Genomic DNA, 57,671 nt, shown 5'->3' on the forward strand with positions numbered 1-57,671 from the left:
CAGAGGAAATTTGGAAAAAAATCGTTGGATCTGGCGATATCTTGAAGCTTGTTGCGCTTCGCCAAATATAACACATGCCAATTTGCTTAAATTGACTGTACGTGTAGCAAGTAATGCAAGCAACACATTTACAAAACACGCCATTCTTGCCTTGTTCCAGCCAAAATACGCGTTTAAACTATCCTTCAACTCGCTGATACACTCCATATAACCTCCTTTTGGCGATCGAGATTATATGATTTTCATTGCATGTCAGCGAGTTACCTCAACTTACTTCAGGCCCAAACTCAAAATGGTTGCCCGCCTGCGCGGGAATGACTGGTTTTTTGTCATGTACAGAGCAAAAACACTTAAAGATAATAGAATATAATATGCAATCATGATAAAATTTGCACACTTTTGCATTGATAACTAAGCAATCTATGGGTCCACTTAACTTTTTGCGAAAACTGTTTTCTTTTTTTTGGCATGGGTCTGCCGCGCTTGCTGGCTTTTTGCTGTTGCCTATTGCCAGTGCTATTCAAATCTTACTTTTGGCTTTCGTTGTAGCTGGGATGGCATTAGTTTTAGTTCCACTGATCTCTTTTGTGTTCTTGCCAAGACTAGTGATCGATGAATTATCTTTTAGAAGTGTGTTTCGCGGGATTACAATAGGCCTTGGAGCCTTTATAGGGCTTAGCGCGCTCGCATTGGTTGTCATCCCTTTGATGACTGTGATTGGGCTTGGCATAGGGGTAATCTCGTCCGCGGTTGACGGTATGGTAACAGGCTGGAATGAAGGCTTCCTTGCTTTGATTAGAAAAGCCTTTACACCTTTATTCACTTTCTCCTGGATTCAGACTCATCAGGAAGAAGAACAAATACAAAATCTTGTGCAGGGTTTAAATGATGACGATGAACATGTTCAAGACCGGCAGACTGAGCTCGGAAACCACCTCTATCAGTTATTGACGCAGCTTTTTACAGAAGCTAATAACCGCCCAATTAATCAAGGTGATCTTAAGAACTATAAGTGCACAGGAACTGAAGTAGAAAAGCTTAAAAAAGAATATCAAATATTGGATACAAACGAGGAGCGCAACATTAAGGAATATCTGGAAAAGTTAAAGGAGAAACCTACACTCTCACCAGATGAAATAAAACATAAAGCTCTGATTGAGCGCTATCTTGATGTAAAAGAGCGGCTAAACGGTAGCTGTCCGATCACACTTGAAGTTCCAGAGAAAAGCAATGCCGTATTATTAGTCAAGCAATATTATGATGGAAGTACTTGGCTGCCTGTGCCAAATGGAGCTCAAATTTTTGATAGGGAATCTTTAGAGGGCTGGCTCAAGACTAATGCCGTTCATCCGACTACCCGCGAGAATATAGTATCTCCTGAACAGTATGATGATGGTCATAAAATATGTAACACCCGCTACCGTTACCATCCTTATTATATAGATATTCAAGGAAGGCAATGCGGGGTGTCTCAGGAGCTAAATAATCTTGCAAGCTTGCTCAAAAATTCGCTGCCGATTTTAAAGTCTTCAAAGAGTGACCAGCGGCAGTTAGATGATAATCTAGACATAAACCGTAGCCATGCTTGGAGCTTTTTTTAACTGATTTTAGTCATGGTTGCGAGTCAAAAGCTTTAAGTTATTTTTTCAGGCAAGGCAAATCCGTGTAATATGCCGGGCGTAAACGGATTGACCTTGTTTGCCACTTTCAAGAGATAACGGCCAGAATTGCCATTTACTTCAAACAGTATTTGCAGATTTGCGCTGTCTTCCTCATCCGTCAATACATTAACTTTTTGTAACAGCTTAAAAAACGCCCATTGACCTGATTCTTCAATTTCGAAACGTGAACCTTCTATTGAATTTAAAATGAGTTTTACATCCTGAACGGGCCAAGAAAAGCGGACAAAAGAGTCAGAATATTGATCATCACTGATTTTATTATTGCCAATCTGCAGTTCTAATTGTGAGACGATAGGATCCAGGCTGATTTTTTGCAGGCTGAAATCAATTTTACTCTTTCTGCCTGAACCTGAAAAAAACATATTTGTGATTACATTGGAATGAATTAATTGATGAATATTATCTTGACTGATAGGGAGTACAGAATGATTGTATTCCTTTGGTTGCCATTGTGCGCTTGTTGTATCAAGAAACGGTTTTAGATAGTACTCAACAAATTGGTTTAAAGTGCCATCAGCAGCAAAAAAATGATCAAAATCGGCAATATTGACTTCCTGACTCTCAGTAGACTCAAAAGGATAGCGTTGGGCTATATGCTGAAGGTATTCTGCAAAAACCTGTTTTTGCCATTGCTCATTGATATACGCCCTGGTTTCCTGCATTAAAATAAACCAGGAATCATCTGCAATTTGTTTAAGCCAGTTATTAACCGGTTCAGGGAATTGCTGGCTGCGCACATACAACGCACTTAAGGGGTTAGGTAAAGTATTTCCTTGAAACTGGGCTTTGGTCAGTGTAAATGCCGTTTGGCCATGGTCCTGAACCACAGAAAGCGTTTTTAGAAAATTTTCCAATTCATTTAAGTGAGTTGATAATTCCTGAACGGCAGATTTGCCAAGCAGGTTTAGAGAAGTAAACTGGCTTGCGATTTCCTGATTAAACAGTGAATCTTGATGGGCAAAGTCAGGGCTTGTTTGTTGTTGAATCAATTCAATGAATTGTTTTACCGCATTGGTGCGAGTTAAGGTCTGAGTCAAGTGTTGTGCTTGTTGGTAATCCTGGAAATGCCATGGGGTTGAGCGATTCATCAGATTTTTCCACCAGGAGACATACTCATAGCAATATGCTTTCTGGATAGATATCTGAATATTTTCCTTTTTATCGCGCTCAAGAACCCATTGTTCTGAATCCAGTTCGGCACTGATTTGTGGTAACAGGGCAATGACTGTTTCAAATCCATGCCTTGTAAAATACGCTGGGAGCTCATGGTGAGCCAGTTCAAAACCCTCGACAGTGATCTTCTCTTTTTCCTTTGGAAAATAGGTTTTTGCAAGGGAGTAATATAAATAACTGTCAGGCAACGCATTAAGATAGTTGCGCATGTCCCGAACCAATTGTAAATTGATGGCAACAGGCTGCACGGGTTGTTTCAGCAACTGTTTTAGGAGAGCAAGTTTTTTTTGGACTTCTGGTTTGGGTTCTTTTTGCCAGCGTAATTTGAACCAGTTTTGCACGGCTTGTAAGGAAAGCTTATGAGGGTGACTCAGCATCAAGTAAATTTTTAATGCCTGATAACGGTTACCGGGCGTTTCAGAACCATCGGTTAAACTTTGCTCAATCTCGTTGAGAATTGCCGGCAAAAAATGGCTGTGCAATTGATGCCGGGCATTGGTTTGCAATTGAGTTTTCAGAAAATGCAGGCTTGGTAAAGCGGCATTGATCGGCAGATTGTCCAGTGAGGCTGAGGCTCGCGCTAGATGGTACAAAGCAGGCGACGGGACTTGCTTGTCCGAAATTAATGCTTCATACGTTAGCAATTCTTTGCTTGCCGCATCGAGCAATTGCGATGTTTTTATGTGATTGACTGCAATCCATGATAAGGGTAAGAGAAAAAGGCCGCAGATTGAGCTTATCACCAAATGGGGTTTTTGAAATCTTGATTCTATAGAGCGTTGAGTTTGTCTTTGAAAAGCAGTTATTGCCCCGTGAATAAAATAGGCCCGGTAATTTTTGGCTTGAAGGAATTGATCCTGGATTGCCAGGGCATATTCATGTTTTATTTTTTTGTTTAATCTATCCTGGCTGTATCCGCCTTGTTCTGCACTTGAGAAATAAACAGCTTGCAGGTTAAACAGAGAGCCGGGTATGTTCTGCACGATAATCTGGAGTGCCTTTTGCAGGCTTATCAGTTGTAAAGGGAATTCGCGAATCAAGGTTCTTCTAAGGCTGGAACGGACAGGATGCATTTTTTGTATGACCTGTTGTTCTAGAATATTAACCATGCGATGAAATTGTTTATTGTATATTTCTATTCTTCGCTCTGGTTTTGACGAGCGGTACAGCGAAAAACCAAGTGCTTTTTCAAGTTCTGTGGCATGTGATTGTTGAAAAAATTCACAGAAACCGGCAAGCGAGTCAAACTTGGTCAGCATGATGGCTACATCTACCTGGTAACCTATGGCCAAGCCAAAGCGATTCAATAATTGAATATGCGCTTTACAACGATCCAGGTATTGAAGGTGTTCTGAGAAAAATAACTCATTAATATCTATACATAATAATAACCCGCTGATTTGCAGCGAGTGATGGCAACGGTTTAGCTGTTTTATAATTTGTTGCAATAAACAATGACTGCCGGTCACCCAGGATTCACTCAATCTTACAATGAGGCCTGCATCATTGTAATACACATCAGTGCTTCTTTCTGCTTCAACTCTAACTTGAGTGAGATTGCTTTGTCGTAATAAGCTTTTTTTGCCCTGGCTATCCTTGCCGATAAGCAGTAAAAAAGAGAGCGTATTGCCCTGGGGCTTTAATTGCTGGATGATTGCTTTTATGGCATTACATAATGCAACTAATGATTTGTCCATTAACTATCCATAGTAGCGATATGGGAGTAACCTTGAACCAGTGATTTGGCCTTATAATCAAGCCAAAAATAGCTGCAAAAATAAATTGCTCCCAACAGTAAAACTCCCAATGATACACTCAAAATATAAGGTTTGTAATTGACGGGCGCAGCAAGGGGTTTTTGTTCTTCTTTAAAAATCTTGTATGATTTATTGACGCGGTTTAGCTGGATTAATTGGTATAACTCTTCAATTAAATTGTCAAGCGCGCATCTCCCGTCAGCCCGCATGTGGCAGTCTCCTTCAAATCCCGTGATCAAACAATAATAGGCCAGTTCAATGAGATCGAGATATTGATTTGTCCGTTCTTTCAGAAAGTCAATAATATGAAAAAAACGCTTTTGCGGGCCTTCATCAACATGAGAGGAAGGAGTAAAGGCTTTAAATTCTGGGGGGGCGCCATAAATGCGCATGTAATTTTTACCCAAGAGCTCATCTATCGTCGCGCTGAGAAGATAACGTGCAATGGCTATTGATTCTTCCCCATATTGCTGGCTGATTAGCCTGCTGTGGAATGCGTGTATTTCGTGCTCTATGTTATGGCGAATTTCCGCGACCGGAGGCAAGGTAGGGCTAATATTTAAACGTTCGAGCAGCGATAGCAAGGGACTTGCGGCAGCAACCAGCGGGTTTGTGGCTGAGTAAAAAATAAAAAGTTTTGAACGATAGTATCCTTGAGGGAGATACTGCTTGTCGGATAAGGCAATTTGGCTTACAAGAGCGCCTGAATAAAACTCGGCTGTCACGTTTAACTCCCAATATGATTGTTTATTCCAAACAATGACGAAGCCTGATTAAAATGGCTGAAAACAAAAGCCGCAGAGCATCGAAAGCGTTACAGGAAACAGGTAATGATTTAAGCCAATCGGTGCTCATTAGTAAGTCTACTGACTTTAACAACAAAAATTTTTTTTTGCCAGCTTTTGTATTTTTATCTTACAACAAAAATATTACGGCAAGCCACATGTCTTGTCGATGGATCTAATTAGAAAATAATCGCTCAAATTGGTTGAGATTCTGTTCTAACTGCCATTGCAATTGCGCTTTTTGGCTGGTTTTTATAAATTTCTGACACGATACGCTGTTGAGCGTTTGACAAGCAGGAACGGGAATTTGCTTTTTATCATCTGCCCAGATGCTCACGCCGGGTAGAAAACTATAAGTGAGCGCATTGCGGTTGATGGCTTTGATGTCATCATAATTCAAGCCATGAAGATAGACTGCCTCAACATATTGGCGAGTGAGATCAGTACGCAATACACCTTCATCATCGGTTGAGAGAACCACCGGGACGTCGTGAGCTAAATAATAGCGCAGGGGATGTTTTTTGCCTGAGACGTTTAAAATGATCTGATTGCTGGTTAAGTTGATTTCCACAGGAACCGGTTTTGCCGCCATAAACTTCAGCAGCTCCTCTGCCTTATCTTCATAGGCAATATCCACGCCATGCCCGATGCGTTCAGCATGGCCTGTATATACGGCATCATAAATATGAAACCGCAAATCATTCGGCATGACAGCATCAGGCGAAAGTTCGCCGGCATGAAGCGCAATATGAACATCAGGATAAAGCTTATGCAAGAATGCTATTATCTGCATATGTTTCCGATAATCACGAAGGGAGATGAGCCCGTCTTCTGCCTGTACTAAGTTAATGCCGACAATATCAGGTGACTTGCTGGCAGCAACAAATGCATTGACTGCCTGCGCAAATAGATTATCAATGGGTTGCTCGCGCAAAATATAATACTGAAATTTAATGGTCACTGAGCATGCTTTGGCATCAGGGGATTTTGCACACCCCAAGTGACGATGCGCCTCCTTTAAAATCCTGTTGCTTTCTTCGATGGTATGCTGAATAGTATGCTGAAATCCCTGGTTTGCAAGCAGAAGCTTGTGCTTTTTATCCCAATCAGAGGTATCGGCAATTACATTTGCAAATTTGCTCGAGCTTGCATTATCCGGAAGCACCATAATTTCCAGATAAAGTTCATTTTGGTTAGCAGCTCTTTCCATGATTTCAGCGAGAAGTTGGGGGCGAAAATCCGCAACCACGGGCATAAATTTGTAAAAACTTGCAAAAAAATGATCATGAGCCGATTCTTTGCCGGGTACAAAATTTTTCATGGACCAGGCTTCGATGGTTTGATTATAAATTTCTGGTTTTGTAAAGAGGGTTCTGGACTCAATACCGTTACATGGCTCAACAGGTTTACTAAGAACATGATTTTGTTGGTTCAGGCAGTATTCGTGATTGGCCGCAAGCGCCAGCATGTGTTCAGGATAAGCTCCGCCTGCTAAATGGTAATGAAGCTCCCCCCCTTTGGGCATGGACTTAAAAAAGCTGTATAGCGCATTCGGATTGGATTTGATTGACTCAAGATAATCGTGCACCGTGGCATATGCCGGAATAAGAAAAAGGCTGACAAAAAGAAAGGTTGGTATTCTAAAAAATTTTATCATGTTTGCTAACTTAAAAAATATGCCAGGAAGACTTCACATGCATAATCTCAAATAGGCACTCATTGTCTCAAATATTAGTGATAAATAAAATAGTACGCAGGGAATCAGGGCCTACGCATGAAAATAGGAGGCAAGTTGACCTCATCTAATTCAAGTTTGATTTTCATGCGCAGGCACTGGGGAATGGGTTTGAGTGATTTTTTTATGTCTTATCAGGAAAAAAGTTTTAATTAAGGCGTGCAATTTAAAAAAACATGGAGTAAGATTAGCGCCGTTAAGGAAAAAAAACAGCAACCCAAATCGATGGAGTGAACATGTCCAAAAGTTTTCAGCATGAAATTCCTCAGGCACGCGTTAATATTACTCTAGATGTAGAAACTGGCGGTGCCAAAACAAAAAAAGAGCTCCCCTTGAAATTACTAATCCTTGGCGATTTCAGCAATGGCAAAGCTAAAGGAACCATAGCGCAGCGTGAGCGCATTAGTATTAATAAGCACAATTTTAATCAAGTACTGGCTGATTTATCCCCGGAATTAAACATCAATGTCCCTAACCGAATTAAAAACGATGGCGATTTGCCGGTTAAACTTCAATTTCAAGTCTTTTCTGATTTCAAGCCCGAAGCCATTGTCGAGCAAATTCCCCAGTTAAAACGGTTGATGGCCATGCGGAATTTGTTAAAAGATTTAAAATCCTGTGTCATCGATAATCAGAATTTTCGGAAAGAACTTGAAAAAATCATGAGGGACAGGCGTGATGCCCAGCAATTACAGCAAGAATTGTCAGAAGTCGCCCCAATAATCGAAGAACAGGATCAACCAGAAAATTAGGGCGCTCTCGGCGGCTGCTCCTCAGTTGGATTTTCAGAGCTAAATTTGCACACATGTGCAAATTTAAGCCAAGAAATCCACGAGACCACAGATTAGCAATCCAATTATTACATACTCGCATCATGAGAAGGATAGTTCATGGACAAGGCAACAAATCAAGATTTGAATACACCCGCTTCACGATATCAACTGCTCTGTGACTCCGCAAACCTCGTACCGTTTCAGCAGCAAATTGAATTGACAGATTTTTTGCATACAGAAGATCTCGCAAATAAGGCGGTCAACGAACGCGTCACTGCTGCCTTGCAGGTACTGCTGTCAATGACAGCTTCAATCGATGAGCCAATTGAGCGAATTGACAAGGTTCTGATTGATCAATTCATTGCAAAAATCGATGAAATGATTTCCTGGCAACTGGATGAAATTTTACATCACAGCAATTTTCAGGAAATAGAATCTTTATGGCATGGGCTAAAATATGTTGTTGATCGCACTGATTTTACTGCAAACAGCAAAATTGAATTGCTGGATGTTGACAAGCAAACCATAGTTGAAGATTTTGAAGAGGTCGCGGAGACGCCGCAATCAGGTTTATATAAGCAGGTTTATGAAAGAGAGTATGATACGCCTGGCGGCGAGCCATTTACAGCTATTATCGCGCCCTTTGAGTTTGATTCATCTGCAGCGGATATCGCGTTACTCCGTAATATTTCTAAAATAGCGGCTGTAGCTCATTGCCCTTTCATTGCCCAGGTGGGGGGACGCTTTTTCCACAAGTCTTCTATTCAGGAAGTCAATGAAATTGAAGATTTGCATAATTATATGGAACGAGCTGAATATATTCGCTGGAACTCATTTCGGGAAACTGAGGACGCGCGTTATATTGGCTTAACTTTGCCCCGTTTTTTGCTCAGGCTCCCTTATGGCGAAAACAACCGAGTCAAGCGATTTCATTATCAGGAAAACGTAACGGATTCTGAGAGTCAATATCTTTGGGGGTCTGCAAGTTTTGCGTTTGCGGCAAATCTTTGTGACAGCTTCAGGCAATATGGATGGTGTGTGAATATACGTGGTCCTGAATCTGGCGGTAAAGTAGAGAATTTACTTTTGCATCAGTACGATGCAGGAAGAGGCGTACAAACCAAGATTCCATCAGAAATTTTAATTGCCGAAACAAGAGAGCTGGCTTTTGCCAATCTTGGATTTATACCCTTGTCGTATTATAAAAACAGCGACTATGCCTGTTTCTTTTCAGCCAATTCAACACAAAAACCTGCAGTTTATCATGATCGAACGGCGACGGCTAATAGCCGGATTAATGCGCGCCTTCCTTATATTTTTTTAAGTTCGCGCATAGCGCATTATCTGAAGGTGTTGCAAAGGGAAAATATTGGCGCATCGATAAGCCGCAGCGAGCAGGAAGATCAGCTGAATCGATGGCTAAGCACTATCGTGACTAAGATGAATAATCCAGGCCCTGAGCTGGCGGCTACCCATCCGCTGCGCGAAGGCAGGGTAGAGGTCATAGAACTCCCTGAAAACCCGGGATTTTATCGGGTCAATCTTTATGCGGTGCCGCACTTTCAAATTGAGGGAATGGATGTGAAGTTATCTTTGGTTGCCCAAATTCCTGCTAATTAAGAAAAAATACAATCAACATGGAAAACAAAAGGAGATATTATGGCCAGTCCTGCTTATGTATGGATAGTTGACGATCAAGGCAATGAAGTGAAAGGTGATTGCCAGGTTCGCGGACGCGAAGGAAGTGTGGAAATTTTCCAGTTCAAATATGGAGTATCCATGCCGGTCGATAAATTTAATGGCTCGACTAATGGTACACGCCAACATGACACAGTGACATTAACCAAACCTTATGATCCAACCAGTCCCGTATTGTTTAAAGCAGCATGCGATGGGCGCACATTGAAGAAAGTCACAGTAAAATGGTATCGGATTAATGAAAATGGCAAGGAAGAAGAGTATTTCACCCATGAGCTGGATGATGTCAAAATTGTAGCCTATCGTCAGCAACTGCTGCATACCAAAGAAGAAAGCAACAATAACCATGTTCATGAAGATGTCATCGAAATGCGTTTTGGCAAAATTACTTTGAAGCACCACGATGGCAACATCGAACATGGCGACACCTGGCTTGAGCGCAATTAATGGGTTGCTGCTTTGCTCTCTTTGACTTCTTTTATTAGAGGAGCAAAAGAACCCAGCATCGATTTTCCGTACCTTTTCTGGGTCAATCCCCATGGCTTTGACCTGATTGGCCATGAATGTTGTGGTGCGGAAAGTCGGCATCAAGGATTTTTTTAATGTTTGATTTTCTAAGCCAGATCACAGGGCAACCATATGATTTAAAACGTTCGGTTATCCTACAAGTACAAAATTTAATGAATACGCGGCAAGGCAGCTTAAGGCATATGCCGGAATACGGATTACCGGAATTTTCTCCTCACCACTCTTGTCCGCAGAAAAAAAAAGCATATATGGCGGCAATAAAAAATCTGATAGAACGGTTTGAGCCCAGAATTACCTGTTTGGAAATAGAAGAAGTAATGCCCCAAGCTGCAGCTTGCATTATGCAGCTTAGATTTAAGGCGTTGTTGTCTGGCGGTGATCCTCTAAAGCTTGAGGCCATGCTGCTCAGTGGAGGCACAATGATGTGCGAGGAAATGCCGTGATTAAATCTTTAGAATATTACTATCAGGCAGAGATGGAGCTGCTTGATGTTGCTCTGCAGAATTTTGCCCGGCAGCATCCAGATGTCGCAGGAAGGATGAAGCTTGATTCGCGGAGTCGGGATCCACATATTGAATTATTGCTGCACGGAAGCGCCTATTTGCAGGCAAGGGTTAAAGAACAGATTGATTTGGGCGTTCATCATGTCAGTGAATCATTACTGAGACATCTTGCTCCACAATATTTGATGCCTCGGCCATCAAAAACCATTGTAGAATTTTCAAGCTTGAAAAACCAACTAATATTCCCTGAAATAATTCCTGCGGGGGTTAAGCTGGTTTCAAAGCCAGTGGGCGATGAACACACCGTGCTTGAATTTATTACAGAAGAAGAAATTGTTGTAAATCCTTTTCATCTGGTTGCTTGCGAATGGGCAGATTCCTTATCCAGTCAATCTGTACTTAAACTGTCGTTTAAACTGAATGAAGGTACAGCGCCGGCTTCAATCAGACTTGGTCTGCTTCCATTATTTATTAATGCACCAAGCCACGTCTGCAAGCAGTGGAAGTATGATTTATTGCAGAATGTTTCAGAAGTTTCATTAAAACAAAGCTTGCGGGACGGACAACGCATTGGCGGTCAGGAAGTCTTAACTGCAAAACAAAATAAAACTGCTTTTAGAGGCTCGGTTGATCGCTTGGGTGCAATGCATGTTGCAGGGGAATATTTTCACTTTCCCGAGCAGTTTTATTTTGTGCAACTCGATTTATCAGGCATCCAGATCAGCGGGGAGAACTTTGAAATTTTCATCGCATTTCGCAGCAACCATACGCGTGCAGGCGTTTCATTGAATTTATTTAAGCTTCACTGTGTATCAGCTTGTAATGCGTTTCATGCTCATTGCGAACCAATACGGTACGAGAACACGCAACATGAATATGCCTTAATCATTGATCAGCAAAAACCATCCAGCCAAACCCTGCTTCATGTGCAAAAAGTATGGGGCATCAATAAAAAAACCAGCGAACATATTGAATTCAGAGACTTTTTTAAGCTTTCGGCTCCTTTAGAGTCTCAATACCACTATCGTGTATCTCAAGCTCCAGGAACGAGTCACTTACCGCATTTCAAGCTCATTTTTTCCGGAAATTTACCGGAGTCTTTATTGATCAGCTGTGACGCTTTGGCTTGTAACGGCCAATATCCATGGCTGTATTTATCCAAAAATGAATTAAGGTTAAATGATGAACGCATTTCAATGCAACTAGTCGCCCGCAATCTCATGAAACCTGGACGGTATGCTTTTGTCGAGGCTTCCAAAGATTATGCAGCGAAAGGGCTTGCCTTGCTTCATGCGCGGATTTCGAGGCTCACTGAGGAGCATTTTTTAAAGCAGTTATTGCATTTTATGGATTGGTCGGGGTCGTTATGCAGTTGGATTGAATCCATCATCAAAGTTGATTTGCACCCCATCTGCCAATTAAAACGAGGCATTCTTACCCAGCGGATCGTCTGTGAAATTATGATTGAGGAGGAACAGTTTAAATCTTTTGCTGAGATATACGCATTCGGTGATTTTCTGCATCGGGTATTAAGCATATTCGCACCTTATAATGCGCTATTAGATACCCGGTTAATGGCAATGCCATCAAAGCAAGGATTTTTCTGGCATGGATAAGACGGCAATGATCAAAATGATCAATTTAAAATCTGATTTTTTCCATATACTCGAGCAAATATATCAGGCGGTCGGTGCTGAGGAGCTTACCAGGCTATATGATAAAAATTTTATCATCAGGCCGGCCGCTGCTTTGAATTTCCCTGTGCGGGATGTATTCCGGATACTGGAAGAGCCCGCAAATGTTTATCTTGAATGCCAATTCCTGGGTTTATACGGTGTCGATTCACCTTTGCCTGGGTATTTTAATGAGCTTTGTTTAAAGCAGGATGATACGGGTTGCAAGTTGCGTGATTTTCTGGATGTTATCAATCACCGCAGTTATGTATTATATTTTCTTGCCTGGCGTGCCTTTCAACCAGAGCGCACCGTAAATAGCACTGGCACTTATCTTGCTTTTATCAATGCGTTGTCAGGTTACCAGCCAACAACAGACGTATTTACCTGGCCTCATTTTATTGCGCAAACCCTCGACGGTTTAAAGGCTGCAATAGTGCATATTATTCCCGATATACCTGTCTGCATTCACAGATACCCTGAGTGGACCGAAATGGGGGAACCGCCGTTTTTGGGAAAAGAATTATCTTTAGGGGATAGCAGTTTTCTTGGTACAAGAATATTGCTCTTGGGATCTTTTCTGGATATTGAATTAGGCCCTTTGCCATCAGACAGAGTGCAAAGTCTTCAAGCATCGCTACCAACGTTACAGGGGCTATTGCGTACAAACCTGGATGTGCATATGCATTGTAAAATAACACTTTTTTTAATACCAAATAGATATTCGCCAGGCCTTGGCTCCAAGAATTTATTCCTGGGGAGAGAGAGCTGGTTAGGAGACGGCGGGGATAAGCCTATACAATTAAGAATGAATATTTAATGCCGCTTAACCTGATATTGAGATATTGAGCAGATTGCTGCTCAATATCGGTTTAACGTCTTGCGATAGCTAATCCTTTTAAAATGGTTAATGCAGTATAGAGTTGATAGTCTTCGTGTAAAAGGTTCAGCTCTTCTTTATTTGACTTCAAGCTGGTTTTATCGTTGTTTTCCGTGGCTTCGGTAAGATGTCCTGCAAGATTCGCTTCTGTGAAGCCAGTAAATACTGACTCATCTTTTTTAACAGGAACTTCCACTTCCTCAACAACAATATCCGGGATGATGCCTCGGGCTTGTATTGACCTGCCGGAGGGCGTGAAATAGAGGGCTGTGGTTAATTTTATACCTCTTTTGCTATCCAGAGGAAGCACAGTTTGTACTGATCCCTTGCCGAAGCTTTGGGTGCCGATGATAATTGCCCGTTTATTGTCTTGAAGGGCTCCGGCTACAATTTCTGAAGCTGAGGCTGAGCCATTATTAATCAGAACCACTATGGGAGCATTGTTTAAAATATCCCCTGGGCTTGCGAGCGCCGTAAATTTGGAACCCGGCAGTCGACCTTCGGTATAAACAATTTTTTCTTCCTCGCCTTTTTGATCATTGTGGATAAAAGCATCTGATATTTGAATGGCAGAATCCAAAAGCCCGCCAGGATTGTTGCGTAAATCGAGTATCAGGCCTTTAAGCTCGCCACCTGCCTGTTGTTTTAACTGATCAATGGCTTGCTTCATATCTTTGCTGGTTAATGCCTGGAACTGGGTAAGCCGAATGTAGCCGTACTGATTGTCCAGCAATTTGCTTTTGACGCTTTTAATCTGAATATTTTCCCGAACCAGCGTAAAGCTCAGCGGTTTTGATTCGCCTTTGCGTAAAACGGTTAATTCAATGGTTGTACCTTCTTTGCCACGCATTAAATTGACCGCATCTTTAAGCGACATGCCCTGTACCGATTGATCATCCAGTTGAATGATATAGTCGCCAGCTTTAATCCCTGCTTTAAAGGCTGGGGAATCAACCAGCGGAGTGACCACTTTAACCAATCCTTCTTCCATGGTGACTTCAATACCAAGACCGCCAAATTCGCCGTTTGTAGCAGTTTGCAAATCCTTGAAGTCTTCTTCATTGAGGTATGTGGAGTGCGGATCCAAACCGCTCAGCATGCCGCGAATGGCATTGTCAAAGAGCTCTTTATCATCCGTTTGTTTCACATAATATTTTTTTATTTGGCTGATAGCATTAGAAAAGCGCTGGACATCCTCCATAGGGATACGCTGCGTGCTTTCTTCAGCCGCGGCAAAGCTTTGGAATGGGGTCATAAGGCTCACAGTTAATATTGCGACCCAAACTTTTTGTAAGTGTCTGCTAGACATATAGTTCTCCTTATGAGAAATCAGCGCTTGGAAGAAAATTTATTAATCGGTTATTTTTACGCCAACCACTCCAGGGGAGGGATTGCTTTTCCCCGGTGCCTTACTTCAAAGTATAGACCGTTTTGATTAAGTCCACCGCTGTGTCCAACAGTAGCAATTTGTTCATTTTGAAAGACTGGATCGCCAACTTTTTTGAAAAGAGATTGATTATGCGCATAGAGGGTCATATAGCCTTGCCCATGATCAATAATCATCAATAGGCCATACCCTTTAAGCCAGTCGCTGAAGACTACCTTGCCTGGATATACCGCATGAACTGACATGCCTTCTCTCGCCAGAAAGAGAAGTCCGCGGTTTACTTTTTCAAGATGGTATTCGCCAGCAACAGGCTTTGGCAATTTATGGCGCATGCGGTTAAATGCAGATTGTGACATTCTGATGCTTTGCTCCGCCAAAGACTTCAGCAGCCTCTCAAGGTTAGACTTGTCACGTTGATAGCCTTTTAATGCTTGTTTTTGATTGCGTATATTGTGAGTCAGGGCGGCGATGATCTCAGTTTGATGGCGCTTTTCTTCTTCAAGTTTAATCTGAGCAGCATGTAATTGCTGCTTAAGCGCCTCGTGATGATTGAGCTGCTGGTTAAATTCCTGTTGGCGGCTGACCAATTTTTTTTGCGTTAATTGAACCTGCTCTATCGCATTTTTTCGTGATTGTATAACGTACTGATAATAAGTGAGTAACCGGATGAACTGATTAGGCGTTTCAAGGTTCAACAACAGCTTAACGGGTTGAAATGCCCCCATTTTATATTGAGCGCGGATATGTGCTGCCAACAATGTTTGCTGGATGTGCAGTTGTTCGTGCAGTCGGTTAATTTCAAGTGTTAAATTGCCGATTATCTGCTGCTTTAAGTTCAATTCTTCTTCCATGCGGTGTAAGTTATGGATAGTGTTGCTAATTTTTTTTTCAGTTTTTGATAGTTCCTGATTAAGTAAACGCTGCCTGGTTTCTGCATGCCCAATGGAGGATTGTACGCTTGCTATTTTTTTCTCCAGCGATTTAAGCTTCATTTTGGTTTGTGCAAGGTTTGTTGTTTCCGCAAATCCCAACTCTGAAAAGAAGAGCGCCCATATCGCAAGAAAGCAAAAAAGAGGGTGATGGAACAGGGCATGAGAGAGGCTTTGAAGTTTCTGCATAGTACGTTATCCATTCATTTGCAGCTTAACAGAACTTTACCTGTCATTTCCTGCGGAGGCGTAATCCCCAGCAGGTTTAATACGGTTGGAGCAATATCGATTAGACTACCCTGTTTACAATTAAAATAATAGTGCTCATCACCTATGTACAAGAGAGGAACCAATTCGTTTGTATGCGCTGTATGGGGTTGTTTGGTAGAAGGATTAAACATACATTCTGCATTACCGTGATCGGCTGTAATCAGGAGCTGGCCACCGCTTTTTTGTAACGCCCGCCAGATGGCACGCATGGCTTTGTCCAAACATTCGATCGCCTCTATTGTGGCGCTAAAATTTCCTGTGTGCCCGACCATGTCAGCATTGGCGTAATTGCAGATGATAACGTCATAATCTTTGCTTTCAATTTCCTCAACGAGGGTAGCTGTTAATTCTTCAGCGCTCATTTCCGGTTGTTGGTCGTAAGTGGCAATTTTAGGGGAAGGAATCAGAATGCGTTCTTCATTGGGAAACACTTGTTCCAAACCGCCGTTGAGAAAAAAAGTGACATGTGCATATTTTTCGGTTTCCGCAATCCGCAATTGCCTTAATCCGTGCCTGGCAATCACTTCTCCTAATGTGTTCACTAAGTTAATCGGCGGGAAAACAGGGTTTGTAGGTAAATGTTTACCATACTGCGTCATGGATAGAAAATGATCAATATGCGGTTTTCTATAGCGTTCAAAGCCAGTGAATTCATCGAGCAAGAGTGACTGGGTTAGTTCTCTTGCCCGGTCAGCGCGAAAATTGAAAAAAAAGACGGAGTCGCCATCTTCTATTGCTCTTCTTTCTCCAATATGAGTCGGCGGGATAAATTCATCAAAAATATTTTGTTTATAAAAAACATCCAAAGCGCTTTCTGCAGAATCAAAATGATGAATACTTTCATTTTCGGTCAAAAGCCTGTACACAGGTTCAATTCGTTGCCAGCGTTGGTCCCTGTCCATGGCAAAGTAGCGGCCGCTGATGGAGCAAATACGGGCCACAGGGTATTGTTCCATAGTTTTCTTTAAACGTTTTAAACTTTCTTTTGCACTTTGCGGCGGAGTGTCCCGACCATCCAGAAACAGATGAAGATAGACTCGGTGGAATCGATGCTCGGCACATAATTTTAAAAAAGCAAATAAATGGTTTTCGTGGCTATGCACACCGCCGGGGGAAAGCAAACCAAGCACATGCAACGATTTGTTTTTTACCTTTATATCCTCGATGGCACTCAGCAATGTCTCATGATTAAAAAATTCACCTGATTCAATGGATTCATTAATGCGGGTGAAGTCTTGAGGAATGACGCGCCCTGCGCCAATATGCATATGCCCCACTTCCGAATTGCCCATTTGCCCGGCAGGCAAGCCGACCATTCGTCCTGATGCGTCAAGTAACATGTGCGGCTTTGATTGCCACCATTCATCCCATTGCGGTGTATGCGCCTGCAGAATGGCATTATGATCACGTTCTTCCCGGTAACCCCAGCCATCCAGAATCAGCAATACCAGCGGGGTGTTGTTTATCATGGCGTCTCCTCAACCTGCTATTGGGCATTTTGAAATTAAACATTTGCTTGGCATATAAAAAGCAGCAGCCGTACTCACGTTACTTAAATTTTTTGCATAAAGGCTGTAGACTATAGGCCATTTTAGCTGACGGAAGAAGTAGGTTGAAGCATAAATTACCTCAACATGTTGCCATCGTAATGGATGGCAATGGGCGTTGGGCAGAACGCCGCGGCTTGCCGCGCGTTGAAGGGCATCGGGTAGGCATAGAGGCGGTAAAATCTGTCATACAATGTTGTATTGAAAAAAAAATCGCAGTACTCAGCCTCTTTGCCTTCAGCAGCGAAAATTGGTCAAGGCCGGAAACAGAAGTTGATTTTCTGATGAAGCTTTTCATTCGGGCGCTGGAGCAAGAAATACAAACTCTGCATAAGCATGGAATTTCATTGCGATTTATTGGAGACCGCACCCAGTTGTCAGAGAAATTGCGCACTGCGATGAAAGCATCTGAGGAATTAACAAAAGCTAACCGCCGCCTCATATTAAATATAGCGGTGAATTATAGTGGGAAATGGGATATTATCCAGGCTGTTAATCAGCTTTTAAGCAAGCATTCTGCCGGGAATGGTGAAGTTTTTGTAATCAATGACAGTTTTTTTGCCAGTTTTTTGAGCACTCATGATTTGCCTGAACCCGATTTGTTTATCCGCACCAGCGGTGAGTTAAGAATCAGCAATTTTTTTCTCTGGCAGCTTGCCTATACTGAATTGTATTTTACAGATACGCACTGGCCTGATTTTTCTGTTCAGGAATTTGAAAAAGCATTAACAAGTTTTGGCCTGCGTAATCGCCGTTTCGGCCAGGTATCAACACAAGAAAACGGAAAAGACCATGTTTAAACAGCGGCTGTATACGACTTTAGTACTGGTGCCCCTGGTTTTGCTTGCCATTTATTTAGCCTATTCCTGGATATTGGTTGGCGTGCTTCTCGTTATCGTTTTAATAGGCGGTTGGGAATGGACCCAACTGATTCCTCTTCATGATTATACAAAAAAAATTTTATTTATAGCCTTGCTCCTGCCCGCCATATGGCTGAGTACGTTATGGTTAACTTACTGGCTGTTTGCAGGAATTGTAATCTGGGGACTGATTTTACTGGCGGTCATTACGTTTCCTGATTCGCAAAAAATCTGGGGATTTCCTATTATTGTAGGGGGGAGTTGTTTTTTATTGCTGCCTTTATTTGCCAGCGCGCTGGCAGCTATCTACCAGTATCCTGCAGGTCGGGATTTGATGATTTATTTGCTGTTTTTAGTATGGGCTGCCGATATTGGCGCCTATTTAACAGGCAAGCGCATGGGCAAGCATAAACTGATACCGGAAGTTAGCCCCGGTAAAACGATAGAGGGGGTGACTGGGGGATTTGCCCTGGCCATGGCGGTAGCGGCAGCAGGCCATTGGTACTTCGCTCCGCAATGTGCTGTTTATTGGTATATTTTATCGGGAGCGGTTGCCTTGATTTCCATTTTAGGAGACTTGTTTATTAGTATCTTGAAAAGACGCTGCAAATTAAAGGATACGGGCCACATTTTCCCAGGCCATGGAGGGGTGCTTGACCGTTTGGACAGCATGATAGCCGCCAGCCCTTTTTTTTATTCAGGCCTTTTACTCATGCCGCAGGGGGTTGTTTCATAAACTTAAAGATAAAGTGTGCCGCCTGAATTCAGCGGAGTAAGCAAAATTTGAATGCGGGTTGCACGGCGTGTCCCTCAAGGATATGAATTATGTTGCTAACATTAGTGTATTTTGTTCTTGCTTTATTGCTATTGATCACCATTCATGAGTTTGGCCATTTTATCGTGGCCCGTCTCTGTAATGTGAAAGTCTTGCGGTTTTCGTTTGGTTTTGGAAAAGTACTGGCGAGCTTTCGCGATAAACACGGAACAGAGTTTGCATGGTCAGCGTTCCCTCTCGGCGGGTATGTCAAAATGCTTGATGAGTCGGAGGGGGAGGTGCCGGCAGAAGAGAGGCACCTTGCTTTTAACAACAAATCAGTTTGGGCTCGTATTGCTATTGTGGCCGCGGGTCCGCTGTTTAATCTTCTCTTTGCTTTTTTTGCTTTATGGCTCGTCATGGTCATTGGCATCAAATCACTGGCTCCCATGATCGACGCAGTCAAGCCAGGCAGCATTGCGGCACAGGCAGGACTTAAGCCGCAACAGGAAATTTTAAGTATAAATGATGAGCCTGTTACCAGCTGGCGTGATTTTCAGTATGCCTTAATTTCTTATCTTGGGAGTAAAGAATCTGTCAGCCTGACTGTAAAATCACTTACCAGCAATGAAAAAACCACCGTCACTCTCTCTTTAAAAAACTGGCAGCTACAAGAAAAAAAGCCAGACTTGCTAAGTAGCCTCGGCATTACGCCTTTTATCCCCAAGGTTTTGCCTGTAATTGGTCAGGTTAAAAAGGATACGCCTGCCTTTCAGGCGGGGTTGCTCAGCGGTGATAAAATTCTTGCCGTTAATGATAAAACCATTTCCGATTGGTTTGAGTTGGTTGACGTGGTTAAGAAAAAACCTGATGAAGTGCTTTTGTTCACTATTGAACGACAGGGAATTCAGAAAAAAATTGCAGTCAAGGTGGAGAAAACTCTGGTGAACGGCAAAGAACAGGGTTTTCTCGGGGTTTATTCAAAAAAAGCAAACTGGCCAGATAACTGGCTTCGGCTTCATCGTCTGGGTCCTGTTGAAGCTATAGGCGCCGCATTTAAACAAACAGCGGAGCTCACAGGTACGACATTTGTTCTGATGGCTCGCCTGGCCGCAGGAAAATTACCCCTGCACAGCATCAGCGGACCTGTAGGCATAGCGCAGGGTGCCGGTGAGTCGGGAAGAAGCGGTTTGCCGTATTATCTTTTTTTTCTCGCCCTTGTCAGCGTCAGTCTTGGTGTATTGAACTTGCTGCCTATTCCTATGCTGGATGGAGGGCATTTGCTCTTTTGCCTCTTTGAGCTTATCAGCCGGCGCCCTGTTTCCGAATCCGTGAAATCAGCGGGTGTCTATGTGGGGTTTTTGCTCTTGATCGCGCTCACGATCATTGCTCTAACAAATGATTTGGCAAGGCTTGCATCATAGCAAATCAAAAACTGCGATTACAGACAAATTGTTTTATTATTTGTTCTGATTTGTCTCAGGTTTCTTGACAGCGATGGCCAGTTGCTATAAAAAGGTTCATTTTTATATGCATGCTCTAAGAACCTAAATCCATGCGTTCACCCAGTTTTATGCGTTAAGCAGATATGGGATGCAATTTATCCTGGAAGTAAAAAAAATAATGAAAAAAATCAGTAAAAAAATCGCACTAGGCCTTTATTGTTCTGCTTCACTCATTTGGTCTGCTGAAGTTGGTGCCGCAAATGGATTTGTCGTTCAGGATATCAAAATCTTCGGCTTACAGAGAGTCAGCCAGGGTACGGTTTTAAACTACCTTCCAGTTCAGGTGGGCGAACACATCGATTCCAGCGCCACGCCTGCCATCATCCGTGCTCTTTATGATACCGGCTTTTTCCAGTCCGTTGTTTTAGAACGCCAGGGCAATACCTTGATTGTGCGTGTGGTTGAACGGGCCACAATCGGATCCATCAATGTTACCGGCAATACCGAGATACCCGCTGACAAGATGAAAGAAATTTTAAAAGATCTGGGTCTCGTTCAGGGGCGGGTTTTTCAGAGCGCGGCGCTTGAGCGGCTGGAAAAAGAATTAAAGCAAGTGTATAACGCCCATGGCAAATATAATGCCCGCATTGAATCAAATGTCACGGCGTTAACAGAAAATCGCGTGGCTATCAGCGTGACTATCTCTGAAGGCCGGGTATCTCGAATTAAAGAAATAAAAATTATTGGCAATCATGATTTTTCCGATAGTGAATTGTTATCAGAGTTTGCCTTAACGACCAGTAATTTTTTTACCTATTTCACAAAGAAGGATCAGTACACAAAAGCCGCGATGGATGCTTCTTTAGAGGCATTGCGATCTTTTTATCTTGACAGAGGGTATCTCAAGTTCAACATCGTATCTTCTCAAGTGATGCTGTCACCTGATAAAAAGGATGTATTTATCAATATTCACATTGAAGAAGGCCCTCAATATCGTTTTTCAGGGTTTCATGTCGCAGGAAAAACAATATTGCCCAAGGAAAAAATTGATGCTTTGATTAAAGTTAAAAAAGGGACTGTTTTTTCGCGTAAGGCAGTGACCGAAAGCATATCAGCAATTGGCCAGGCATTGGGTGATGTGGGCTACGGCTTTCCTGCCATTAATGCTGAGCCTCGCATCGATGAGAAAGATAAAACAGTATTTATTACTTTTTTAGTCGACCCAGGCCGTCATGTATATGTAAGACGCATCAATTTTCACGGCAACACCAAAACGGGCGATTATGTTTTGCGTAACATCATTCGGCAGAATGAAGGTGCGTTATTATCCTTGCATAACATTAAAGAATCAGAACGGCAGCTTAGGCTTTTGAGCTATCTGAAAAATATCAACGTGAAAACTACGCCTGTTCCAGGAGCCAACAACCAGGTAGATTTGGATATTCATGTGGAAGAGGCGCCTTCGGCAGAAGCCAGTGCCGCTTTAGGTTATGGCTCAAATGGGCCGCAGGTTAACGCCTCATTCAATCAGTATAATTTCATGGGTACCGGACGTACGGTAGGGTTTGCATTTAATGCAAGCTACTGGGGCCAGAATTATTCGATGAATTACTATAACCCTTTTTATACCAACACTGGCGTAGGCCGGGGATTTAATTTGTATTACCAAACTGTCGATCCAAGAAAGCTCGATGTATCTGCTTACAGTTCTGACCGTTTTGGAGGCGATGTTAATTACAATATGCTGCTCAGTGAAAACAGCAGCTTGCAGTTTGGGCTGGGTTACCAGGGACTAAACATCAAATCAGTGGGCACCGTGCAGCAGATTCAGAATTTTGTGAATCTATACGGCCGCAATTTTAACCAAATTCGCCTCCATGCAGGTTGGAACCGGAACTCCTACGACCAAATGCCTTATCCCAATCAGGGAATCAATCAGCAGGCAAGCTTGTTACTGGCGCTGCCTGCGACCTCTGAGTCGTTAGAGTATTATAAAGCGTCTTATCAGACCCGCTTTTACTATCCCCTGTTTCGCGGCTTTATCTTCACAGCCCTCGGCAATATCGCCTATGGCAATACGTTTAACAATAAAGGGTTGCCATTTTTTGAAAACTATTTTGCAGGCGGTATCGCCCAGCCTGGCCAGGTCCGAGGTTACGAAACCTACTCTTTGGGTCCTCAGGATAATCGGGGCAATTCTTTGGGAGCTAATTTTCTAGTCAATGGCAGTGCGGCCTTGATATTGCCCTATCCTTTAAGCCGGGATACTTTTCGGACCAGCGCTTTTATTGATGCGGGCAATGTGTTTGTGCAAGGAACCCCGCCGGAGCTGGCTGGCTCAGATGCAGGCCCGATGCGGTATTCTGCCGGTGTTGCTTTGGAATGGCGTTCTCCATTTGGCCCAATTGCGTTCAGTGTTGCAAAACCGCTGAACAAACAGCCGACAGATGAAGAACAGATATTCCAGTTTACATTATCATCAAGTTTTTAAGCAGGGCTAGTCCAGATAAATTTTGCTTATTAAATATGGAATGACCCTAACAAAACGCAATGAGTTGTGCTAGGATTCATCCTGCATAACGAACTGGATGGTTTGACATGGTTACATCAACAACCGGATTGTATCGTTCGTTGTTTTTTTTGGTATTTTGCATAGTGTAAAAATCATACTCAAGGGGAGTGGAATAATGAAGCGATTAAGTGGTTTCCTGGCGGCAATGATATTGTCTTTGGGAGTTGGCGTTGCATTTGCAGACGGCACAAAAATTGGGGTCGTGGATTTGCAAAAAATTATGCAAACTGCAAAGCAAATGAAAGAAATACAAAAAAAACTGGAAAAGGAATTTAAGCCAAGACGCGACAAACTGGTTGAGATGGAAAAACAAATCAAGCAGGAAATGGAGAAATTTAAGCGCGATAGTGCTGTGATGAGCCAGGCCAAGCGTAAGGAACTCGAAAAGAAGATTATCAGCGAACAGCGTAAATTTGAGCAGGAAGGCCAGCAATATCAACAGGAATTAAGCACAGCGCATAACGAAGCTATGGAAGAATTTTATAACAAGATTCGCCAGGCCATTGCCAAGGTAGCTGAACAGGATAAATATGATATTGTTCTGCAGAAAGATGCTGCTCCATTCAGTGCTGATAAGCTTGATGTAACCAACCGCGTTCTGGAAGAAATTAGCTGACATCTGATTTTGGTGTTAACTTCACAATACAGTTAACACCAAAAAACATTGGCGATACGGTTATTTGCGCCATTTAATTATTCTAATACCCAACTGCTCTTCGTTATCAATGCATTGATGAGTTGCGCAAACAATTCATAAAGAGCAGTAAATTTGCAAATAAAACCTTATCATTATCTTAAATCAGCCTATGATGCTCCGTATGTTTTCTAAGTAACAGTCATGGAGAGTGAGAAAATTTATGAGTGGAATTGTGGATATTAACAACATTCTTAATTTGCTGCCCCACCGCTATCCTTTTATTCTAGTTGATAAAATATTGGAATTTAAAGATTTTGAATACCTAACAGCCATTAAAAATGTAACCATGAATGAACCTTTTTTTAATGGCCATTTTCCTGGAAATCCGATCATGCCCGGTGTGTTGATGCTTGAAGCATTGGCGCAAGCCAGTGCGCTTTTATCCAGCCTGTCCCGCAAACCACAAGAAGGCTTTGATTTCTTATATTTTTTCGCAGGTATTGATAATGCCCGTTTTAAACAGGTGGTGATTCCAGGAGATCAATTAAGACTAGAAGTGAAATTGATAGGGCAGAAACGCGATTTTTGGCGCATGCATGGCGAGGCTTTTGTTGATGACAAATTGGCTTGTTCTGCCGATTTAATGAGCGCTGCGAAGGAAGTAAAACGTGATCAATGAGCATGCAATAATTCACCCTGAAGCAAAATTGGCAAAAGGCGTCAGTATCGGGCCTGGTTCAATCATTGGCGCTGATGTTGAGATTGGGGAAAACACCTGGATTGGCCCGCATGTCGTCATTCAGGGTCCGACAACCATAGGTAAAAATAATAAAATATTTCAATTTGCCTCTGTTGGAGATGAGCCGCAGGATATGACTTATCGTGGTGAGCCAACTCGTCTTGAAATTGGCGATAATAACGTCATTCGCGAATTTTGTATGATTAGCCGCGGTACAGTTAAAGGAGGCGGGGTAACAAGGCTTGGCAATCAAAATTTTTTAATGGCCTATACTCATGTAGGGCATGATTGCATGATTGGCAATCATGTTATCATGGTTAATTATGCAGCGCTTTCAGGACATGTGATTGTTCATGATTATGCCAATATTGGTGCTTATGCGGCTGTTCATCAATTCTGTCAGATTGGCGCTTACGCATTCATTGCGCGTGCAACATATGTCACGAAAGATGTTTTGCCCTATGTGATGATAGCAGGACATACAACAGCGGCATGTGGGATTAACACCGTTGGACTTCGACGCCGCGGCTTTTCTTCTTCTGCAATTGATTATCTGCGCAGGGCTTATAAAATCATATTCCGCCGCGGTTTAACTGTGCAGCAAGCCATAGCGGAGCTCGAAGTTTTGCTTCCTGAATGCCCCGAGATTTTACCTATGATTGAAGCGTTAAACCAGTCAACACGTGGTATTGTGCGATAAAATGAATGGAAAAATGATTCCTGCTTCATTTTCCCAATTTTTAGCGGAGTGTGGTTAAATGTTAGATCCTCATTTGTTGCGTGAAAATCCTCAGTTTGTTGCGGAGCGTTTGCTGACACGCGGGTTTCAGTTCGATGTTGAGCATTATATGCGCCTTGAAGAACAGCGAAAAATTCTCCAGATGGAAACCCAGGCATTGCAGCATGAGCGTAATCAGCGCTCCAAAGCAATTGGATATGCCAAAGCACGGAATGAAGATATTGCGCCAATGCGCGAAGAAGTTACTCGTTTAAGTCAGGAGCTCGAAAATAAAAAAGCTGAGTTGTCGCGTGTTTTGCAATCGCTTGAAACGTTAAACTTGAGTCTCCCAAACTTGCCCCATGCTTCTGTACCTATTGGAAAAGATGAGGCGGACAACGAGCTTGTGCGCACCTTTGGAGACATTCCCTCGTTTGATTTTCAAGTTAAATCCCATGATGAACTGGGTGAAGCGCTGGGGGAGATGGATTTTGCTTTGGCTGCCAAGATAGCAGGAAGCAGGTTTGTCGTACTTAAGTCGCACCTGGCCAGGCTTCATCGAGCTTTGATTCAGTTCATGCTCGATATGCACACAAATGATCATGGATACCAGGAAATTTATGTTCCTTATATTGTCAATGCAGACAGTTTAACAGGAACCGGGCAATTGCCAAAGTTTGAAGAAGATCTCTTCAAGCTGGCTGGCAATCATGCTTATTATCTAACGTCTACAGCCGAAATCCCGGTTACAAACACAGTCCGCAATGAAATTTTAGATCTTGAGGCATTGCCTATCCGCTATGTTTGCCATTCTCCTTGCTTTCGCAGCGAAGCCGGGTCTTATGGTAAAGATACCAAGGGGATGATCCGCCAGCACCAATTTGAGAAAGTTGAGTTAGTCTGGATTACAGCGCCTGGCAATTCGTACGAGGCACTGGAGCACTTGACAAGGGATGCCGAGGCAGTATTGCAAAAACTCGACTTGCCTTATCGCGTGATGAATTTATGTACAGGCGATCTGGGGGCAGGCGCTGCCAAGACTTATGATTTGGAAGTCTGGCTGCCCAGTCAAAATACATACAGGGAGATTTCCTCATGCAGCAATATGGAAGCATATCAAGCAAGAAGGCTAAAGGCACGTTACCGCAATCCTGATACCAATACTATAGAGTTGGTGCATACTTTAAATGGTTCAGGTCTTGCAGTAGGTAGAACGTTGGTGGCTATCCTTGAAAATTATCAAGACAAAAAGGGGAATATCACCATTCCTCGAGTTTTGCGCCCATACATGGGAGGGATGGAAACACTCAGTGTAGATTGATGCTTATAAAGCATAATTAAAGAGCATAACTTGGATAGACAAAATTTGCGCTAATGCCGCATGTTATTTAAGGTACCTCCAAATTGGTATGATTGCCTGGCTTGATGTCTTTTAAAATTACGCTGGCAAAGTCATTGCGCTTGGCATTAATAAATAAATAGCCATTGCCCAGTTCATAAACAAACCAGCAGACTTGCTCGTTGTTATTCCAATGTTGCCAGGTCACGCAAAATGCGCCTTCCGAAGTTACGGTCCATACACCTGAATCAGCTTGCGGCTGATTGTTGGCAAGCGGCAAGGCAAATTTTCCCACTGTCTTCCCCGCTTTGCCAAAATAACCGGTGAATGGGTTAATCACCAATTCATCATTGATGACAGCAAGAGGAACGCTGGAAATAGTTGTATCCTGAAAGATCTGTACAATTTGATAATTGCTTAAGGATTTAAGGGTTGCGGCTTGAACAGCAGGAGTCGCAAGAGAAATGATAAGGATAGGTAAGAGAATAAACTGTTTCATGTTCCATGCCATCATATATCCATATTATTAAAGATTAGCATAATCAGATTTTGTGATCATTCTAAGTTTGGTTCGACCTTGTGCTCTGATCTTGTTTAACGTGGCGAAGTATGCGAGTTAGTGGGCCGGGAGCTCCCCGAATACGGCTTCGCTCCCGGTGCATTTGCAGTCTTCCAGCCCAAATCCGCACAACTCGTAACGCGGAGATGGAAATTGCAAAAATTATACATAGGCTGCGACTGAGGCCATCAATAGAAATCCTATAATCACAAAGCTAAAGTGATTCAGATTGCAGCAGCGCTCCACCATCACACAGCGCTCAAGCCCATGCAAGGTACCAAGATAAAGAAATGTTCCTGCGGAAGCCGCAATCAAAATCGGATCAAACAGAGAGTGGGTTTCCATACCATGGCCAAAATACCACCCGATAAAAATTCCAAGAGGCGTCATGAGAGCAAAGGCGAGAAAGAATGCCAGGCTTTTAGCCGTGCTGAGCGAAGTTTTATTCAATTGAACTGCAATAGCAAAACTTTCTGCCCACTTATGGGTAATAATGGCTAAAAACAGCATGATGATCACTGGATAATCATGAGTAAAGCCAAGCGCTGTTCCTAAAACCAGGGAGTGAAATGAAAGCATCAGCCAGGCAAGCAGGGCAAAAGCGGGATGGCTGCTGTCTTGATGGTGATACAGCTCACGACCTAAATGCTCAAACCATAAAAAAATCAAAAAAATAATGCCTGTGATAATGTAGGCAAAAGGATATTCATATCCCATTTGGGCAAACATTGCGTTGGATTCAGGCAGCATATGCAAGAGAGCAGCTCCGAGGAATACTCCTGTTGCCAAGGTCTCGCCCAGAGGAAAGTCAAAATGCTCGTTGGCGGCAAGCCTCCTTTTAAATGGATACCAGCCAGCAAGCAAGACAACGGCTAAAATGCTAATTGCAAAAAACAGTTTTAATGTGGCCGTGGCCATAATGAATATTCCTCAGGTAAAAAAATCAGAAGTATAGGCTTCAAGTCAGGATCAGGGGAAGCCTTAATCCTGGATTCAGTTCTTAGTTCCCGTATTAGTATCTTTTGCCAACACAGGCTTATGGGCTGAATAATATTTTCACATTCTGTATTTAGCAAGAAATTTTTTCACGTTGAGTAAGAAAGCGTATCTCGGCAATTTCAGATTGTATTTGCAAATCAGTTCTAACTCGCTGAAGGAGCGCTTCATATTCAGATTCGGTTGCGATATCAGATATCAGTAAATCAATATAAATTTTTCCATCAAGATAGTGCAGGATCCAGTGATGAATTGCTGGACATGCATCCTGCCATGTCCTAAGCAGGTTTTTTTCAAGCAATTTACGATTGGGCAAATGAATTGACGGGCACACCAACTCATCATCTTCAGGATCCACATGGACTGTGACGTCTTTTAGTTTCTCTATCTGGTCAATCAATGTCCGATGGACATGTTGGGCGATATAGTGCCCTTCGGAAACAGAAATAAAAGGTGAAACCAGGATATGCACATCAACAATGATATCGCTCCCCATGGTACGGCTGCGAAGCTGATGGATTTTCTTGACGCCGTCAACTTGTTGGATAATGCTTTCAATTTGTGTGAGCATTTGCGGATCTACTGCTGTATCAACCAGTTCCTTGACGCTGTCCCAGCCGTAATTCAATCCCATTTTAATAATCATGAGGCTGACAATAATGGCCGCGATTGCATCAAGATAGACGAGCCCTGCCAAACTTCCGATTAATCCGACAAGCACCACAACGGAGGAAGCGGCGTCGGAACGGTGATGCCATGCGTTAGCGATAATTAACTGTGATTGGATTCGCTTGCCTATGAACATGGTGTAATGGAAAAGCGCCTCATTTGCAAGAATGGAAAAAACCGCAATGGGGATGGTTAAAAAACCTGGCACGTCATGCTTGTGCTTTAGAATTTCATCCAATGCATCCCAAATAATACCGGCTCCTGTAAGAATTAATACCAAAGCTAAAATCAAGGTCGCCGCAGTCTCAATCCGCTGATGGCCATAAGGATGCGTTTCATCTGCTTCAAGGCTGCCAAATCTTGAGGCAAAAAGAACCATGCAATCGGTAAACAAATCAGCAAAAGAGTGCAAACCGTCCGCGACAAGCGCATGTGAGTGAAAGACTATTCCACCAGACAGCTTCAGAAACCCAAGTAAGGTATTAATGACGGCGCCAAGGAGGGTGACTCTCTTGGCTTGCTGGTAGCGTTCAAGTTGATTCATGCTGTTCTTAAAAATAATTCATGTGGGAGATTCTAAAGACTTATTCTTCGAGGTCAAGTGAGGGGCTGCCTCTATTAACTTTGCAGAAACTGCTCAAACTCGCCGCGCCATCTTGTCGCCACTTGTCTTGCAAGCTTGGGTTTCTCTGCCAGGAGTTTGTTTGCTGTTTTGGCAACCATGGGCAATAACTGACAGTCACGTTGCAAATCGGCAATTTTGTATGTCTGGTACCCTGTTTGTCTCGTTCCCAGAATTTCACCTGAACCCCGCAAATCCATATCTTTTTCGGCAATGACAAATCCATCGCAAGTTGCGCGCATCACCCGCAATCGTTCCTGACCCTGGGCAGACAGGGGAGGCTGATAAAGCAGCAGGCAATGCGCCTGTGCATTACCGCGCCCTACACGGCCGCGCAGTTGATGAAGCTGCGACAAGCCAAGGCGTTCTGCGTTTTCAATGATCATAAGACTGGCATTGGTGACGTTAACTCCGACTTCGATAACGGTTGTTGCCACCAATAAGTCAATTTTGCCTTGTTTAAATGCAAGCATAACCGTTTCTTTCTCCTGGGCTGACATTCGCCCGTGCACGAGGCCGACTTGTACTTTTGGCAGTTGTTCCTGAAGTTTTCGTGCCGTGGCGGTTGCTGCCATGCACTGCAATTTTTCCGACTCTTCAATCAAGGTGCAAACCCAGTAAACTTGCCGTCCGTCAGCAATCGCCGTTTCCAGGCGGTTGATAATCAGTTCTCTTTTTTCCTGGTTAATGACCGCTGTTATGACGGGAGTGCGACCCGGCGGCAGTTCATCAAGGATAGATATATCCAAATGAGCGAGCTGGGTCATCGCCAATGTGCGCGGGATAGGGGTTGCCGTCATGAGAAGCTGATGAGGAGCGTATGTTTCATTCTGGCCTTTTTGCTGCAGTTTAAAGCGCTGCTCAACGCCAAAGCGATGTTGCTCATCGATAATGACCAGGCCAAGCCTGGAAAAAAGGACTTCTTCCTGGAATAAGGCATGGGTTCCAATCACCAGATCACACTCGTGATTCAATATGGCGCATAGGGTTTTTTTACGCTCGCTCTTTTTCATTTTTCCGCTTAACCGGCGAATGGAAATATTCAGTTTTGAAAAGAGTTGCGTTAGCGTTTCAGCATGCTGTTCGCTCAAGATATCAGTTGGAGCCATGAGCGCCGCCTGAAAACCATTTGCAATCGCCTGCAATGCCGCAAAGGCTGCAATCACGGTTTTTCCAGAACCAACATCCCCCTGCACCAAACGCAACATTGGTGTTGGTTTTTGCAAATCGTTCGTGATTTCTTGTATGACCCGATGCTGGGCAGAGGTTAACTTAAACGGCAGTGAATTTAAGAAACAGGAATGAAGCTCATGGTTATGGCTCAGCCTAGGTGCGGTACAGGCAGCTCTTTGTCGTGCCGCAAATTTAAGGCTTAACCGTTGCGCCAAAAATTCTTCAAAAGCCAGGCGCTTTAGTGCAGGATGGCTGCCATCAAGGATAGCGCTCAAAGAAGCATCCGGCGGCGGATGATGCAAAAAAGAGAGCGCATTAGCCATGGAAAAAAAACCCATTTCACTGAGCTCATCCTCTGCCATCCATTCAAGCTGCTGAATTTCAGCCTGATAGTTTGAAAGGGCAAGCCTTACCAACTGCCTGATTCGCGATTGGCTAAGCCCCTGAGTCGTTGGGTAAATGGGGGTTAAGGTTTCTTCAACCCAAAATTCACCCTCTTCAGAAATCAACTGATATTCCGGATGTATCATTTCAAGATGGCTTGCGAACTCGCGTACCTCGCCAAAGGCAGATATTTTTGGCTTTTCAGCAAATTGCTTTATCTGGTTTTGGTTAAAATGGAAAAAGCGCAGGCGTAAAATGCCGCTTTTGTCTTCAACAAAACAATAAAGCATTCTGCGTTTACCGTATTTAATTTCGGTTTTGCATACACGGCCGCTTATCACGCACCAGTCGTTTGCGCGCAAATCGCGAATAGGAGTAACGCGGGTACGGTCCTGATAGCGGCAGGGCAAATAAAAGAGCAACTCCTCAATGGTATGTATGCCGCATTTCGCCAGTTTTCCGGCAATGGCGGGGCCAACGCCAGGTAAAGTTTCACAAGAATTTATTAACACAGTATGATGTGAATATGAAAATACAGACCCTGATAATATGTCACACTTGGGAGCGCTAGCAAATGAACCGCACCATCACTTTCGCGGCAGGCTTAATTCTAGTCTGGATCACGGGGTATTTACTCATGGCAGGACGAGGATTATTGATTCCGATTATCATCGCTTTATTCATTTGGAATCTCTTGAATACCATCCACAATGCGATTCAGCGAACGCCAGTGGTGGGAGATATGCTTCCTTACTGGCTGAGGATGATCGTTTCCCTTTTGGTTGTAACGCTTTTGGCAGTCATCCTGATAGATATCATCAGCAATAATGTGAATGAAGTCATCATCGCTTCCAGCCGTTATCAGGAAAATTTGATGCGCATCTTAAATTCCATTGATAACCGTTATGATATCAAGGCATTAAGCATTGCCGATGGATTTTTAAATACTTTAAACATGCAAAGCCTGTTGATTAATATTTATGGTGTTTTTACAACCATCACAGGATCTGCGGTTCTTATAGCCCTATACGTCGTTTTTTTATTTGTCGAACAGCATTATTTCAAGCAAAAGATGGATGCGCTGTTTCCGCAGCCCACCCATCGCCAGCTCGTGGACAGCATCATCTCCCATATCGTTAAAGATACGCAGACTTATCTTGGTTTAAAAACGCTTATGAGTATTATTACCGCTACAGCAAGCTGGGTGATTATGAAGTGGGTGGGGCTTGATTTTGCAGAATTTTGGGCCTTGCTTATTTTTTTCTTAAACTATATTCCAAACATTGGCGCAATTCTGGCAACTGCTTTTCCTGCATTGCTGGCTCTAATTCAGTTTCAAAGCTGGATGCCATTCATTACCGTGACTACGGGCATTGTGATTGTGCAATTTGTGGTTGGAAACATAATAGAGCCGAGATTCCTCGGTAAATCACTGAATCTGAGTCCGTTGGTTATTTTGTTTGCCTTGGCGCTTTGGGGCGCAATCTGGGGAGTGCTTGGCATGTTTTTAGCTGTACCAATTACGGTCATGCTGATGATTGTGTTTGCCCATTTCCCGGCGACAAGGCCAATTGCAATCCTGTTGTCGCAGGATGGATATGTGAAAAAAAATTATGAAACAATATAGGTGCAAGATAAGGTTTTAGAGAAGTAGCTCCAAGCCTGCATGTTCATTTGGTGGCGGTTATCCCGTAACCAATTGTGCCCTTCTCCTTTGAGGAGAAAGATGGGGATTCGGGTATTCTTCAAGTCTTAAGAAGAAACCGTCGTCTTGAGTTTTGCAGATCTTTGCAACTGATACAAAAAAGCGCATAATAACCTCTTTTTTACACGCGATAGTAAATTTATGAAAGCGACTGTAGAAGCGATTCTCACCCAAGCGCTCAATGCCTTAAAAAAATCGGGCAATATACCTTATGATGTTGAAGCTGAAATTAAAATTGACCGCAGCAAAGATGCGAAACATGGCGATTATGCAAGTAACCTTGCCTTGACCCTTGCGCGGCCAAGTGGGTTGCCTCCCAGGCAGGTTGCTGAATTATTAGTTGAGAATATGCCGCAACACCCATTGCTTGACCGCATCGAAATTGCAGGCCCTGGCTTTATCAATTTCTTTATGCGAACGAATACGCTTTCGCAAGTCATTACAAAAGTTCTAAAAGAAGGCCATGAGTTCGGTCGCAGCCAGGTTGGACATGGGCAGAAAGTGATTCTGGAATATGTTTCTGCCAACCCAACAGGCCCCTTGCATGTGGGACACGGCCGAGGTGCCGCTTTTGGCGCAACACTTGCCAACATTCTGTCTGCCGCCGGTTTCTCTGTCAGCCGGGAATATTACGTCAATGATGCAGGAAGGCAAATGGATATCCTGGCCGTGAGCGTTTGGCTTCGTTATCTGAGTCTTGCAGGGGAAAGCATCGCATTTCCTGCCAACGCTTATCGCGGGGAATATGTATTTGCCATCGCGGAAGAGATGGTGTCGCAGTATGGGCGGGATTACGTTCATAGCTGGTATGCAGTCAGTGAAGGTTTGCCCGCTGATGAAGCACAGGGCGGAGATAAAGAAACCTATATCGATGCCATGATCAAAAAAGCCAAAAAACTTCTTGGCGATTCAGGCTTTGCCTTGTTTCACCAACATGCTTTAAATTCAGTGCTGAGCGACATCAAGGAAGATTTGGCTGAATTTGGCGTGGAATTTGATCGCTGGTTTTCAGAGCATTCTTTATTTACAGAAGGCGCTATCAGCAAGGGCATTGAAGCCTTGCAGAAAAGAGGGCATACCTATGAACAAGGGGGAGCCTTATGGTTTCGTGCCACTGATTTTGGCGATGAGAAAGACCGTGTTTTGATCCGGGCAAATGGGCAAACCACCTATTTTGCGTCGGATGTTGCCTACCATTGGAATAAATATGCGCGCGGTTTTACAAGAGTCATCGACATTTTTGGGGCTGATCACCATGGCTATGTAACCCGCGTGAAAGCGGCGGTTAAAGCTTTGGGCCATGATGAGAAGGCTCTTGATGTGCTTTTGGTGCAGTTTGCCATTTTATACCGCGGCGGAGAGCGGGTACAAATGTCCACCCGCAGCGGTTCTTTTGTAACGCTTCGCGAGCTGCGTGAAGAAGTTGGCAATGATGCTGCCCGTTTCTTTTATGTGATGCGTAAGCCCGAGCAACATATGGATTTTGACCTCGACCTGGCTAAATCAAAATCTAATGAAAATCCGGTATATTACATTCAATATGCCCATGCGCGGATCAGCAGCGTGCTTCGGCAGCTAAAGGAGCGCGGAATGAGTTTTGATGAGGATCTGGGCCTTGCCAATCTTGACCTATTGAATGAACCGCATGAAACAGCCTTAATTTCTTTAATCGGACGGTATCCTGAAGTTTTGGAAGCAGCGGCTCAATCCTGTGAACCGCATCAGCTTGCGTATTATCTGCGCGAGCTGGCCACAGGGCTTCATAGTTATTACAATGCCGTACCGTTATTATGCGATCCTGAAACATTGAGATCCGCCCGCTTATGCTTAATTCAGGCTGTGCGTCAAGTATTGCGCAATGGCATGGATCTTATCGGCGTATCTGCTCCTGAGAGCATGTGATGGCAAAAGAGTATACCAAAAAAAATAAAACTCATCCGCGGACATCAACCCCCTGGCTTTTAGCATTGACTGCTTTTTTTTGCGGCTATTTAAGCGGTAACTTATTTAATTTGTCGGAGTTGGCTGCTTGGATAAAAACCAATGTCGCATCGGAAGACAAAAAAGAGGCTATGCCTAAACCTGCAAATGTGCAGGCCAAATTGCCAAAACCCAAATTTGAATTTTATACGCTTTTAACACAGGAAGAATCGGTAACGCCAGCCATTTCTCATGCAGTTCCTGCCGAGAGCCGCCCCTCTGCGCCAAAAGAAATGACTGCTGTAAAACAAGCTGCTCCTGTAAAAACTGAAAGAAAGGAAAACAAGGAAAACTATGTTGTGCAGATTGCCTCTTTTAATAAAAAGCAAGATGCAGAGCGCATGAAAGCTTCATTGATACTTAAAGGATTTAATGTCGCGATAGTGAGTGTGAAGCGTCAAAATATGGAGTGGTTCAGGGTAATGATGGGACCTTTCCCTAACCGTATTGAGGCTGAAAAAGCGCAAGTAGCTGTAGCCCGCAGCGAGCGTGTGATGGGATTGATTCGTAAAATGGATGCATGAATAAAACCATACCCGGCATTCCGAACTGTAGATTTTTTTGAGCCGTAAAGGCGAAGGTTCGGAATATCGATGATAAGGAATACACGCTCTTAATTATAATGAATTAACTTGAGAAGTGTATGGCCGCAAATATCTATTATTTTTCTCTTCCCGACATCAAGTGCATGGGATGTGTGGGCGCGATAGAAAGTAAATTAAATCAAAAAAAATCTGAATTACAAATTGACAGCTTTGCCATTGATTTACTCACGAAGAAGCTGACAATTATTGTCAGAAAAGATGCCAGAGGATCAAAAGAACAATTTACTGGAACCATATGCAGTCTTTTCCAAAATTACAATTGTGTGGAAATGAACACTGAAGTTTCGGAAACTTTCTGGCAAAAATTGGCGCACTACCGCTGGCTGTTGGGATTGATTGGAACTTTAGGCGGTGCGGGCTTATTGATTTTATCCTTATTCGCAGGCGGACTTCCCCTTGGCGTCATGATTGCTTTAGGTGCTGCAAGCACGCTTTTGACTTTGCTTTTAGGGGCTGAATTTTACTGGCAAGCGGCAAAAAAGCTCCTTAAAGAGCAAACATTGACTATGGATACTTTATTTGCTGTCAGCACCATTACTGTACTGGCCGTTTCGATTTCTGCATTTTTCTTCCCGGCTCTTCCCATGATGTTTGAAGCCGGTTTATTGATTTTCGGGTTTCGCCATATTGGCATTGCCATAGAAGAATCGATTAAAAATTCCGCAGGATTTCGTAGCAGCTTTAAAGACAGGTTGCCTCAAACGGTTACCAAGGTGCTCTCCAATAGTGAAACTGAGAAAAAACCTTTATCTGCCATTCAGGTAAATGAGGTTATTTTAATCAATCCGGGGGAACTGGTTCCGCTTGATGGTTACTCCGAGACTGAGGAAAGTGTTATTTATGACACTATTGCCACGGGTTCCATCTTGCCGCGAGTCGTTAAAAAAGGCGAAAAACTGCTGGCCGGCATGCGTTTAGCGGATGATGCCTTCCCTCTTTGCCTTAAAGTTTCAGCGACGACTGAGGAGTCTTATCTGGCACAGCTGGACGAACATATCGCGCGTGCCCATACAGAAAAAGCGCCGCTGGAAACCTTTACTGACAAAGCCCTGCAGTATTTCATTCCAGCCGTATTAATCATCGCGCTGACTTCAGCTATTGCGCTGAGTTTCTTTTTCCCACCGCTTGTGGCTATTCAATTTGCAACAGCTGTACTGGTATCGGCTTGTCCCTGCACGCTTGGGTTTATTATTCCGCTCGCTGTTAAAATCGGGACAAATAAAGCGCTTGAGCACGGCGTGCAGTTTAAAAACGGCAAAACATTGCAGGATGCTGAACAAATTAACTGCGTTGTTTTTGATCTGAATGGGACTTTAACTGAAGGGATTCCAAGGGTTTCATCCTATAAAGCTTTGGCAGGCAGCAAAATGAGCTCCAAAGAAATGTTGACCTATCTTGGATTGCTTGAGCAAGAATCCACTCATCCTGTGGGGCAGGCCATCAAGCAGTTTGCGAGCAAGAATTCCCTTTCATCATCTGAATTCAGGGTAACCAATCGTCAGGCCAGGAATACAGGCGTGCAGGCAGTAATCAGCAATGTGCAGTATAGCGTTGGCAGTCAAACAATGATGCAACAGCTTGGCATCGAAATTCCAGTTTTAGAGGTTAAACCCCAGTGTGGGGAAAGCGTTATTTATCTTGCCCGCGAAAAAGAAATCGTGGGATTTTTAGTCATGAGCGATCCCTTGCGCCATCAGGCCCGCCATGCAGTGGATTCATTAAAAAAACTGGGTAAGAAGGTATATATCTGCACGGGAGCTGACGAAGCGACAGCCAGACGTTATGGTTGGGAACTTGGTATCGATGCAAACCATATTTTTGCGCAATGCAACGGCTCAGACAGCGGCGAAAAGAGTAAAAATGCATTTATCAAAAAATTGCAACAAGGCGGGGATAAGGTAGCCATGATAGGGGATGCGGGTAATGACGCATTGGCAATTGCCGCAAGCGATTTTGGAATTGCCGTCAAATCTAAATTTGGAGACGGCGTTACCCAGGAAAACGCGGGCGCCATAGTACAAAGCGGATCCTTAACGCCTATCGTCAGTGCTTTTGCCGTGGCAAAGCAGACGGTAAACAACATTAAACAAAATTTAATTTTAAGCCTAGGCTATAATCTCCTGGCTTTGATGCTCGGAGTCGCAGTAGTGGCTATCGGCTTTTCAATCCATCCTGCCCTGGGAGTTGTGTTAATGATTACCCAAAGCAGCTTAATATTGCTCAATGCCTACCGCTTCAAGCAACAGGTCTTGGAGCATTTGGAGGCTCCAGCAAAAGAGCGGCCGCTTGCAATCTCGGACAGTCACAGGCAAGTGCAGGATATGCTGCCTAACAATGAGAAAAGCATGGTACTTGAAGAGACTATAGGGAACGAGGAAAGCCGAGACCAATATTCTGCTTCAATCTCGCATCAACAAAATATCAATACTGGGGAAGGATTGCAGAACACAGGTTTTCCAAATTTAGTTTGAAATGCAAAAGAAGGCGCCGTAGCCCGTTAGCCTATTGTCATTGGTAAGCTTAGGGAATAATTCCCCGATTATGACTTCGACTTATTCGGGCTGCGCTGCCTAATTATTTATTGGGTCGAAGTAGGTGTAAAAGAGCTTCTTTCTTCCTCGTCTCTTTCTTCAACTTCAACAAGCTCAGGTTGTGTTTGCTCACGTTCGATTTTGGTTTGAACGTGGTTCTCGTTTTCTGCCTGAATTGCAGGGACATGGTTTACATTTGCAGATCGAGCAAGATGATCATGTGCATAGGGATTGGATCCCCGTATTGGTGATTCTTCTTGGGTGATTTCTGCCAAGTTCTCTTGCTTCTGCGCCATTGCCCTTTGCGCTACAGGCATTAAATAAGCCGTTAAGGCAGGAACGGCAGTGGTTAACGCGCCAACGCCTGCTCCTATCCCTGCGCCAATTAAGATGCCCGCCAGGGTGCCTACCCCTGGAATTGGGATAAGCGAGCCCAAAATAGCCCCGATGCCTGCACCAATGGCAGTGGTAGCGCTGCCGGTTAAACCGACGCCGAGGAGTTTTGCAAAGGCAGATTGGCTTTTGATGGCCTGCGCTACGCCTGAAATACCTACACCTGTCGCAAGCCCAAAGCCTGCGCCAATGGCGGCACCTATTCCTGTGCCAATCCCCGGAAAGACAAATGTACCAAGGGCAGCCCCGATGGCGGCGCCTATTCCCGTAGAGGCAACAGTGGTTGCCGCCGTCCCAAACAGGCGGCCAAGTGGGCTATTGCTGAATAAACGGCTAAGGCCCACGCCGCCTGTTGAGGCAACGGCGCCAACGCCCGCACCGGCTGCCGCGCCAATTGCAGCCCCTAATCCTGTACCAATACCGGGAAGAGCAAAAGTTCCAACCAGCATACCGACAATCGCGCCAACCGCAGCGCCGCCTGCAGTGCTCGTGGCAATTGCCGCTGTTTCCAGGGCAGGACGTTTGACAGCTTGCCAAAACTGCATCAATCTGCCCGGTTGATTCTCGGATTGCTTAAGCTCAGATTCTTTAAGCTGTTTTTGTTGATATAACCTTTCATGATCCAGCAATTTTGATGTAATTGCAGCAAAGGCCATATCTGCTGCAGAGGGGTTGGATTGCAAAGGCAAAGAAGTCAAAGGACCGCTCATGGCCATGATCATGGAATTGACTAATTTATTGTGCACATAATCTTTGCCATACATATCCACCAGTTTATTATAGTTTTCCTGACCCATGGCATCTTTAAGCTCCTTGCGTAATTCACCTTCGGGAGTCAATACAGTTTCTCTTGCTTTGGCAAAGATATTTTTGATAAATTGGCCGATTGCATCCCGGCTGTTTTCGGGCAATTCGTCGGCAACCCATGGGGCGAGCTTACCATTTTTATCGAAAATTGATCCGGTTTCTGCTTCTTGAGTCTGGGATTTTCTACCCCTATCCTGCGTTGTTTTTTCAATGATCTTTATTTGAGTTTCATAACTTATCTGACTGTCTTTTATTTGTCGATTAAAAAAATCACTGATGTATTGTTCAAAGCCAGGATCATTGATTGGCAGTTTATTAAATACTCGTTCTAATTCGTCGCCTTTGCTTTTGTCTTCTAACGCTTTCTTGATGCGGCTTGAAAAATTTTCCTCAAGGCGTAAATTCAGGGAGTAATAAAAGAGCTGGCTTTTTAAGCTCAATTCTTTTGCTGCCTCTTTATCTTCAAGTTGATTGATTTCTTCATGAATGGTTCTATGGATGGTTTCCAGAGCTTTTGAAAATTTATCATCACGATAAAAATCGATATCTTCTTGGATTGTTTTTTCAAGTGTTTCAAATGTCGATTTTACAGAAGAATTGTTGGGAAGATTTTGGTCAGAAAATTCTCTATATTGCCTTAATATTGTATTTTTAAAATCACGATTATCAATATTTTGATTTTCACTGATTCGACCTTTTAATTCACGTAGTTTTTCTGACGATACCTCATTATTTTGATCAATTATCCCTGTCACCAAATTATATACATCATCATTATTTAAAGCTTGACGCAATTCTTGATTCAAGGAATTGTGGCTTTCTACAGCTATAACCGAGTTGTTATCCTCTATCCAGCTATTATTGTATAATAATGTTGCTTGGCGCTTATCAAGTGGAGCAGTAGCATTTTGGATAACCATCAAACTCCATTCGCCTGGGGAGTTTTCTGGAATAACAAGTCCAAGAGTACATATTTGATTATTTTTATCGCGATAAGCAAAGCGTAGAGTGGTGCGCTTCAGTCTCTCGGGATTAAAATTCTCTCTTTGCATCTCAGTTTTATTAAGATATAGCAGAAAAATATCCTCAACTAAGCCTCCATCAAAACAGCCTTGCCGATAATGGTTTTTATAAACCGATTCTTGTAAGCATTCATTTTTAAAATCAGCAAAAGTTTTTCCGCTGAAATCAACCAGCCTACTTCTTGGAAGGTCGTTCTCAATAACAGTTTTGTAACCTTCATTATTCACTTTAATAAAGTCTTCATATCCTTCTTTGTCGGTGTAACTTTGAAGAATATCAGTAAAGCTACCAGATAATTTTTTTGGCATTATGAACTCGTCTATGCTTAAATTTTGACTTACTATCATTATAAATCTGCAATATTAAGGAAATATTACAAAAAAATACCTATCGATTTATCTGTACGCTGATATTCGCAGCATTTCTAACCGCATCCGGTTTGCTGACCTGAATACCGAGTTGAGTCACCTGAAATTCCTCTTTAATCAGGGTTGCCACGTTTTCGGCCACCGTCTCGATTAATTTGAATGAATTATGTTCAACGTACTCTGTTATTTTGGAGCAAATGGCTGAATAGTCTAAGGTGTTTGCCAGATCATCGTGGCAGCTCTCAAGGTTGCAGGGGATGCTGATATCAATAAGGAGGCGTTGTAAAATGCGCTGTTCCCAGGCGTGAGTACCTATTCGGGTGTTTACCGCAAGACCTGTGATTTCAATTTTATCCATATGTATATCCTTTTGCTATATCAGTGGGGCAGGGCTTACGCATGAAAAATTAATTTGATTTTTAAATTTCCAATTACCCCGTCTTGCGAGCAAGTCGCGGGACGTAGATGTCAAGTATTTTTCATGCGCAGGCCGGCCTTTGCTAATCCAGGCAACATCTCTACATGTCTCTCTGGCATGTATGTTAAACTAACTCTATTTGCAATGAGTATATCTATGACCAATGTTGCCCAGTCATTGTTTATCCGCAGTTTACAAAAAAAACCAGTCGAGCGCACGCCTGTCTGGCTGATGCGCCAGGCGGGGCGGTATCTTCCTGAATACAGAAAAACCCGCAAAGAGGCAGGTGATTTTTTAAATTTATGTAAAAATCCGGAACTCGCCTGTGAAGTCACTTTACAGCCTTTAAGGCGCTTCAGGCTTGATGCAGCAATCCTTTTTTCCGACATTCTGACTATTCCCGATGCCATGGATTTAGGCCTTTATTTTGCAGAAGGCGAGGGCCCAAATTTTAAAAAGCCAGTGCGCAGCTTAAGCGAGATTGAGGCTTTACCTGTACTGCATGCAAAAACTGATTTGAGCTATGTCGAGCAGGCTGTACGCCTCATCCGTGGGGAGTTGCCGGCTCACTTGCCATTAATTGGCTTTGCGGGGAGCCCCTGGACGCTTGCCTGTTATATGGTGGAAGGAAAAGGGAGCCGCGACTTTCGCCACATTTTGCAGCTCTTATATGATGACCCGGACGCTTTATCCCTTTTGCTCGATAAGTTAGCCCAAAGCGTCAGCGGCTATTTAGAGATGCAGATTGAAGCGGGCGCTAATGCGCTGATGCTTTTTGATACCTGGGGGGGGATTTTGACCACCCGCAATTACCAAACCTTTTCTCTGTATTATATGGCGTCTATTATTCAATATATAAAGCAAAAACACTCCAATGTACCGATTATTTTATTCACCAAAGGGGGCGGGCTTTGGCTTCATGAAATGGCGGAATCCGGATGCGATGCCCTGGGGCTTGACTGGACCTGTGATTTGGGTGGGGCAAGAAACAAAGTAGGTGAAAAAGTCGCTTTGCAGGGGAATCTCGATCCTGCTGTATTGCGCGCGTCTCCTGACCGTATTCGGCAGCAGGTGAAAGAAGTTTTGGATTCTTTTGGCCATGGGTCAGGGCATATTTTTAATTTAGGGCATGGCATTACGCCTGATATCTCTCCAGATCATGTTGAAGCCATGATAAATGCGGTACATGAATTAAGCCCTTTTTATCACCAGGAATCAAGATGATTATCGAAAGTACTTTTAAACCGGCCTGGTGGCTTACAAATTCGCATGCCCAGACCATGTATCCGACTCTATTGCGAAGGCTCAATGCACCTGTCACAAAACTTGAGCAATTAGAGCTTCCCGATGGTGATTTTTTAAATCTGGCCTGGGCAGAAGGTGAATTGGAATCCACCGCGCCGCTTGTCATTTTATTGCATGGTTTGGGCGGCAGTCTGTCTTCTTCTTACATCCCAGGGTTGATGCAGGCCTGTAATCAACATGGCTGGCGCAGCGTTCTGATGCATTTCCGCGGCAGCGGCGATAAACCCAATCGGCTGCTTCGCGCCTATCATTCAGGAGATACAGAAGATCTAAATTATTTTTTGCAAGAGCTTGCGCATAGGGAACCCGCAACAAAAAAAGCCATCATAGGCGTCTCGTTGGGGGGAAATGTGCTTTTAAAATGGCTGGGTGAAACAGGCGGCCAGTCTTTTATTGAAACAGCCGTTGCAGTCTCGGTACCTTTTGATCTGCGCCTGGTGGCTGATCGTATCCATCAGGGTTTTTCAAGAGTGTATGAGAAATACCTCTTAAAAAAATTACAGAAATTATTTGTCCGAAAGCTTGAAAACCACAAAGGCGATGTTCCTCCTGCTTTAAAAGAGATGGATAAATGGACCTGTTTTTGGACTTTTGATGAATATGTCACAGCCCCTCTTCATGGATTCAAGCATGTTCATGCCTATTATCGAACAGCAAGCTCAAGGCGATATTTATCAGCCATTCAAACGCCGACACTCATCATCCATGCGCTTGATGATCCATTCATGACGCCAAAGATTTTGCCCGCAACTTCTGAGTTATCCCCGCAAATACAATTGGAGCTCAGCCCAAAGGGAGGACATGTTGGATTTGTGACAGGGCATATTCCAGGGCACCCTGTTTACTGGCTGGATGTTCGTATACCAACGCATTTAGCGCATTACTTGTGATTGCCAGGTTTAAATGCGCGGCTCAGTTGTAAAGCCATTTCAAGTGATTGTTCATAGTTTAATCTCGGATCAACGAGACTATGATAGGCATGTCTTAAGTCGTCGGCAGTCAATCCACGCGCACCGCCAATACATTCTGTGACATTTTCACCCGTTAGTTCAAAATGAACACCGCCCAGGTAGCTGCCGCAGTCGCGATGAATCTTTAGTGCCTGTTGCAGCTCAGATAAAATATTATCAAAATGTCTGGTTTTAATGCCCTGAGGGGTTGTTTCCGTGTTGCCATGCATAGGATCACAAGACCAGGTAACGGGAATCCGGCTTTTTTGGACTGCCGCAATTAAAGAGGGAAGATGAGAGGCAATATTCTTTGTGCCCATGCGGGTAATGAGCAATACCCTGCCTTCTTCACCCTGGGGATTCAGCGTTTGAAGTAATTTCAGGAGATCTTCAGGTGTTGTTGCAGGGCCAATTTTGATTCCAATCGGATTTTTTATACCCCGTAAAAATTCCACATGTGCGCTTTCGGGTTTGGCTGTCCGCATGCCTATCCAGGGCAGGTGGGTGGACAGATTATACCATTCTTTGTTTTTTACCTGTCTTGTTAAGGCTTGTTCATAATGAAGATGCAAGGCTTCATGCGACGTATAAAATTCTACATTATTCAGATTGCTGTTGCTTAAGCCGTCTATGGATTCAAGAAAATCCAACGAATCGGCAATTGAATGAGCAATCGATTGGTATTCTTTGGCTTGAGGTGAATGTTCAAAAAAACGCAAATCCCATTGCTGCGGGTGATGCAGGCTTGCAAATCCTCCAGCCAGCAATGCGCGAATAAAATTTAAGGTCATGGCAGCACAACTATATCCCTGCAGCATTAATTTGGGATTAGGTGTCCTTGCCTCAGGAGTGAATTCCGGAGAATTCACTAAATCTCCCCGATAGCTTGGTAACTTGACTCCGTCGATGGTTTCAAAATCAGAAGAACGGGGTTTTGCGTATTGGCCCGCGATGCGGCCAATTCGTACGATGGGCTTGCGCATCCCATAAATCAGTACGAGGCTCATTTGCAGGAGAATTTTCAGCTTGTTGCTGATGATATCAGAGCGGCAGTCCTGAAATGATTCAGCACAGTCTCCCCCTTGTAAAATAAATGACTCGCCTCGGCCGGCACTGGCTATAGCTTCCTTCAGGCGTTTGACTTCGCCGCTGCTGACAAGAGGCGGGAGTAATCGCAATTGTTCTACCACACGGTTTAACTGTTCCTCGTCAGGATACGTTGCGGCTTGCTCATACGAAAACTGCTGCCAGGAAAGGGGTGACCAATCTTGCATAAAAACCCTTGCTGCATTTATTAAACCCCAAGTATGCAATGAATGTACAATTGCTGCAAGATAACTGGCACTGCAATTTTTGCTATTTGCCCTTGATTTATGAATAATTAGCCCCTAATTATTATCCTTAATCATTATCTAAATCTTTTGGAGCGTTTTATATGACTGAAAAAAAGAATAAAGACTGGCAAAAAGTCAGAGAAGATGGAAAAAAATCCGAAGAAGAAGCATTGGAAGAATTAATTGAGGAAGCGGAAGAACCGGATGCGGGCAGCGCTTCTCTTGAACATCCCTCCTATGAAGAGTTGGAAGAAAAATTGACACTGGCAGAACAGCAGGCTCATGAAAATTGGGAAAAAGCCGTACGTGCCCAGGCTGAGCTGGAAAATGTCAGACGCCGCGCCGAGCGTGAAGTAACTAATGCCCACCGCTATAGCCTTGAAAAGTTTGTAGACGCTTTGCTTCCTGTAGTCGACAGCATGGAGCATGCGCTGCAATCGGCCAATGAGCAGGCGGATGCGGCAACGAAAGAGGGACTTGAATTAACGCTCAAACTCTTTTTGGATGTTTTACAAAAATTCAACGTTGAGCAGCTTAATCCTGAAGGGCTTGTTTTTGACCCCAAGCTTCATGAAGCAATGTCGATGCAGGAAACCTCAGAAGTACCCCAAAATACAGTATTAACTGTGTTCCAGAAAGGCTATAAGTTATATGACCGTGTTATTCGCCCGGCAAGAGTTATTGTGGCCAAAGGCAAAGCTGGACAAGAAAAATAAAGAATGACTTGAAATCCGTTTTTAAGTCCCAATATTACATTCATATCACGAAATAACCCATAGATCGGAGCAAGAGAAAAAATGGCAAAAATAATCGGAATTGACCTTGGAACCACAAATTCATGTGTTGCCGTTATGGAGGGCGACAAGCCGCGCGTTATAGAAAATGCAGAAGGTCATCGAACTACCCCTTCAATTGTAGCTTACACCGAGGAGGGTGAAATATTGGTTGGTCAGGCAGCCAAACGTCAGGCGGTTACCAATCCAGATAATACGCTGTTTGCTATCAAACGTCTGATTGGACGCCGCTATGATGATCCAATTGTACAAAAGGACATCAAAATGGTGCCCTACAAAATCATTAAAGCCGATAATGGCGATGCCTGGGTACGTGTTAAAGGCGAAGATAAAGCCCCGCCGCAGATTTCAGCAGAAGTCTTAAGAAAAATGAAAAAAACTGCGGAAGATTATCTTGGCGAAGAAGTTAAAGAGGCTGTTATCACAGTACCTGCATACTTTAATGATTCCCAGCGCCAGGCTACCAAAGATGCAGGCCGCATTGCAGGTCTTGAGGTGAAGCGCATTATCAATGAGCCTACTGCCGCGGCGCTGGCCTATGGCATGGACAAGAAGCGCGGCGATTCCATCATTGCTGTTTACGATTTAGGCGGGGGTACTTTTGATATTTCCATTATTGAAATCGCCGAAGTTGATGGTGAGCATCAATTTGAAGTATTGGCAACGAACGGGGATACGTTCCTCGGCGGCGAAGATTTTGATCTCGCCCTGATTGAATATTTAGCTGCTGAATTCAAAAAAGATACAGGCATTGATTTACATAACGATCCTTTAGCGTTACAGCGACTTAAAGAAGCAGCGGAAAAGGCAAAAATTGAATTATCCTCTTCTCAGCAAACGGATGTGAATCTGCCTTATATTACAGCGGATGCTTCAGGTCCCAAGCACTTAAACATCAAGCTCACCCGCGCCAAGCTTGAATCATTGGTTGAAAAACTGGTAGAGCGCACTATTGAGCCCTGCAAGATTGCATTGAAAGACGCGGGACTCAGCGTGGATAAAATCAACGAAGTGATTCTCGTTGGCGGTCAAACCCGCATGCCTATGGTGCAAAAAACCGTGCAGGAGTTTTTCGGCAAGGAACCCCGCAAGGATGTGAACCCTGACGAAGCTGTAGCGGTTGGGGCTGCCATCCAGGCTGCTGTGTTGTCTGGGGATGTAAAAGATATTCTGTTGCTTGATGTAACGCCGCTTTCTTTGGGTATTGAAACTTTGGGCGGTGTGATGACCAAGCTGATTGAGAAAAACACCACTATCCCGACTAAAGCCACTCAGGTATTTTCCACGGCTGAAGATAATCAAACGGCTGTTACCGTGCATGTGTTGCAGGGCGAGCGCGAACAGGCTTCCGCAAACAAATCCCTGGGTCGTTTCGATCTCACCGATATTCCGCCTGCACCGCGTGGCGTGCCGCAAATTGAAGTGACTTTTGATATCGACGCTAACGGAATCCTGAATGTATCTGCCAAAGATAAAGCGACCGGGAAGGCTCAGTCCATTGTGATTAAGGCTTCCAGCGGTTTGTCGGATGAAGAAGTTGAAGCTATGATCAAAGATGCCAAATCTCATGCAGAAGAGGATAAAAAATTCAAGGAATTGGTAGAGCTGCGCAACCAGGCGGACAGTCTCATTCACAGCAGTGAAAAATCCGTAAAAGACTTGGAAGGTGAGCTGTCAGAGGAAGAGAAAAAGAGCATTGAAACGGCTATTTCTGAATTGAAAGAAGCCATGAAAAGCAATGATAAAGCTCAAATTGAAGACAAACTAAAAGTCTTAAGCAACGCTTCTCAAAAAATGGCGGAGCGCATATACGCGAAAAAGTCTGCAGAAAGCCAGCCTAAGCCTGAATCAGCACAAAAAGAATCTGCTAAGGCAGCGGATGAAGGGATTGTAGATGCTGAGTTTGAAGAAGTGAAAGAAGAGGATAAAAACAAATAGATAACAGGTCATGAAAAGTAGCGGCTCGGATTAAAGCTTCGTCTTATCCGGGCTGCAATATGATTCTGACTCAAGTCCAGCAGCCTCGTTTCAGTACTTTTATTGTACATACCGGGCTATAATATGGTTGATGATGATTTTTTGAAATAAGAAGTGTGAGCTTTCCATGCAACAGCAGGATTATTATGAACTGCTTGGCGTCAGCCGTAGCGCAAGTGATGCCGAGATAAAAAAAGCCTACCGTAAAATGGCTATGAAGCTTCATCCGGATCGTAATCCCAACGATAAAGAAGCTGAAGAAAAATTTAAAGAAATACAAAAGGCGTATGCCATTTTGTCCGATCCCCAAAAGCGGGCTGCTTATGATCAATATGGCCATGCAGGTGTGGATCCTGCCATGGGCGGCGGGCATGGCTTTGGCGGTTTTGGTGGTTTTGGAGATGTATTTGAAGACATCTTTGAAAATATTTTCTCTGGCGGACGAAGGCAGCAACACGCTCGCGGACAGAGAGGGGCTGATTTACAGTTTAACGTCCAGCTAACCCTGGAAGAAGCGGCTCTTGGCAAACAAATTGAAATTAGCGTCCCTCGCCATGTTAATTGCCATACCTGTGGAGGTTCCGGCGCTAAAAAGGGCACATCTCCAAAGCAATGCGACACATGTAACGGCATTGGCCAGGTCCGCATCCAGCAGGGATTTTTTTCCATACAGCAAACATGTCCTAATTGCCATGGGGAAGGGACTATAGTGACCGATCCTTGTGCTGATTGTCATGGTCAAGGGCGTGTCCGTGAAAGTAAAAAATTGACTGTCAAGATTCCTGCAGGAGTTGATAATGGCGATCGGGTGCGTCTAAGCGGAGAAGGAGAGGCTGGCATTCACGGAGGGCCTGCGGGTGATTTATATGTGCAAATCAACATTAAGGCACATCCCATTTTTGAACGGCATGAGAATGATCTGCACTGCGAAGTGCCCATCAGTTTTGTTACCGCAGCCTTGGGCGGTTCAATTGAAGTACCCACCCTTGAAGGGCGAGTCACGCTAAAAATTCCCGCTGAAACTCAAACTGGAAAATCATTCCGCCTCCGCGGTAAAGGAATGAAATCTGTGCGGGGTTACGGTACGGGCGATCTTATCTGCAAAGTAGTGGTTGAAACGCCAGTTAATCTCTCCCGTGAACAAAAAGAGCTATTGATGAGCTTGCAGCAGTCACTCGATAAGGGAAAACACTCTCCCCGCTCCAGTTCCTGGTTTGATGGAGTAAAAAAATTTTTTGAAGATATGAAATTTTAAACGGTGTCTGGCACCATCTAAAAATTAGAATGGTGCCGGGCCTTCCTCAAAGTTGTTCAGATATAGGATTAATAAGCTTTATAAGCTGATCATATTTTTGTAATTTACGATTCCTGTAGGCTATCAGAACCTTGTAAACTAGCATGGGAATAATTAAAGTTGCAAAACCTATCGCAAAAGCGATTCGGTAACAAATATCCTTATTCATGCTTAACAAAAATAAACAAATGACCATGAGGATAATGGCGATAATACCGGTATAGGGTGAACCTGGAGTTTTATAACGCAGCACTTCAACCGTATATCCTTCAGCCAAGAGACGGCGGCGGAAATTGATTTGTGCCCAGCACAGCGATATCCAGGCTATGGCTCCGGTAAAACCGGAAACCAGCAACAGTGAAATGTAAAGTGTGCTTTGCCCAAAAAAATACCCGGTCAAAAGCAGAATCCATATCGCAATCAGAGTGACGATGCATGCGTTTTGAGGGACGGCATTATGATTTAGTCTGGCAAGTTTACGAGGAGCCATGCCATTATCTGCCAGGGCCTGCAGCGATCGGACAATGCCATATAACCCAGAATTTGAACAGGACAGGGTTGCTGTCAGGGTAACAAATCCGGCAACTGCGCCAGCCCATTTCAGCCCATAGAAATCAAGTGCGTCCGCAAATACGGAATTGCTGATTCCTGCCTTGTTCCAGGGGAAAATTAATACCAGGCAGAATACAGGGATAATATAAATAAAGAGGATGCGCCAGGTTACATTACGAATAGCTGCGGGAATCATGCGGGCAGGATCAGCTGATTCTCCGGCGGCAAGGCCAATAATCTCAGAGCCCTGGTAATTGACCAACAAGAGAACCATTGCCGACAAAAATTCCAGGAAGCCATGAGGAAATAAACCGCCTTGATCTAAGAGATACTTGGTGCCAATTATTCCGTGCCTATCTGCGCGCGGCAGCAAATCAAAGAATATTAAAAGCGCCAGTACCACAAATCCAACTAATGCCAGAATTTTAATGATGGCCAGCCAAAATTCGATTTCACCAAAGGCATCAACTTTGGCAAGATTGATATATGTGATCAACAATCCAAAGCCAATAGCCCAGATATAGCCGTTAATACCCGTGAAATGCTCCATGATAATGCCGCCTGCCACGCATTCAGCAGGAATATAGGCAACCCAGCTCGCCCAGTAGGACCAGCCGACGCCGCAAGCCAGCGCAGGAGAGATAAATTCCTTGGTATAAGTAATAAAAGAGCCTGAAACTGGTATGGCTACAGCGAGTTCCCCCATGCAAAGCATGGTTAGATAAATGATGATTCCACCCAGAATATAGGCAAGAAAGACGGAAGGTCCCGCTTGATTAATCATAGCGCCTGTTCCGAGAAAATACCCCGACCCGATTATTCCCCCTAAAGCAATTAATTGAACATGGCGTGTTTTTAGAGCACGGCGATATCCATTGTGAGCGGCTGTTTCCGCTTGGGTTTCGTGTAAGTTAAACACTGAAGGTTGAATCCTTAAAAAAATGCGTTATGCAGGCTATGGATGAAAAATTGTATAATAATTTTAATTTTTGTCTATATTTTTTTAACGATAATGAATAAAAAAATTGTTTCAAATTAGTTCAAAATGATCTATTTGTAACAAATTAAATAAGAAAGAATTGGTAATGTTTTAAAATTATGGGCAAGGTGAGTATTTGGCGGTGTATTAACCCCCTTTGAGTTCGAATCCTCTACACCTACCATTGAGTTGCAACAATAATCGTCCTGAAGGATAACAAAATCAAGGTTTTTGTTGCCACGGTACTGACGGTTCGTATTTCAAATACTGGGTAGTATTGTACTTTTGATGCATGAAGTATGGTACCATACCGCAGGTTTGAATCCTGTTTTGCCATCATTGGAAACAGTAATCTAATCTACAACCTTCTTCACAAACGCGGACTTCAGCCCCATTTGACCGATGCCTGGGATTTTGCAATCGATGTCATGGCCGTCTGCGGCTTCGGGTATAAGCCGGATAGACTTAACCTTCGTGCCGACCTTCACCACGCCGCCCCTAAATTTGAGATCCTTGATGACGGTCACGGTGTCACCATCCTTAAGTTCTGCACCGTTGGCATCGCGAATGATTGTGACATCTGATGAGTCAGCACTTGAATCTTTCGCCCAATCATAGGCGCATTCAGGGCAGATGAGCAGTCCACTATCTTCATAGACATAGGCTGATTGGCATTTTGGACAGGGTGGAAGTTTGCTCATGGTTATATCCTTAGTTTTTTATGAATTGATCTTGATTGTTTTTTCACGCGATGTGTGGCCATGTGTTATGGTCAGGGTTGATTCATTCAGGGTATCCTTTGCCTTTTTAAGCGCAGATTCATAATTGGGAACAAAGCTCACATGCGTTTTACCTTCGTCGATATGGGCGTTTTTCAGCATTCGCATAGGCTGAGGCTGAAGACCGCTCAATATAATCTGTGTGCCGTTATTGCCGCATTGCTTGATAACAGATTCCAATGCACTTTCTCCGGTAGCATCCAGATACGGCACCAGGCGCATCCGCAAGATCAGAACTTTGGGCATCTGTCCCATGGCTTTGAGCGTATCGACCAGATTACTCGCAACGCCAAAAAAGAACGGCCCTGTAATTTGGAATACTTCCACGCCTTGGGGCAAATCGTGCCGCTGCGCTTCATACTCAGCCTCTTCATCATAAAGTGCATTGGATTTACGCCATTCGGATTTTATCTCTACGGCCTCGCTCATATGCTTCATGAAGAGCAGGCACGCGAGCGTCACACCCACGCCAATCGCTACCGTCAAATCCACCAGAACGGTCAGCAAAAAGGTTAAAACCATAACGGCCCGGTCGGTGCGCGAAAGCCGGAAGATATGAATAAAATGCCCGATCTCGCTCATCCCCCATGCAACAATGAACAGGATAGCCGCCAGTGCCGCCATCGGTACAAAGGTCATAACATCCATAGCAAAAAGCATAAACAGGAGAAGAAACAGCGCGTGGAACATACCGGCCATGGGGGTTTTTGCGCCTGCTTTAATATTGGTGGCTGTGCGGGCAATCGCCCCCGTTGCTGGTAAGCTGCCAAACAAGCTTGATGCAATATTAGCAAAGCCTTGCCCAACCAGCTCCTGATTGGAATGGTGTTTGTACCCTGTCATCCCATCCGCCACCACGGCAGAGAGCAGCGCTTCAATGCCCGCCAGAAAGGCAATCGTAAAAGCTGATGGAATCAAACTTTGTAGCTTGGCAAAATCCCATGCAGGAAGCTGCGGCATTGGCAAGCCCGCCTGTATGTCCGGAAACCGAGAGCCAATCGTTTCAACAGGGATTTGAAACACGGCAACCACAAGAGCAGAGAAGACAATGGCAATCAGGTAACCGGGAAGCGTCGGGGCAAAACGCCGTAAGACAATAATGATCAATAAAGCCGCCAGTCCCACCCCAAGAGTTGTAAAGCTCACCGTATCCATAGCATCAAAATAAGCTGCCCATTTCGGGATAAAATCGGCAGGAACATTATCAATCTTAAGACCCAGAAAATCCTTCACCTGAGAGGAGGCAATAATCACGGCAATGCCTGCCGTAAATCCTGTGACCACCGGATGGGGGATGAATTTTATTATCTGCCCCAGCTTCGCATAACCGGCCACCAGCAAAATCACCCCCGCCATCAGGGTCGCCAGAATAAGCCCGTCATAGCCATGCTGGGCGATTACATTAAAGATCACGACAACAAACGCCCCTGTGGGGCCGCCGACTTGCACCCGTGAGCCGCCCAAGAAAGAAATCAGGAAGCCTGCAATCACTGCCGTGATCAGACCTTTATCTGGTGAAGCACCAGAGGCAATCGCCAGAGCCATAGCAAGCGGCAGGGCAATAATGGCCACCGTCAGTCCTGCTATCGCATCACTGCGCAGATCGGATTGTGAATAGCCGTTTTTAAGAAGGGTAAACAGTTTGGGGGTAAATGTACTCATGGTTTTGGTTCTTACTCTTTGCTTTCAATTAATCGCACGCCACGCCCTTGGCCGATGCTAGAGGCATTTTCCCCGATCAGCTCAATCCCAGCTTTATTCAAGGCCTTCAACAGCTTGGTCAGGGAGTCTACGTTGCCCCGGATCATATCATCACTGCCTTCCATCCGTTGAATGGTTGGCAAGGATAAATCGGCGATTTCAGCAAGTTGCTTTTGATCAAACCCTAAAAGCGCCCGCGCCGCTCGCAGTTGTGAGGAGGTAATCATTCTTGTTTAGGCCTTTATTTTTTATATTCTAAAATAGAATACTCATGTATAATACATCACTATGAGTAAAAAACAAGATTCTATAGATCAAAATAAACAAGCATCTGTATCAGCGCGCGCTGTTTTATGGCGCGGTATTAGAGGGCGCTGTCCCAGTTGTGGACATGAAAAAATATTTGAGAGTTACCTGAAGCAAGGAGAGAGCTGCTCAAACTGCCAAGAAGATATAGGACGCTTCAGAGCCGATGATGGACCAGCGTGGCTCACTATTCTGGTGATCGGTCATATTGTTGCACCCTTCATCACTGACCACGTCAATCTGCAGTGGACATTGTTATGTTCTCTCGCGACAACAGGCGGCAGTATCTCTTGGCAAGATCAAGATGCCACTGATCGCGCTAAAAAGCAGAAGCAAGAATTGGCGAACAAGCTCAAGCAAACCTTCGGACTTTCAGAAGACCCGGTGCCTTGGAATGAAGGCGAGAAAGCATACAAAGCAAGGTTTGTAATCAAAGCCGCTGATAATGTGCTGCGTCAGCTCACTGGTTGACAATGACAGGCATAGACTGGTGCGAACTGGTCAATTGCAAATAGCGAAAAAGCCCGCAAATGCAGGGCTTTTGAGGTTATGCCATCTCGGGCACATGAAAGTTTGTTTGTAGTCAATGGCGGAGAGAGAGGGATTCGAACCCTCGATACGTTTCCGTATACACACTTTCCAGGCGTGCGCCTTCGACCGCTCGGCCATCTCTCCACGCGCAGAAGAATATACTGCAATCAGCTAAAAATCAATTCTCTTGCCCGGGCCTTATAGATATTTTCAGGATTATTTTCTTAAAATTGTTTATACTAAGAGGTGTATTCAGGATTCAAACATCATGCAAAAGATTTTTTTGTTTATACTGGGTTTATTATTCAGCCTTGAGGCCAGTGCCTTTACCTGCTATTTAACTGTAGCCAAGGATAATTGTTGGCTGAACTATAATGTCACCGTGACGGCAATGGATGCTGAAAAAAATAACGAGCCCCTCGTTACCGTCATTATTCCCCAAGGCAGTGCCTGGGCAAGGCAAAAATTTACCTGTGAGCCCGACCAGACTTTACGCTTTAAAGCTCAGTATTCACCAGTTTTCTGGGAAAAAGAACGCGGCAAAGCTTATTTTGCTAAAAAATACTGGGTTCTTCCCAAAAAAATTGATAAAGAGGAACGAGCCTGGAATATCACTGTCTGTTATCCGGAGCAGTTTTCTGAAGTACCGCTTCCACCCGAAGCGGTCAGCAAGTGTAAATGCGATCTGGATACTATCCCGCCTATTCCTCCCCAATAATATATTATTTGGTTTGTCAGGAGTGTTTAATTGATGCAGTTAAGACGTAAAATCGCCCAGATGTTGATCATGGGATTTAAAGGCTGTAGTGTTGATGAACAAAGTCCCGTGGCATCGTGGTTAGAAAAAGATGGTTTAGGCGGAGTTATTCTGTTTGACAAGGATTTGCACACCAATAAGCCTTGCAAAAATCTGGCCAATAATACGCAGATAAAAAACATAACCAGACAGCTTCAGGATCTCTCAAAACTTGCTGATAAAAGCAGCAACAGTCAACCCCTGCCGTTATTGATAGCCCTGGATTACGAAGGAGGGTATGTCGATAGACTGGCTCATATTCCAGGATGCATCAAGACGTTATCTCCTGCAGAACAAGCACTTTTATCGCCTGAGGCATTTTTTTTGCATGCAGAAAAAATGGCTTTGCAAATGAAGTCGCTGGGATTTAACCTTAATTTCGCGCCTGTAGTCGATTTAAATTTGAATGACGAGCAAGGTATTATTGGCAAATTAGGCCGAAGTTTTGCGGACAATGCAGAAGATGTCGTGCGTGTGGCCAGAGAATTTGTGCGCGCATTCAGCAAACATGGAATAATCTGCACTTTAAAGCATTTTCCAGGTCACGGCAGCGCCATTGGCGATACCCATCTGGGTTTTGTTGATGTGACCCACAGCTATCAACCATCTGAACTATTGCCTTATGAGATGCTGTTGAACGAACATTCTTCCCTGATGGTGATGACGGCGCATGTCATCAACCGCCATCTCGACCCTCAGGGGCTTCCGGCTACCCTTTCCTACCCCATCATCACTGAGACTTTGCGGAAAAAGATTGGATTTGAAGGGGTGGTTGTCAGTGATGACTTACAAATGCACGCAATAAGCGACCATTACAGCCTTGATGAATCCCTGGAAAAAACCATTAATGCAGGCTCTGATATGCTCATCTTTGCCAATCAGCTTGGAGCAATTACAGCGACTGAAGTGATTGACGCAATTGAAAATCTGGTTGAAAGGGGCGCAATAAGCATTAAGCGCATTGAGGAAGCTTATGAGCGGATTGTTCTCCTGAAGCGAAGATTGAATTAATAAAATTCATTTTTGCCAAGATTGCTGCCAAATATCGTTGAAATTTTCTTTTATCCAAGTGAATTTTGTGTTAGGATATAAACTTTATGTACAAATAAAATACTGTTTTGGCATGACAATTCTATTTCCGCATATTTCAGCCTCGATACAATATCACGTTTCTTCGCAGATATCCTGTTGGTCGTGTTGTGGTTAATCTTGTTTCTTATTTTTTCATTCAGTCATTCATAAGGACGGATCATGTGCGCACAACACAATTCTAAACAAAGAAAATTTTTATTTAACACCCCCATGCTGTATGTGGCGATGATCATACTGGGATTAATTGCCGGACTATCTGATGTGGGCATTTTAAAAACGCTCGGTCTTATTGTCGCGGATGCGTTCATCAGGATATTTAAATGCATCAGCCTACCCGTCATAGCTTTATCGATTATCGTCACTTTGTCCAAATACCGCTCGGACGGTACAATGCGAACGATTTGGCGCCGCACCATTACTTATACTTTGGGAACAACGCTCATTGCCGCGGCAGTGAGCTGCGTCTTGTATCTGATGATAAAGCCCAGACTGGTCAGCGGCGTCCCGGTTTCTGGCGCTGTGCCATCGCCCCATGCCGGCAGTTACATGGATCATGTGGTGAACCTCATCCCTTCATCCATTTTCGCGCCATTTCTTGAGCATCAGGTTTTAAGTGTTTTATTTTTAAGTATGGTGATTGGTATTGCCATTCGTTTTATACCAGAAGACGATGCGCGTGATACCATTTCCAATTTTTTCCGTGGCGCCCATGGCCTGTTAATGGTGATCATTCGTTGGGTTATAGCCGTGATTCCAGTAGGGCTTTTTGGATTCATTACCGCTTCAGTCGTGCAATTGCGAAGCGGGGCGGCCCTTCAGGGTATCAGTCAATATTTGGCAATCATTGTCCTTGCAAACCTTATTCAAGGTTTTGTTATTCTGCCTTTGTGGCTGAAGTCGCATGGTATTCGACCCTTTTTAACCATGAAAAAGATGCTGCCCGCACTGTCGCTTGCTTTTGTTTCCAAGTCTTCTGTTGGCAGCTTGCCGGTAACGATGGAAACTGCAGAAAAGAACCTGCAGATCAAACCCGAGTTAAGCCGGTTTGTTTTGCCATTATGCACCAGCATCAATATGAACGGTTGCTCTGCATTCATTTTTGCAACCGTCATTTATTTAATGCAAAATCAAGGCATTGAACTTTCACTGGCATCAATGCTCGTTTGGGTTGTGGTGGCAACTGTCGCTGCAATCGGCAATGCAGGCGTACCTATGGGGTGCTTCTTTCTTAGTGCAAGTCTTTTGGCCAGTATGAATGTACCGATTACTTTAATGGGTATTATCCTGCCGTTTTATTCCCTGATAGACATGCTGGAAACAGCGTTGAATGTATGGTCTGATGCCTGCGTGGTCAAGGTGGTTGATAAACAGGCGAAGGCTGAAGAGGCACAATTAGGCGACAGTATTTTATCTGATGTAACGGCTTAGCCTAAAAACAGCGTTTCACAGAGGGTTAAATAAATTTGGCTTAAGGTTTTAAGGTCTTGATATGAAACACATTCATTAACTTGGTGAATGGTGGCATTGACCAGTCCAAGTTCAATGACTTCAACGCCATAAGGCGCGATGAAACGGCCATCGGATGTTCCGCCGCTGGTTGAAAGCTCAGGGCTAAATCCCGTAACTTTTTCAATGGAATGAATGCAGCTTTGCAGCAATTGCCCCTGAGCTGTCAGAAAAGGTTCCCCGTTTAACTGCCATTCGATATCAAAAGCCAGAGCCAGGCCATGCCGCGCAAAACATGCTGTAACCGCCTCTTTAAGCTTTGCTGCGGTTTGTTCAGTGGAATAACGGAAATTAAACTGCAAAATTAATTCACCAGGAATAATGTTGTTTGCTTCGCCTCCAGATTGGATGTGGGTCACCTGAAAGGTAGTCGGCGGAAAAAATTGATTGCCTTCATCCCATTTTTTCAGGGTTAATTCAGACAGCACAGGCGCGATTTTGTGGATAGGGTTATCAGCAAGATGCGGATAGGCCACATGACCCTGAACCCCATGTAAGCGAACTTTCCCTGTTAGTGAGCCGCGCCTGCCAATTTTTATCACATCTCCTACCCGTTTACTGCTTGATGGTTCGCCTATCAAGCAGTAATCAGGCATAATCCCTTGCTTTTTAAGTTGAGCCATCACAAAAGGCGTACCCAGATGAAACCAGTCGCCTTCTTCTCCGCTGGTTATGAGAAATGCAATCCGGCCGTCAAAGCCAGGATTTTTTTTGATAAAACCGGAAACTGCCGTCAACATGCATGCAAGACTGCCTTTCATATCAGCTGTGCCGCGGCCGTAAATCATGCCGTTTTGCTCATACAGAGCGAAAGGGGAATCGCTGAGCCATTTGTCAGGATCTCCGGCAGGTACCACATCGGTGTGTCCCGCAAAAAGCAACATCCGCCCATCCTGGCCATAGGAAGCAAAGAAATTGGCAACTGGGGCATTATCAAATTTCTGACAGGTAAATCCCAGCGCTTCCAAATGACGAATCATATATTCCTGGCATCCTGCGTCTTCAGGGGTAACACTGCGGAATTGAACCAAATCAGCCAGGGTTTTTTGCAGGGAGATCATGATTGGATGTCCCGCAAAAGTTCGTTAATGCTTACCTTGCTTCGCGTTTTTTCATCCACCTGCTTGACAATGACAGCGCAGTATAAACTGTGGCTGC

Annotated in this window: 47 protein-coding genes, 1 tRNA gene and 1 pseudogene (1 of these 49 running past the window's edge); 28 read left to right on the forward strand and 21 right to left on the reverse strand. The window is 43.9% G+C overall.

Translation table 11 applies throughout. From position 1 onward, the window contains the following. Nucleotides 1–207 (reverse strand): annotated as a pseudogene (locus Llon_RS11540) (hypothetical protein); the annotation flags it as partial. 215 nt (nt 208–422) lie between these two features. Between Llon_RS11540 and Llon_RS07275 the strand changes: the two are divergent. Then, complete coding sequence (locus Llon_RS07275; protein ID WP_058529390.1) at nt 423–1,601, forward strand: hypothetical protein; 1,179 nt, start codon at nt 423–425, stop codon at nt 1,599–1,601. A gap of 32 nt (nt 1,602–1,633) precedes the next feature. Here the strand turns inward: Llon_RS07275 and icmF are convergent, their stop codons facing one another. The 3 genes from icmF to Llon_RS07295 all read right to left on the reverse strand — a co-directional run bounded on the left by icmF (nt 1,634) and on the right by Llon_RS07295 (nt 7,051). Continuing rightward, nucleotides 1,634–4,552, reverse strand: a complete 2,919-nt coding sequence (gene icmF / locus Llon_RS07280) for a type IVB secretion system protein IcmF (protein ID WP_058529391.1) — start codon at nt 4,550–4,552, stop codon at nt 1,634–1,636. Next, the gene (gene icmH / locus Llon_RS07285) at nt 4,552–5,337 is read right to left on the reverse strand and encodes a type IVB secretion system protein IcmH/DotU (protein ID WP_058529392.1); all 786 of its coding nucleotides are present in this window, start codon (nt 5,335–5,337) and stop codon (nt 4,552–4,554) included. The genes icmF and icmH overlap by 1 nt, the downstream gene beginning before the upstream one ends. A gap of 235 nt (nt 5,338–5,572) precedes the next feature. Continuing rightward, entirely contained in the window at nt 5,573–7,051 is a 1,479-nt protein-coding gene (locus tag Llon_RS07295; protein WP_058529495.1) for an adenosine deaminase family protein, read from the reverse strand. Between the two features lie 317 nt (nt 7,052–7,368). On the opposite strand from Llon_RS07295, the gene tssB reads away from it, so the two are divergent. The 6 genes from tssB to Llon_RS07325 all read left to right on the forward strand — a co-directional run bounded on the left by tssB (nt 7,369) and on the right by Llon_RS07325 (nt 13,127). After that, nucleotides 7,369–7,884: a type VI secretion system contractile sheath small subunit gene (tssB, locus tag Llon_RS07300; protein WP_058529394.1), complete on the forward strand. Its 516-nt coding sequence runs from the start codon at nt 7,369–7,371 to the stop codon at nt 7,882–7,884. Nucleotides 7,885–8,022: 138 nt separating this feature from the next. Continuing rightward, a complete protein-coding gene (tssC, locus tag Llon_RS07305) occupies nt 8,023–9,525 on the forward strand; it encodes a type VI secretion system contractile sheath large subunit (protein ID WP_058529395.1) in 1,503 nt (500 codons plus the stop codon). Nucleotides 9,526–9,564: 39 nt separating this feature from the next. Continuing rightward, complete coding sequence (tssD, locus tag Llon_RS07310; RefSeq protein WP_058529396.1) at nt 9,565–10,050, forward strand: type VI secretion system tube protein TssD; 486 nt, start codon at nt 9,565–9,567, stop codon at nt 10,048–10,050. A 155-nt stretch (nt 10,051–10,205) separates the two neighbouring features. After that, nucleotides 10,206–10,574, forward strand: a complete 369-nt coding sequence (gene tssE, locus Llon_RS07315) for a type VI secretion system baseplate subunit TssE (protein ID WP_058529397.1) — start codon at nt 10,206–10,208, stop codon at nt 10,572–10,574. Continuing rightward, nucleotides 10,571–12,250: a type VI secretion system baseplate subunit TssF gene (locus Llon_RS07320; RefSeq protein ID WP_058529398.1), complete on the forward strand. Its 1,680-nt coding sequence runs from the start codon at nt 10,571–10,573 to the stop codon at nt 12,248–12,250. The genes tssE and Llon_RS07320 overlap by 4 nt, the downstream gene beginning before the upstream one ends. Beyond that, nucleotides 12,243–13,127: a type VI secretion system baseplate subunit TssG gene (locus Llon_RS07325; RefSeq protein WP_058529399.1), complete on the forward strand. Its 885-nt coding sequence runs from the start codon at nt 12,243–12,245 to the stop codon at nt 13,125–13,127. The genes Llon_RS07320 and Llon_RS07325 overlap by 8 nt, the downstream gene beginning before the upstream one ends. 52 nt (nt 13,128–13,179) lie before the next feature. Here the strand turns inward: Llon_RS07325 and Llon_RS07330 are convergent, their stop codons facing one another. Genes Llon_RS07330 through gpmI form a run of 3 tightly spaced genes read right to left on the reverse strand, consistent with a single transcriptional unit; the run spans nt 13,180 to nt 17,242 of the window. Continuing rightward, nucleotides 13,180–14,496, reverse strand: coding sequence for a S41 family peptidase (locus Llon_RS07330; protein ID WP_058529400.1), 1,317 nt, complete (start codon nt 14,494–14,496; stop codon nt 13,180–13,182). A 56-nt stretch (nt 14,497–14,552) separates the two neighbouring features. Then, nucleotides 14,553–15,692, reverse strand: a complete 1,140-nt coding sequence (locus Llon_RS07335; protein WP_065238290.1) for a murein hydrolase activator EnvC family protein — start codon at nt 15,690–15,692, stop codon at nt 14,553–14,555. Between the two features lie 14 nt (nt 15,693–15,706). Next, the gene (gene gpmI, locus Llon_RS07340) at nt 15,707–17,242 is read right to left on the reverse strand and encodes a 2,3-bisphosphoglycerate-independent phosphoglycerate mutase (protein WP_058529401.1); all 1,536 of its coding nucleotides are present in this window, start codon (nt 17,240–17,242) and stop codon (nt 15,707–15,709) included. A gap of 143 nt (nt 17,243–17,385) precedes the next feature. Between gpmI and uppS the strand changes: the two genes are divergently transcribed. The 8 genes from uppS to serS all read left to right on the forward strand — a co-directional run bounded on the left by uppS (nt 17,386) and on the right by serS (nt 26,366). Next, nucleotides 17,386–18,120, forward strand: coding sequence for a polyprenyl diphosphate synthase (gene uppS / locus Llon_RS07345; protein ID WP_058529402.1), 735 nt, complete (start codon nt 17,386–17,388; stop codon nt 18,118–18,120). Beyond that, entirely contained in the window at nt 18,113–18,916 is an 804-nt protein-coding gene (locus tag Llon_RS07350) for a phosphatidate cytidylyltransferase (RefSeq protein WP_058529403.1), read from the forward strand. Before uppS ends, Llon_RS07350 begins: the two co-directional genes overlap by 8 nt. Nucleotides 18,917–19,005: 89 nt before the next feature. Then, nucleotides 19,006–20,358: an RIP metalloprotease RseP gene (gene rseP, locus Llon_RS07355; RefSeq protein ID WP_058529404.1), complete on the forward strand. Its 1,353-nt coding sequence runs from the start codon at nt 19,006–19,008 to the stop codon at nt 20,356–20,358. 199 nt (nt 20,359–20,557) lie between these two features. Further along, entirely contained in the window at nt 20,558–22,870 is a 2,313-nt protein-coding gene (bamA, locus tag Llon_RS07360; RefSeq protein ID WP_058529497.1) for an outer membrane protein assembly factor BamA, read from the forward strand. Nucleotides 22,871–23,066: 196 nt separating this feature from the next. Further along, entirely contained in the window at nt 23,067–23,567 is a 501-nt protein-coding gene (locus tag Llon_RS07365) for an OmpH/Skp family outer membrane protein (protein ID WP_058529405.1), read from the forward strand. Nucleotides 23,568–23,808: 241 nt separating this feature from the next. Then, a complete protein-coding gene (fabZ, locus tag Llon_RS07370) occupies nt 23,809–24,267 on the forward strand; it encodes a 3-hydroxyacyl-ACP dehydratase FabZ (protein WP_058529406.1) in 459 nt (152 codons plus the stop codon). Continuing rightward, nucleotides 24,257–25,027, forward strand: coding sequence for an acyl-ACP--UDP-N-acetylglucosamine O-acyltransferase (gene lpxA / locus Llon_RS07375; RefSeq protein ID WP_058529407.1), 771 nt, complete (start codon nt 24,257–24,259; stop codon nt 25,025–25,027). The genes fabZ and lpxA overlap by 11 nt, the downstream gene beginning before the upstream one ends. Nucleotides 25,028–25,085: 58 nt before the next feature. Next, nucleotides 25,086–26,366, forward strand: a complete 1,281-nt coding sequence (gene serS / locus Llon_RS07380; RefSeq protein ID WP_058529408.1) for a serine--tRNA ligase — start codon at nt 25,086–25,088, stop codon at nt 26,364–26,366. 67 nt (nt 26,367–26,433) lie between these two features. On the opposite strand, the gene Llon_RS07385 is transcribed toward serS, so the two are convergent. The 4 genes from Llon_RS07385 to recG all read right to left on the reverse strand — a co-directional run bounded on the left by Llon_RS07385 (nt 26,434) and on the right by recG (nt 31,299). Then, nucleotides 26,434–26,883 (reverse strand): hypothetical protein, encoded by a 450-nt coding sequence (locus Llon_RS07385; RefSeq protein ID WP_131754654.1) that lies wholly within the window; start codon nt 26,881–26,883, stop codon nt 26,434–26,436. A gap of 222 nt (nt 26,884–27,105) precedes the next feature. Beyond that, complete coding sequence (locus Llon_RS07390; protein ID WP_065238291.1) at nt 27,106–27,861, reverse strand: ZIP family metal transporter; 756 nt, start codon at nt 27,859–27,861, stop codon at nt 27,106–27,108. 151 nt (nt 27,862–28,012) lie between these two features. Further along, entirely contained in the window at nt 28,013–29,152 is a 1,140-nt protein-coding gene (locus Llon_RS07395) for a cation diffusion facilitator family transporter (protein ID WP_058529411.1), read from the reverse strand. 74 nt (nt 29,153–29,226) lie between these two features. After that, nucleotides 29,227–31,299: an ATP-dependent DNA helicase RecG gene (recG, locus tag Llon_RS07400; protein ID WP_058529412.1), complete on the reverse strand. Its 2,073-nt coding sequence runs from the start codon at nt 31,297–31,299 to the stop codon at nt 29,227–29,229. A 62-nt stretch (nt 31,300–31,361) separates the two neighbouring features. Between recG and Llon_RS07405 the strand changes: the two genes are divergently transcribed. The 4 genes from Llon_RS07405 (at nt 31,362) to Llon_RS07420 (ending at nt 37,548) form a co-directional block, all read left to right on the forward strand. Continuing rightward, nucleotides 31,362–32,414 (forward strand): AI-2E family transporter, encoded by a 1,053-nt coding sequence (locus Llon_RS07405; RefSeq protein WP_058529413.1) that lies wholly within the window; start codon nt 31,362–31,364, stop codon nt 32,412–32,414. Between the two features lie 219 nt (nt 32,415–32,633). Beyond that, nucleotides 32,634–34,394, forward strand: coding sequence for an arginine--tRNA ligase (argS, locus tag Llon_RS07410; RefSeq protein WP_058529414.1), 1,761 nt, complete (start codon nt 32,634–32,636; stop codon nt 34,392–34,394). Further along, complete coding sequence (locus Llon_RS07415; protein WP_058529415.1) at nt 34,394–34,996, forward strand: SPOR domain-containing protein; 603 nt, start codon at nt 34,394–34,396, stop codon at nt 34,994–34,996. The genes argS and Llon_RS07415 overlap by 1 nt, the downstream gene beginning before the upstream one ends. Nucleotides 34,997–35,115: 119 nt before the next feature. After that, nucleotides 35,116–37,548, forward strand: coding sequence for a heavy metal translocating P-type ATPase (locus Llon_RS07420; RefSeq protein ID WP_058529416.1), 2,433 nt, complete (start codon nt 35,116–35,118; stop codon nt 37,546–37,548). Nucleotides 37,549–37,655: 107 nt separating this feature from the next. On the opposite strand, the gene Llon_RS07425 is transcribed toward Llon_RS07420, so the two are convergent. Together Llon_RS07425 and folB are read right to left on the reverse strand one after the other, a co-directional pair. Continuing rightward, complete coding sequence (locus tag Llon_RS07425) at nt 37,656–40,139, reverse strand: glycine zipper family protein (protein ID WP_058529417.1); 2,484 nt, start codon at nt 40,137–40,139, stop codon at nt 37,656–37,658. A 79-nt stretch (nt 40,140–40,218) separates the two neighbouring features. Then, the gene (gene folB / locus Llon_RS07430) at nt 40,219–40,557 is read right to left on the reverse strand and encodes a dihydroneopterin aldolase (protein WP_058529418.1); all 339 of its coding nucleotides are present in this window, start codon (nt 40,555–40,557) and stop codon (nt 40,219–40,221) included. Between the two features lie 216 nt (nt 40,558–40,773). Between folB and hemE the strand changes: the two genes are divergently transcribed. Together hemE and Llon_RS07440 are read left to right on the forward strand one after the other, a co-directional pair. Then, nucleotides 40,774–41,841, forward strand: coding sequence for a uroporphyrinogen decarboxylase (hemE, locus tag Llon_RS07435; protein ID WP_058529419.1), 1,068 nt, complete (start codon nt 40,774–40,776; stop codon nt 41,839–41,841). Then, entirely contained in the window at nt 41,838–42,812 is a 975-nt protein-coding gene (locus Llon_RS07440; RefSeq protein ID WP_058529420.1) for a hydrolase, read from the forward strand. Before hemE ends, Llon_RS07440 begins: the two co-directional genes overlap by 4 nt. Here the strand turns inward: Llon_RS07440 and Llon_RS07445 are convergent. Next, complete coding sequence (locus Llon_RS07445; protein WP_058529421.1) at nt 42,803–44,146, reverse strand: 3-deoxy-7-phosphoheptulonate synthase class II; 1,344 nt, start codon at nt 44,144–44,146, stop codon at nt 42,803–42,805. The genes Llon_RS07440 and Llon_RS07445 overlap by 10 nt on opposite strands. A 161-nt stretch (nt 44,147–44,307) precedes the next feature. Between Llon_RS07445 and grpE the strand changes: the two genes are divergently transcribed. The 3 genes from grpE (at nt 44,308) to dnaJ (ending at nt 48,232) form a co-directional block, all read left to right on the forward strand. Beyond that, a complete protein-coding gene (gene grpE / locus Llon_RS07450; RefSeq protein WP_058529422.1) occupies nt 44,308–44,922 on the forward strand; it encodes a nucleotide exchange factor GrpE in 615 nt (204 codons plus the stop codon). Between the two features lie 81 nt (nt 44,923–45,003). Further along, complete coding sequence (gene dnaK, locus Llon_RS07455; RefSeq protein WP_058529423.1) at nt 45,004–46,938, forward strand: molecular chaperone DnaK; 1,935 nt, start codon at nt 45,004–45,006, stop codon at nt 46,936–46,938. Nucleotides 46,939–47,104: 166 nt separating this feature from the next. Next, the gene (gene dnaJ, locus Llon_RS07460; RefSeq protein ID WP_058529424.1) at nt 47,105–48,232 is read left to right on the forward strand and encodes a molecular chaperone DnaJ; all 1,128 of its coding nucleotides are present in this window, start codon (nt 47,105–47,107) and stop codon (nt 48,230–48,232) included. Between the two features lie 46 nt (nt 48,233–48,278). Here dnaJ and Llon_RS07465 read toward each other — a convergent pair whose 3' ends face one another. The 4 genes from Llon_RS07465 to Llon_RS07480 all read right to left on the reverse strand — a co-directional run bounded on the left by Llon_RS07465 (nt 48,279) and on the right by Llon_RS07480 (nt 52,509). Continuing rightward, entirely contained in the window at nt 48,279–49,742 is a 1,464-nt protein-coding gene (locus Llon_RS07465) for an amino acid permease (protein ID WP_058529425.1), read from the reverse strand. 413 nt (nt 49,743–50,155) lie between these two features. Beyond that, complete coding sequence (locus tag Llon_RS07470; RefSeq protein ID WP_058529426.1) at nt 50,156–50,503, reverse strand: zinc ribbon domain-containing protein YjdM; 348 nt, start codon at nt 50,501–50,503, stop codon at nt 50,156–50,158. Nucleotides 50,504–50,521: 18 nt separating this feature from the next. Beyond that, on the reverse strand, nt 50,522–52,243 hold the full coding sequence (locus Llon_RS07475; RefSeq protein WP_083503285.1) for a SulP family inorganic anion transporter: 1,722 nt from the start codon (nt 52,241–52,243) through the stop codon (nt 50,522–50,524). An 11-nt stretch (nt 52,244–52,254) separates the two neighbouring features. Beyond that, nucleotides 52,255–52,509: a helix-turn-helix domain-containing protein gene (locus tag Llon_RS07480; RefSeq protein WP_058529427.1), complete on the reverse strand. Its 255-nt coding sequence runs from the start codon at nt 52,507–52,509 to the stop codon at nt 52,255–52,257. 61 nt (nt 52,510–52,570) lie between these two features. Here Llon_RS07480 and Llon_RS07485 point away from each other — a divergent pair, with 61 nt between their 5' ends. Then, nucleotides 52,571–53,059 (forward strand): DUF983 domain-containing protein, encoded by a 489-nt coding sequence (locus tag Llon_RS07485; RefSeq protein ID WP_058529428.1) that lies wholly within the window; start codon nt 52,571–52,573, stop codon nt 53,057–53,059. Between the two features lie 116 nt (nt 53,060–53,175). On the opposite strand, the gene Llon_RS07490 is transcribed toward Llon_RS07485, so the two are convergent. Then, a tRNA-Ser gene (locus tag Llon_RS07490) sits at nt 53,176–53,263 on the reverse strand. 124 nt (nt 53,264–53,387) lie between these two features. On the opposite strand from Llon_RS07490, the gene Llon_RS07495 reads away from it, so the two are divergent. The 3 genes from Llon_RS07495 to Llon_RS07505 all read left to right on the forward strand — a co-directional run bounded on the left by Llon_RS07495 (nt 53,388) and on the right by Llon_RS07505 (nt 56,435). Then, nucleotides 53,388–53,837, forward strand: coding sequence for a hypothetical protein (locus tag Llon_RS07495; protein ID WP_058529429.1), 450 nt, complete (start codon nt 53,388–53,390; stop codon nt 53,835–53,837). Nucleotides 53,838–53,867: 30 nt separating this feature from the next. After that, a complete protein-coding gene (locus Llon_RS07500; RefSeq protein WP_058529430.1) occupies nt 53,868–54,926 on the forward strand; it encodes a glycoside hydrolase family 3 protein in 1,059 nt (352 codons plus the stop codon). 240 nt (nt 54,927–55,166) lie between these two features. Beyond that, entirely contained in the window at nt 55,167–56,435 is a 1,269-nt protein-coding gene (locus Llon_RS07505; protein WP_058529431.1) for a dicarboxylate/amino acid:cation symporter, read from the forward strand. Here Llon_RS07505 and dapE read toward each other — a convergent pair. Both dapE and dapD read right to left on the reverse strand, forming a co-directional pair. Beyond that, nucleotides 56,432–57,574 (reverse strand): succinyl-diaminopimelate desuccinylase, encoded by a 1,143-nt coding sequence (dapE, locus tag Llon_RS07510; RefSeq protein WP_058529432.1) that lies wholly within the window; start codon nt 57,572–57,574, stop codon nt 56,432–56,434. The genes Llon_RS07505 and dapE overlap by 4 nt on opposite strands. Continuing rightward, a protein-coding gene (gene dapD, locus Llon_RS07515; RefSeq protein WP_058529433.1) for a 2,3,4,5-tetrahydropyridine-2,6-dicarboxylate N-succinyltransferase crosses the window boundary here: on the reverse strand, nt 57,571–57,671 show its 3' end. The gene runs 727 nt beyond the window's last position; the window shows 101 of its 828 coding nt (coding positions 728–828); its start codon lies off the right edge, out of view — the gene reads right to left on this strand; its stop codon occupies nt 57,571–57,573. Before dapD ends, dapE begins: the two co-directional genes overlap by 4 nt.

Origin of the sequence: Legionella londiniensis, assembly GCF_001467825.1 — a bacterium.
GTDB lineage: Bacteria > Pseudomonadota > Gammaproteobacteria > Legionellales > Legionellaceae > Legionella_A > Legionella_A londiniensis.

What these genes read in the sequence shown, in the direction of transcription:
- Llon_RS07485 (WP_058529428.1), top strand. Translation starts at nt 52,571, where the DNA reads ATGAGTAAAAAACAAGATTCTATAGATCAAAATAAACAAGCATCTGTA.
- gpmI (WP_058529401.1), bottom strand. Translation starts at nt 17,242, where the DNA reads ATGATAAACAACACCCCGCTGGTATTGCTGATTCTGGATGGCTGGGGT.
- tssE (WP_058529397.1), top strand. Translation starts at nt 10,206, where the DNA reads ATGTTTGATTTTCTAAGCCAGATCACAGGGCAACCATATGATTTAAAA.
- Llon_RS07405 (WP_058529413.1), top strand. Translation starts at nt 31,362, where the DNA reads ATGAACCGCACCATCACTTTCGCGGCAGGCTTAATTCTAGTCTGGATC.
- rseP (WP_058529404.1), top strand. Translation starts at nt 19,006, where the DNA reads ATGTTGCTAACATTAGTGTATTTTGTTCTTGCTTTATTGCTATTGATC.
- Llon_RS07330 (WP_058529400.1), bottom strand. Translation starts at nt 14,496, where the DNA reads ATGTCTAGCAGACACTTACAAAAAGTTTGGGTCGCAATATTAACTGTG.
- Llon_RS07475 (WP_083503285.1), bottom strand. Translation starts at nt 52,243, where the DNA reads ATGAGTACATTTACCCCCAAACTGTTTACCCTTCTTAAAAACGGCTAT.
- dapE (WP_058529432.1), bottom strand. Translation starts at nt 57,574, where the DNA reads ATGATCTCCCTGCAAAAAACCCTGGCTGATTTGGTTCAATTCCGCAGT.
- Llon_RS07470 (WP_058529426.1), bottom strand. Translation starts at nt 50,503, where the DNA reads ATGAGCAAACTTCCACCCTGTCCAAAATGCCAATCAGCCTATGTCTAT.
- Llon_RS07275 (WP_058529390.1), top strand. Translation starts at nt 423, where the DNA reads ATGGGTCCACTTAACTTTTTGCGAAAACTGTTTTCTTTTTTTTGGCAT.
- Llon_RS07325 (WP_058529399.1), top strand. Translation starts at nt 12,243, where the DNA reads ATGGATAAGACGGCAATGATCAAAATGATCAATTTAAAATCTGATTTT.
- Llon_RS07445 (WP_058529421.1), bottom strand. Translation starts at nt 44,146, where the DNA reads ATGCAAGATTGGTCACCCCTTTCCTGGCAGCAGTTTTCGTATGAGCAA.
- Llon_RS07335 (WP_065238290.1), bottom strand. Translation starts at nt 15,692, where the DNA reads ATGCAGAAACTTCAAAGCCTCTCTCATGCCCTGTTCCATCACCCTCTT.
- Llon_RS07495 (WP_058529429.1), top strand. Translation starts at nt 53,388, where the DNA reads ATGCAAAAGATTTTTTTGTTTATACTGGGTTTATTATTCAGCCTTGAG.
- Llon_RS07420 (WP_058529416.1), top strand. Translation starts at nt 35,116, where the DNA reads ATGGCCGCAAATATCTATTATTTTTCTCTTCCCGACATCAAGTGCATG.
- tssB (WP_058529394.1), top strand. Translation starts at nt 7,369, where the DNA reads ATGTCCAAAAGTTTTCAGCATGAAATTCCTCAGGCACGCGTTAATATT.
- Llon_RS07440 (WP_058529420.1), top strand. Translation starts at nt 41,838, where the DNA reads ATGATTATCGAAAGTACTTTTAAACCGGCCTGGTGGCTTACAAATTCG.
- Llon_RS07395 (WP_058529411.1), bottom strand. Translation starts at nt 29,152, where the DNA reads ATGAATCAACTTGAACGCTACCAGCAAGCCAAGAGAGTCACCCTCCTT.
- Llon_RS07385 (WP_131754654.1), bottom strand. Translation starts at nt 26,883, where the DNA reads ATGAAACAGTTTATTCTCTTACCTATCCTTATCATTTCTCTTGCGACT.
- Llon_RS07350 (WP_058529403.1), top strand. Translation starts at nt 18,113, where the DNA reads ATGTTTAAACAGCGGCTGTATACGACTTTAGTACTGGTGCCCCTGGTT.
- bamA (WP_058529497.1), top strand. Translation starts at nt 20,558, where the DNA reads ATGAAAAAAATCAGTAAAAAAATCGCACTAGGCCTTTATTGTTCTGCT.
- Llon_RS07505 (WP_058529431.1), top strand. Translation starts at nt 55,167, where the DNA reads ATGTGCGCACAACACAATTCTAAACAAAGAAAATTTTTATTTAACACC.
- folB (WP_058529418.1), bottom strand. Translation starts at nt 40,557, where the DNA reads ATGGATAAAATTGAAATCACAGGTCTTGCGGTAAACACCCGAATAGGT.
- tssD (WP_058529396.1), top strand. Translation starts at nt 9,565, where the DNA reads ATGGCCAGTCCTGCTTATGTATGGATAGTTGACGATCAAGGCAATGAA.
- hemE (WP_058529419.1), top strand. Translation starts at nt 40,774, where the DNA reads ATGACCAATGTTGCCCAGTCATTGTTTATCCGCAGTTTACAAAAAAAA.
- dnaJ (WP_058529424.1), top strand. Translation starts at nt 47,105, where the DNA reads ATGCAACAGCAGGATTATTATGAACTGCTTGGCGTCAGCCGTAGCGCA.
- serS (WP_058529408.1), top strand. Translation starts at nt 25,086, where the DNA reads ATGTTAGATCCTCATTTGTTGCGTGAAAATCCTCAGTTTGTTGCGGAG.
- argS (WP_058529414.1), top strand. Translation starts at nt 32,634, where the DNA reads ATGAAAGCGACTGTAGAAGCGATTCTCACCCAAGCGCTCAATGCCTTA.
- Llon_RS07480 (WP_058529427.1), bottom strand. Translation starts at nt 52,509, where the DNA reads ATGATTACCTCCTCACAACTGCGAGCGGCGCGGGCGCTTTTAGGGTTT.
- Llon_RS07415 (WP_058529415.1), top strand. Translation starts at nt 34,394, where the DNA reads ATGGCAAAAGAGTATACCAAAAAAAATAAAACTCATCCGCGGACATCA.
- Llon_RS07365 (WP_058529405.1), top strand. Translation starts at nt 23,067, where the DNA reads ATGAAGCGATTAAGTGGTTTCCTGGCGGCAATGATATTGTCTTTGGGA.
- fabZ (WP_058529406.1), top strand. Translation starts at nt 23,809, where the DNA reads ATGAGTGGAATTGTGGATATTAACAACATTCTTAATTTGCTGCCCCAC.
- dnaK (WP_058529423.1), top strand. Translation starts at nt 45,004, where the DNA reads ATGGCAAAAATAATCGGAATTGACCTTGGAACCACAAATTCATGTGTT.
- Llon_RS07425 (WP_058529417.1), bottom strand. Translation starts at nt 40,139, where the DNA reads ATGCCAAAAAAATTATCTGGTAGCTTTACTGATATTCTTCAAAGTTAC.
- icmF (WP_058529391.1), bottom strand. Translation starts at nt 4,552, where the DNA reads ATGGACAAATCATTAGTTGCATTATGTAATGCCATAAAAGCAATCATC.
- Llon_RS07390 (WP_065238291.1), bottom strand. Translation starts at nt 27,861, where the DNA reads ATGGCCACGGCCACATTAAAACTGTTTTTTGCAATTAGCATTTTAGCC.
- tssC (WP_058529395.1), top strand. Translation starts at nt 8,023, where the DNA reads ATGGACAAGGCAACAAATCAAGATTTGAATACACCCGCTTCACGATAT.
- grpE (WP_058529422.1), top strand. Translation starts at nt 44,308, where the DNA reads ATGACTGAAAAAAAGAATAAAGACTGGCAAAAAGTCAGAGAAGATGGA.